Annotated in this window: 59 protein-coding genes and 1 pseudogene (2 of these 60 running past the window's edge); 22 read left to right on the forward strand and 38 right to left on the reverse strand. The window is 29.4% G+C overall.

Going from position 1 to position 57,671, the window contains the following annotated elements:
- The 3 genes in view from secF to yajC are tightly spaced (each overlapping or abutting the next) and all read right to left on the reverse strand, a layout consistent with a single transcriptional unit that may run on beyond the window.
- Positions 1-908: the 5' portion of a protein translocase subunit SecF gene (gene secF / locus ELQ05_RS00585; RefSeq protein WP_057042810.1), read on the reverse strand. The gene continues 64 nt to the left of window position 1, outside the view; 908 of the gene's 972 nt are visible here — the first part of the coding sequence; its start codon is at positions 906-908; the stop codon falls past the left edge of the window.
- The gene (secD, locus tag ELQ05_RS00590; protein WP_002866115.1) at positions 908-2,488 is read right to left on the reverse strand and encodes a protein translocase subunit SecD; all 1,581 of its coding nucleotides are present in this window, start codon (positions 2,486-2,488) and stop codon (positions 908-910) included. Before secD ends, secF begins: the two co-directional genes overlap by 1 nt.
- Positions 2,481-2,753, reverse strand: coding sequence for a preprotein translocase subunit YajC (yajC, locus tag ELQ05_RS00595; RefSeq protein ID WP_002786346.1), 273 nt, complete (start codon positions 2,751-2,753; stop codon positions 2,481-2,483). Before yajC ends, secD begins: the two co-directional genes overlap by 8 nt.
- On the opposite strand from yajC, the gene ELQ05_RS00600 reads away from it, so the two are divergent.
- Positions 2,726-4,051: an apolipoprotein N-acyltransferase gene (locus ELQ05_RS00600; protein WP_002856545.1), complete on the forward strand. Its 1,326-nt coding sequence runs from the start codon at positions 2,726-2,728 to the stop codon at positions 4,049-4,051. The genes yajC and ELQ05_RS00600 overlap by 28 nt on opposite strands.
- A 237-nt stretch (positions 4,052-4,288) precedes the next feature.
- Here the strand turns inward: ELQ05_RS00600 and metK are convergent, their stop codons facing one another.
- Positions 4,289-5,485, reverse strand: a complete 1,197-nt coding sequence (metK, locus tag ELQ05_RS00605; protein WP_052792493.1) for a methionine adenosyltransferase — start codon at positions 5,483-5,485, stop codon at positions 4,289-4,291.
- Between the two features lie 139 nt (positions 5,486-5,624).
- Here metK and sstT point away from each other — a divergent pair, with 139 nt between their 5' ends.
- Genes sstT through aat form a run of 13 tightly spaced genes read left to right on the forward strand, consistent with a single transcriptional unit; the run spans position 5,625 to position 17,873 of the window.
- Complete coding sequence (sstT, locus tag ELQ05_RS00610; protein WP_070300964.1) at positions 5,625-6,848, forward strand: serine/threonine transporter SstT; 1,224 nt, start codon at positions 5,625-5,627, stop codon at positions 6,846-6,848.
- 9 nt (positions 6,849-6,857) lie between these two features.
- On the forward strand, positions 6,858-7,745 hold the full coding sequence (locus tag ELQ05_RS00615; protein WP_057042803.1) for an aspartate carbamoyltransferase catalytic subunit: 888 nt from the start codon (positions 6,858-6,860) through the stop codon (positions 7,743-7,745).
- Between the two features lie 3 nt (positions 7,746-7,748).
- Positions 7,749-9,470 (forward strand): M3 family oligoendopeptidase, encoded by a 1,722-nt coding sequence (locus ELQ05_RS00620; protein WP_070300962.1) that lies wholly within the window; start codon positions 7,749-7,751, stop codon positions 9,468-9,470.
- Entirely contained in the window at positions 9,464-9,901 is a 438-nt protein-coding gene (locus ELQ05_RS00625; RefSeq protein WP_002861821.1) for a hypothetical protein, read from the forward strand. The genes ELQ05_RS00620 and ELQ05_RS00625 overlap by 7 nt, the downstream gene beginning before the upstream one ends.
- Positions 9,898-11,973, forward strand: a complete 2,076-nt coding sequence (locus tag ELQ05_RS00630; protein WP_096702655.1) for an ATP-dependent helicase — start codon at positions 9,898-9,900, stop codon at positions 11,971-11,973. Before ELQ05_RS00625 ends, ELQ05_RS00630 begins: the two co-directional genes overlap by 4 nt.
- Positions 11,970-12,788 carry a tRNA pseudouridine(55) synthase TruB gene (truB, locus tag ELQ05_RS00635; protein ID WP_002884967.1) on the forward strand — a complete coding sequence of 273 codons (819 nt, stop codon included), beginning with the start codon at positions 11,970-11,972 and terminating at the stop codon, positions 12,786-12,788. The genes ELQ05_RS00630 and truB overlap by 4 nt, the downstream gene beginning before the upstream one ends.
- Entirely contained in the window at positions 12,782-13,009 is a 228-nt protein-coding gene (gene csrA / locus ELQ05_RS00640) for a carbon storage regulator CsrA (protein WP_002852854.1), read from the forward strand. Before truB ends, csrA begins: the two co-directional genes overlap by 7 nt.
- Positions 13,006-13,773, forward strand: a complete 768-nt coding sequence (locus ELQ05_RS00645; RefSeq protein ID WP_096702653.1) for a 4-(cytidine 5'-diphospho)-2-C-methyl-D-erythritol kinase — start codon at positions 13,006-13,008, stop codon at positions 13,771-13,773. Before csrA ends, ELQ05_RS00645 begins: the two co-directional genes overlap by 4 nt.
- Entirely contained in the window at positions 13,770-14,222 is a 453-nt protein-coding gene (gene smpB / locus ELQ05_RS00650) for an SsrA-binding protein SmpB (protein ID WP_002852861.1), read from the forward strand. The genes ELQ05_RS00645 and smpB overlap by 4 nt, the downstream gene beginning before the upstream one ends.
- A 10-nt stretch (positions 14,223-14,232) precedes the next feature.
- Positions 14,233-14,835, forward strand: coding sequence for a TlpA disulfide reductase family protein (locus tag ELQ05_RS00655; protein WP_096702651.1), 603 nt, complete (start codon positions 14,233-14,235; stop codon positions 14,833-14,835).
- The gene (locus ELQ05_RS00660; protein WP_002856038.1) at positions 14,835-15,125 is read left to right on the forward strand and encodes an ATP-dependent Clp protease adaptor ClpS; all 291 of its coding nucleotides are present in this window, start codon (positions 14,835-14,837) and stop codon (positions 15,123-15,125) included. Before ELQ05_RS00655 ends, ELQ05_RS00660 begins: the two co-directional genes overlap by 1 nt.
- On the forward strand, positions 15,122-17,251 hold the full coding sequence (locus tag ELQ05_RS00665; protein WP_088303570.1) for an AAA family ATPase: 2,130 nt from the start codon (positions 15,122-15,124) through the stop codon (positions 17,249-17,251). The genes ELQ05_RS00660 and ELQ05_RS00665 overlap by 4 nt, the downstream gene beginning before the upstream one ends.
- Complete coding sequence (gene aat, locus ELQ05_RS00670; RefSeq protein WP_002932715.1) at positions 17,226-17,873, forward strand: leucyl/phenylalanyl-tRNA--protein transferase; 648 nt, start codon at positions 17,226-17,228, stop codon at positions 17,871-17,873. Before ELQ05_RS00665 ends, aat begins: the two co-directional genes overlap by 26 nt.
- Positions 17,874-17,895: 22 nt before the next feature.
- Here aat and cetZ read toward each other — a convergent pair whose 3' ends face one another.
- From cetZ to ELQ05_RS00685, 3 genes are all read right to left on the reverse strand, one after another.
- Positions 17,896-19,185 carry an energy taxis response protein CetZ gene (gene cetZ, locus ELQ05_RS00675; protein WP_070317075.1) on the reverse strand — a complete coding sequence of 430 codons (1,290 nt, stop codon included), beginning with the start codon at positions 19,183-19,185 and terminating at the stop codon, positions 17,896-17,898.
- Between the two features lie 80 nt (positions 19,186-19,265).
- Positions 19,266-19,892: a MarC family protein gene (locus ELQ05_RS00680; protein WP_079862154.1), complete on the reverse strand. Its 627-nt coding sequence runs from the start codon at positions 19,890-19,892 to the stop codon at positions 19,266-19,268.
- A gap of 14 nt (positions 19,893-19,906) precedes the next feature.
- On the reverse strand, positions 19,907-20,266 hold the full coding sequence (locus ELQ05_RS00685) for a methionine-R-sulfoxide reductase (protein WP_070317073.1): 360 nt from the start codon (positions 20,264-20,266) through the stop codon (positions 19,907-19,909).
- Between the two features lie 89 nt (positions 20,267-20,355).
- On the opposite strand from ELQ05_RS00685, the gene ELQ05_RS00690 reads away from it, so the two are divergent.
- A complete protein-coding gene (locus ELQ05_RS00690; RefSeq protein ID WP_070317072.1) occupies positions 20,356-21,153 on the forward strand; it encodes a ferritin-like domain-containing protein in 798 nt (265 codons plus the stop codon).
- Here the strand turns inward: ELQ05_RS00690 and pssA are convergent.
- The 18 genes from pssA to ELQ05_RS00780 all read right to left on the reverse strand — a co-directional run bounded on the left by pssA (position 21,144) and on the right by ELQ05_RS00780 (position 40,799).
- Positions 21,144-21,872, reverse strand: coding sequence for a CDP-diacylglycerol--serine O-phosphatidyltransferase (gene pssA, locus ELQ05_RS00695; protein WP_002859122.1), 729 nt, complete (start codon positions 21,870-21,872; stop codon positions 21,144-21,146). The genes ELQ05_RS00690 and pssA overlap by 10 nt on opposite strands.
- Positions 21,873-21,881: 9 nt before the next feature.
- The gene (locus ELQ05_RS00700; RefSeq protein ID WP_002866132.1) at positions 21,882-22,499 is read right to left on the reverse strand and encodes a phosphatidylserine decarboxylase; all 618 of its coding nucleotides are present in this window, start codon (positions 22,497-22,499) and stop codon (positions 21,882-21,884) included.
- Positions 22,496-24,433 carry an ATP-dependent zinc metalloprotease FtsH gene (ftsH, locus tag ELQ05_RS00705; protein WP_134239837.1) on the reverse strand — a complete coding sequence of 646 codons (1,938 nt, stop codon included), beginning with the start codon at positions 24,431-24,433 and terminating at the stop codon, positions 22,496-22,498. Before ftsH ends, ELQ05_RS00700 begins: the two co-directional genes overlap by 4 nt.
- Positions 24,430-25,281 (reverse strand): 50S ribosomal protein L11 methyltransferase, encoded by an 852-nt coding sequence (locus ELQ05_RS00710; protein ID WP_070317070.1) that lies wholly within the window; start codon positions 25,279-25,281, stop codon positions 24,430-24,432. The genes ftsH and ELQ05_RS00710 overlap by 4 nt, the downstream gene beginning before the upstream one ends.
- Positions 25,282-25,303: 22 nt before the next feature.
- Positions 25,304-25,696, reverse strand: coding sequence for a chemotaxis response regulator CheY (locus ELQ05_RS00715; RefSeq protein ID WP_002866134.1), 393 nt, complete (start codon positions 25,694-25,696; stop codon positions 25,304-25,306).
- Between the two features lie 112 nt (positions 25,697-25,808).
- A complete protein-coding gene (locus tag ELQ05_RS00720) occupies positions 25,809-26,702 on the reverse strand; it encodes a PDC sensor domain-containing protein (RefSeq protein WP_002932694.1) in 894 nt (297 codons plus the stop codon).
- Entirely contained in the window at positions 26,702-28,474 is a 1,773-nt protein-coding gene (pglF, locus tag ELQ05_RS00725) for a UDP-N-acetylglucosamine 4,6-dehydratase (configuration-retaining) (RefSeq protein ID WP_052785357.1), read from the reverse strand. Before pglF ends, ELQ05_RS00720 begins: the two co-directional genes overlap by 1 nt.
- 1 nt (position 28,475) lies before the next feature.
- Complete coding sequence (gene pglE / locus ELQ05_RS00730) at positions 28,476-29,636, reverse strand: UDP-N-acetylbacillosamine transaminase (RefSeq protein WP_052785356.1); 1,161 nt, start codon at positions 29,634-29,636, stop codon at positions 28,476-28,478.
- Positions 29,637-29,733: 97 nt separating this feature from the next.
- The gene (gene pglD / locus ELQ05_RS00735; RefSeq protein WP_052785372.1) at positions 29,734-30,324 is read right to left on the reverse strand and encodes a UDP-N-acetylbacillosamine N-acetyltransferase; all 591 of its coding nucleotides are present in this window, start codon (positions 30,322-30,324) and stop codon (positions 29,734-29,736) included.
- Complete coding sequence (gene pglC / locus ELQ05_RS00740) at positions 30,311-30,913, reverse strand: undecaprenyl phosphate N,N'-diacetylbacillosamine 1-phosphate transferase (RefSeq protein WP_134239838.1); 603 nt, start codon at positions 30,911-30,913, stop codon at positions 30,311-30,313. The genes pglD and pglC overlap by 14 nt, the downstream gene beginning before the upstream one ends.
- On the reverse strand, positions 30,906-32,036 hold the full coding sequence (gene pglA, locus ELQ05_RS00745; protein WP_002880710.1) for a N,N'-diacetylbacillosaminyl-diphospho-undecaprenol alpha-1,3-N-acetylgalactosaminyltransferase: 1,131 nt from the start codon (positions 32,034-32,036) through the stop codon (positions 30,906-30,908). Before pglA ends, pglC begins: the two co-directional genes overlap by 8 nt.
- Before the next feature lie 9 nt (positions 32,037-32,045).
- Positions 32,046-34,187 (reverse strand): undecaprenyl-diphosphooligosaccharide--protein glycotransferase, encoded by a 2,142-nt coding sequence (pglB, locus tag ELQ05_RS00750; RefSeq protein WP_052785355.1) that lies wholly within the window; start codon positions 34,185-34,187, stop codon positions 32,046-32,048.
- Positions 34,188-34,190: 3 nt separating this feature from the next.
- Positions 34,191-35,288: an N-acetylgalactosamine-N,N'-diacetylbacillosaminyl-diphospho-undecaprenol 4-alpha-N-acetylgalactosaminyltransferase gene (gene pglJ, locus ELQ05_RS00755; protein WP_002853444.1), complete on the reverse strand. Its 1,098-nt coding sequence runs from the start codon at positions 35,286-35,288 to the stop codon at positions 34,191-34,193.
- Positions 35,276-36,205, reverse strand: a complete 930-nt coding sequence (gene pglI / locus ELQ05_RS00760) for a GalNAc(5)-diNAcBac-PP-undecaprenol beta-1,3-glucosyltransferase (protein WP_134239839.1) — start codon at positions 36,203-36,205, stop codon at positions 35,276-35,278. Before pglI ends, pglJ begins: the two co-directional genes overlap by 13 nt.
- Positions 36,198-37,277 carry a GalNAc-alpha-(1->4)-GalNAc-alpha-(1->3)-diNAcBac-PP-undecaprenol alpha-1,4-N-acetyl-D-galactosaminyltransferase gene (gene pglH, locus ELQ05_RS00765; RefSeq protein ID WP_134239840.1) on the reverse strand — a complete coding sequence of 360 codons (1,080 nt, stop codon included), beginning with the start codon at positions 37,275-37,277 and terminating at the stop codon, positions 36,198-36,200. The genes pglI and pglH overlap by 8 nt, the downstream gene beginning before the upstream one ends.
- Positions 37,274-38,968 (reverse strand): ABC-type lipopolysaccharide transporter PglK, encoded by a 1,695-nt coding sequence (gene pglK / locus ELQ05_RS00770; RefSeq protein ID WP_134239841.1) that lies wholly within the window; start codon positions 38,966-38,968, stop codon positions 37,274-37,276. The genes pglH and pglK overlap by 4 nt, the downstream gene beginning before the upstream one ends.
- Positions 38,962-39,948 (reverse strand): UDP-glucose 4-epimerase GalE, encoded by a 987-nt coding sequence (galE, locus tag ELQ05_RS00775; protein ID WP_096702647.1) that lies wholly within the window; start codon positions 39,946-39,948, stop codon positions 38,962-38,964. The genes pglK and galE overlap by 7 nt, the downstream gene beginning before the upstream one ends.
- Before the next feature lie 56 nt (positions 39,949-40,004).
- A complete protein-coding gene (locus tag ELQ05_RS00780; RefSeq protein WP_134239842.1) occupies positions 40,005-40,799 on the reverse strand; it encodes a 3'-5' exonuclease in 795 nt (264 codons plus the stop codon).
- A 65-nt stretch (positions 40,800-40,864) separates the two neighbouring features.
- Here ELQ05_RS00780 and waaC point away from each other — a divergent pair, with 65 nt between their 5' ends.
- The 4 genes and pseudogenes from waaC to ELQ05_RS00800 all read left to right on the forward strand — a co-directional run bounded on the left by waaC (position 40,865) and on the right by ELQ05_RS00800 (position 44,588).
- Positions 40,865-41,893, forward strand: coding sequence for a lipopolysaccharide heptosyltransferase I (waaC, locus tag ELQ05_RS00785; protein ID WP_088303577.1), 1,029 nt, complete (start codon positions 40,865-40,867; stop codon positions 41,891-41,893).
- On the forward strand, positions 41,883-42,770 hold the full coding sequence (gene htrB / locus ELQ05_RS00790; protein ID WP_134224610.1) for a lipid A biosynthesis lauroyl acyltransferase HtrB: 888 nt from the start codon (positions 41,883-41,885) through the stop codon (positions 42,768-42,770). Before waaC ends, htrB begins: the two co-directional genes overlap by 11 nt.
- A pseudogene (locus ELQ05_RS00795) lies at positions 42,767-43,534 on the forward strand (glycosyltransferase family 2 protein); the annotation flags it as partial. The gene htrB and the pseudogene ELQ05_RS00795, both read left to right, overlap by 4 nt.
- On the forward strand, positions 43,527-44,588 hold the full coding sequence (locus ELQ05_RS00800; protein ID WP_111947116.1) for a glycosyltransferase family 4 protein: 1,062 nt from the start codon (positions 43,527-43,529) through the stop codon (positions 44,586-44,588). The pseudogene ELQ05_RS00795 and the gene ELQ05_RS00800, both read left to right, overlap by 8 nt.
- Here the strand turns inward: ELQ05_RS00800 and ELQ05_RS00805 are convergent.
- The 4 genes from ELQ05_RS00805 to ELQ05_RS08340 form a co-directional block, all read right to left on the reverse strand.
- The gene (locus tag ELQ05_RS00805; RefSeq protein ID WP_134239843.1) at positions 44,580-45,446 is read right to left on the reverse strand and encodes a glycosyltransferase family 2 protein; all 867 of its coding nucleotides are present in this window, start codon (positions 45,444-45,446) and stop codon (positions 44,580-44,582) included. The two genes, ELQ05_RS00800 and ELQ05_RS00805, sit on opposite strands and share 9 nt — an antisense overlap.
- On the reverse strand, positions 45,439-46,647 hold the full coding sequence (locus ELQ05_RS00810) for a glycosyltransferase family 2 protein (protein WP_134239844.1): 1,209 nt from the start codon (positions 46,645-46,647) through the stop codon (positions 45,439-45,441). Before ELQ05_RS00810 ends, ELQ05_RS00805 begins: the two co-directional genes overlap by 8 nt.
- Positions 46,648-46,723: 76 nt before the next feature.
- Positions 46,724-47,473, reverse strand: a complete 750-nt coding sequence (locus tag ELQ05_RS00815; RefSeq protein ID WP_243832724.1) for a glycosyltransferase family 2 protein — start codon at positions 47,471-47,473, stop codon at positions 46,724-46,726.
- On the reverse strand, positions 47,460-47,702 hold the full coding sequence (locus ELQ05_RS08340; protein WP_243832725.1) for a glycosyltransferase family 2 protein: 243 nt from the start codon (positions 47,700-47,702) through the stop codon (positions 47,460-47,462). Before ELQ05_RS08340 ends, ELQ05_RS00815 begins: the two co-directional genes overlap by 14 nt.
- Before the next feature lie 57 nt (positions 47,703-47,759).
- Here ELQ05_RS08340 and ELQ05_RS00820 point away from each other — a divergent pair, with 57 nt between their 5' ends.
- Positions 47,760-48,827 (forward strand): glycosyltransferase family 4 protein, encoded by a 1,068-nt coding sequence (locus tag ELQ05_RS00820; protein WP_134239845.1) that lies wholly within the window; start codon positions 47,760-47,762, stop codon positions 48,825-48,827.
- Here ELQ05_RS00820 and ELQ05_RS00825 read toward each other — a convergent pair.
- Positions 48,816-49,646: a hypothetical protein gene (locus tag ELQ05_RS00825; RefSeq protein ID WP_134239846.1), complete on the reverse strand. Its 831-nt coding sequence runs from the start codon at positions 49,644-49,646 to the stop codon at positions 48,816-48,818. The two genes, ELQ05_RS00820 and ELQ05_RS00825, sit on opposite strands and share 12 nt — an antisense overlap.
- Positions 49,647-49,696: 50 nt before the next feature.
- Positions 49,697-50,506, reverse strand: coding sequence for a glycosyltransferase family 2 protein (locus ELQ05_RS00830; protein ID WP_057031457.1), 810 nt, complete (start codon positions 50,504-50,506; stop codon positions 49,697-49,699).
- A 58-nt stretch (positions 50,507-50,564) separates the two neighbouring features.
- Between ELQ05_RS00830 and waaF the strand changes: the two genes are divergently transcribed.
- A complete protein-coding gene (waaF, locus tag ELQ05_RS00835) occupies positions 50,565-51,515 on the forward strand; it encodes a lipopolysaccharide heptosyltransferase II (protein ID WP_134224604.1) in 951 nt (316 codons plus the stop codon).
- On the opposite strand, the gene ELQ05_RS00840 is transcribed toward waaF, so the two are convergent.
- Genes ELQ05_RS00840 through gmhB form a run of 5 tightly spaced genes read right to left on the reverse strand, consistent with a single transcriptional unit; the run spans position 51,501 to position 55,714 of the window.
- Positions 51,501-52,265 (reverse strand): glycosyltransferase family 25 protein, encoded by a 765-nt coding sequence (locus ELQ05_RS00840; RefSeq protein ID WP_134239847.1) that lies wholly within the window; start codon positions 52,263-52,265, stop codon positions 51,501-51,503. The genes waaF and ELQ05_RS00840 overlap by 15 nt on opposite strands.
- Positions 52,265-52,825, reverse strand: coding sequence for a D-sedoheptulose 7-phosphate isomerase (gene gmhA / locus ELQ05_RS00845; protein WP_070317052.1), 561 nt, complete (start codon positions 52,823-52,825; stop codon positions 52,265-52,267). The genes ELQ05_RS00840 and gmhA overlap by 1 nt, the downstream gene beginning before the upstream one ends.
- Positions 52,822-54,207, reverse strand: a complete 1,386-nt coding sequence (gene rfaE1, locus ELQ05_RS00850; protein ID WP_134239848.1) for a D-glycero-beta-D-manno-heptose-7-phosphate kinase — start codon at positions 54,205-54,207, stop codon at positions 52,822-52,824. Before rfaE1 ends, gmhA begins: the two co-directional genes overlap by 4 nt.
- Positions 54,200-55,153, reverse strand: a complete 954-nt coding sequence (gene rfaD, locus ELQ05_RS00855) for an ADP-glyceromanno-heptose 6-epimerase (RefSeq protein WP_070317050.1) — start codon at positions 55,151-55,153, stop codon at positions 54,200-54,202. Before rfaD ends, rfaE1 begins: the two co-directional genes overlap by 8 nt.
- The gene (gene gmhB, locus ELQ05_RS00860) at positions 55,154-55,714 is read right to left on the reverse strand and encodes a D-glycero-alpha-D-manno-heptose-1,7-bisphosphate 7-phosphatase (RefSeq protein ID WP_088303468.1); all 561 of its coding nucleotides are present in this window, start codon (positions 55,712-55,714) and stop codon (positions 55,154-55,156) included.
- A gap of 80 nt (positions 55,715-55,794) precedes the next feature.
- On the opposite strand from gmhB, the gene ELQ05_RS00865 reads away from it, so the two are divergent.
- On the forward strand, positions 55,795-56,097 hold the full coding sequence (locus ELQ05_RS00865; RefSeq protein ID WP_070317048.1) for a cytochrome c: 303 nt from the start codon (positions 55,795-55,797) through the stop codon (positions 56,095-56,097).
- Between the two features lie 22 nt (positions 56,098-56,119).
- Here ELQ05_RS00865 and ccoS read toward each other — a convergent pair whose 3' ends face one another.
- Both ccoS and ELQ05_RS00875 read right to left on the reverse strand, forming a co-directional pair.
- The gene (gene ccoS, locus ELQ05_RS00870) at positions 56,120-56,326 is read right to left on the reverse strand and encodes a cbb3-type cytochrome oxidase assembly protein CcoS (protein ID WP_002852798.1); all 207 of its coding nucleotides are present in this window, start codon (positions 56,324-56,326) and stop codon (positions 56,120-56,122) included.
- Positions 56,323-57,671, reverse strand: partial view of a heavy metal translocating P-type ATPase gene (locus ELQ05_RS00875; RefSeq protein WP_088303469.1) — the 3' portion only. Its footprint extends 1,009 nt past the window's final position; only the last 1,349 of its 2,358 coding nucleotides appear in the window; its start codon lies off the right edge, out of view; its stop codon occupies positions 56,323-56,325. Before ELQ05_RS00875 ends, ccoS begins: the two co-directional genes overlap by 4 nt.

Raw genomic sequence — 57,671 nt, forward strand, 5'->3', positions numbered from 1 at the left:
TCAATTTCTTTATTTCTAAACTCAAGCACACTAAATTTAAACCATAATAATGTCGGACTTGCAACAAAAATAGAGCTTAAAGTTCCCGCTATAATACCTATAATTAAAGTCAAAGAAAATCCTTGTATCATTTCCCCGCCAAAGAAATAAAGTATCACAACGGTTGCTAAAGTTAACCCTGAAGTTAAAACCGTTCTTGATAAAGTTGCTGAAACACTTTCATTGATAATAGGTGCAAGTTCGGTTTTTTTACTTGTTTTAATGCCTTCTCTGATTCTATCAAAAATAATAATTGTATCATTCAAAGAGTACCCAAGCACAGTTAAAACAGCAGCCAAAGTATCTAAATTAACATCAATTTTAAATAAAGAAATTGCCCCTAAAGTAATCACAACATCATGAATTTCACTGATTATAGCCGCAAGAGCAAAACGCCACTCAAAACGCAACGCTATATAAATTAAAATTGCTATCAAAGATACAGCTATAGCCATAAGTCCTTTATTTCTAAGTTCATCACCTACTTTTGGACCTACCACATCAGCACGACGCACTTCAAATTTTCCCGTATCCTTTAAAAGAGTGCTTATATGCTCGCCTATATCATTGCTTACATTATCGTTGCTTCCTAAAAAGCGTATGGTTACTTCTTCATTGCTTCCAAATTCAGTTACAGATAAATTTTGAAAAGTTCCTTGTTTTTCTAAAATTTCTCGGATTTGTGTTATAGGAGCTGCATTTTCATATTTAAGCTGAACTAAAGTTCCTCCGCTAAAATCAATACCATATTGCAAACCCCTATCCCAAAGCAAATAAATAGAACCAAAAAACAAAATAAAAGAAAGAGAAATAGCAGCAAAACGCATTCTCATAAAATCATAAATTTTCTTTTCGCTAAAAAACTGCATTATCTTCTCCTGTAACCAAACCAAAATCTTGTATTATTACTTTTTTCTATGCGTTGCATAAAATAATCAAACATTCCGTGAGTTCCTAAAATAGCTGTAATCATAGAAACGACAATACCAATTCCCAAAGTCACAGCAAAACCTTTAACTGCTCCTGTTCCATAGGCATAAAGTGCTACCGAAGTAACTAAAGAAGTGATATTTGAATCTATAATCGCACTCATAGCATTTTTATAGCCTTGTTCTATACTAGCTCTTATATTTACTCCATCTCGCAAGAGTTCTCGTATGCGCTCATTGATAATCACATTTGCATCTACCGCCATACCCACAGTTAAAACAAGTCCTGCCATCCCTGGTAAAGTTAAAGTTGCTCCAAACATAGCCATAACAGCCACTACTACCAAAACATTAACCAACATTGCAATATTTGCAAAAATTCCTGCCACACCGTAATACATCATCATAAATATTACAATAAAAACCGATGCACCGATTAAGGCTATCATACTCATTTTAATACTATCAGCACCTAAAGATGGTCCTATACTTCTTTGTTCAAGTAATTTTACAGGCGCAAGCAAAGCTCCACTTCTTAAAGCTACCGCCACATCACGCGCTTCTTCTTGGGTAAAAGCTCCACTGATTTGCCCACTACCTCCACCTATGCGTTCATTGATAGATGGAGCAGAATACACTTTATTATCAAGTACAATAGCAAGACGCTTTCCAACATTTGCTCCTGTATAATCAGCAAATTTTTTAGAACCCTCGGCATTTAAAGTAAAATTAATTACAGGATAATTACTCTTATCACTAATCCCTACTCTAGCATCAGTAAGCATAGATCCATCTAAAATAGGTATGCTTTTTAAGGTATATTTTAAATTTGGATTTCTAGAATCAGACACTAAAATCAGTCCATAACTCGCAGCCTCAGCATCACTCATTGTAGAAGCTTGACCCATTTTAGAATCATCAACTTCCATAAGTTGCAAATGTGCTGCTTTTGTGATGCGTTCTTTTGCTCTTAGTTCATCTTCTTTGGTTTTAATCCCTGCAAGTTCAACCAAAATCTTATCATCACCTTGTTTAGCAACTGTTGGCTCTGCTAAACCAAATTGATCAAGCCTATTTCTTATGGTTTCAACTGCTTGCAAAAGTGCAAAATTTTCTATATTTTTTACTTCTTCTGAGGTAAAAGAAATTTTATAGTGCATATTTTCACTTTGTATATTAATTCCTTTTATTTCTTTAAGCAAATTTTCAACTTTTGCAATATCTGCATTATCAAGCAAAGTAAATTCTAAAATATCATCATGGGTATTTAAGCCATCATTTAAAATATTTTCTTTATTAAAAGAATAACTCAATGAAGATGCAATTGATTTTATTTTAGATTTTACAGCTTCTTCATTATCTACACCTAAGAGCATATAAAGTCCGCCTTGCAAATCAAGCCCTAAATTAATCTTCGCACCACGTTCTGACTGCAAAAAAGAAGGGAGTGAAAAAGCCACTCCAAAAATAAATACCGCTATAAAAATAATCAAGCGATAATTGATTTTAGAATTACGCATCAATTTTCTTTGCTATAAATTCTCTTGAAATTTTTGCAGTAACATTGTCTTCATTAAGCTTAACTTTGATAAAATCCTCCTCTGGTTTTACGACTTCACAAATAAGTCCGCCATTAGTGATGATTTTATCTCCTTTTTGCAAAGACTCAAGCATTTGTTTATGTGCTTTTGCTTGTTTTTGTTGCGGTCTGATCACCAAGAAATAAAAAATTGCAAATAACACTACAAGAGGTAACAATGAAGTTAAAATTGAATTTTCTGCCATATTTTTCCTTTATTCCAAAAAAATTAAACACTAATTCTATCATTTTTAAAATAATAAAAGTCTTTTTTATTGCAATTTTACTTTCAAATTCTATTTATCTATCATTTTTTGAAAATATTTTTACACAAACTATTAGCCCATTTTTAGCTATTTGGGGGTTAGTTTTACTTCTAAAAAGTAAAAATTCTAAACAATATTTTTGGATAGGTTTTTTTGTAGGGATTCTTTGGTTTTGGTGGATTGGTTTATCTTCAATTTATTTTAATCTAAACTATTTAGTGCCAATTATACCAATTATCATTGGTTTTATTTATGGACTACTTTTTAGATTATGTTATTTATTAAAATTTGATTTTTTAAGGCTTTGTGGAATTTTTTGCATAAGTTTTATTCATCCTTTAGGATTTGATTGGCTTAATTGGGGAATTTTTACAGTTTATGGTTTTTTTGACCCAAGTTATCGTGGCATTATTTGCATATTTTTAATAGCATATTTCATCTATGAGGGTTATATATCAAGATATTATAAAATAGCCATTGTTCTTATTTTATTCTTTAGTGGATTTCAATATAATGAAAAACAAGCTCAAACTCTTAATTTAAACTATAAACTCATCAATACTAATATCTCTCAAGATCAAAAATTTTTACAAGAAAATTTAAAATCAAATTCTGATATCTTAATTCAAGATATACTTCAAGCTATAAATGAAAAAAAAGAACTTGTAATCTTGCCTGAAACCGCTTTTGCTTTTGATTTAAAAAATACCAAATATGAGCTCATGCTTAAAGAATTATCTTATAAAATTACCATTATTACAGGAGCATTTCATGTTGAAAAAGAACATACTTACAATAGCACTTATATCTTTAAAAAAGGCAATGTCTATATTTTAAATAAGCATTTTTTAGTTCCCTTTGGTGAAGAAATTCCATTTTTTAAAGACTTAACAAAAAAATATTTTCTTAAAAATATTGAAGAATTTTCTAAAGGTCCTATACAAAGCAAATATAAATTAGATAATCAAATTATCACAAATGCAATTTGTTATGAAGCTACCAAAGAACAAAACTATCAAAATTCACAAATTATTATAGCCCTAAGCAACAATGCTTGGTTTAATAATAGCAGCGAATACAAACTCCAGCAACTCTTAATGAAATTTTATGCAAGTAAATATGGGGTTAGTGTTTATCATGCTACAAATGGCAAAGAGAATATAGTTATACTCCCTAAAAAGCTTTTAAGTAAAGATTGGAAAAATTTATCCAAAGAAATATTTAATGATAAAAAATAATATTAAAATTTTAATTTTAAAGTAATTTAAGTTATTTTATATTATAATTCTACTCAAACAATATTTTGACTTAGAGGGGTTTTTACCCCAAAGCTAAATTAATTTAGCTTCCTTCCTAACTTTTATATTTATGGGGGATATTGAAAAATATCCCTCTAAGTCAAAAATTAATATAACCTCATTAATTCTTTATAATTATACAAGCCTTATTTAAGCTTGTATAATATTGTTAATTTTTTAAAGTAGCTTTTTAAACTGTTCTAGAGCATCAAGTTTTTCCCAAGGATAGTCCTTTTGTCCTACTTGCCCACGAGCTGCTACATCCGCATAAAGAAAAGTTTCTTTACTTGGTTTATCCAGATGAAATTTATCACGAATCCAATTTGGTGTTAAAGAGAAATTTTGCATAACAAAATCACTTAAAACATCGTCATTTACACTAGTATTTGTGCCCATACAATCCACGCTTACCGAAGTAGGTTTTGCAACACCTATAGCATAACTAAGTTGAACGATACATTTTTTAGCAAGTCCTGCTGCAACTATGTTTTTAGCTAGCCATCTACCTGCATAAAGCCCACTTCTATCAACTTTAGTATAATCTTTGCTCGATTGCGCACCACCACCTATTGGAGAATAACCTCCAAAACTATCTACTATAAGTTTTCTTCCTGTTAAACCACTATCATGCAAAGAAGAGTGATTGATATATTTACCAGTTGGATTGATTAAAATTCTAGTTTTATTCGGATCAAAAAGCTCTTTTGGTAAATTACTATCCAAAATAAGTTTCATTACCAAAGATCTTAAATCTTCTATTTTCATACTTTCAACACAAGGTGCAGAAACCACTATAGTATGAATACTTTGCGGTTTGCAATTTTCAAAATTTGCCTTAGTGCCATAATCAATAGTTACTTGAGTTTTAATATCCACTCCAAGTTCATGTGGATTTGCTTTTGCATAAGCATAAACTCTATCACATAGCATTCTTGCATAACTAATAGCTGCTGGCATATATTCCTCAGCTTCACAACTTGCAAAACCAAACATAATGCCTTGATCACCTGCTCCTGTTTCACCATCTTCTTGATCGACGCCTTGGTTGATATCGGGGCTTTGTTCATTTAAAAACACCATAACATCAACCTCATCAGGATGCAAACACTGCTCTTTGCTAAAATGCCCTGCTCCGTCATAACCAATATTTTTTAAAACATCTTTAACTAAATTATCGTAATCAGCTTTACTAAGCTTGTGATTTGATTTAACTTCGCCTCCTATCACAACCTTATTTCCTGCGACAAAAACCTCACTCGCCACCCTTGAATTTTTGTCATTTTTCAAGAGTATATCCACTATCGTATCAGCGATTATATCAGCGCACTTGTCTGGATGACCTGCACTTACGACTTCTGAAGTGAATAGATACATAAAAAGTCCTTTCATTTAAAATGAACCACAATTGTATCCAAATAAACTTATCAAAGCTTGATAAATTAAAAATTCTCTAAAATTAAGCAAAAGTTAGTTAAAATCAACTTCTAATATAAAAAATATTTAAAAGGTTTTTATGTTTTCTAAAATCATTCAAGGCTACGCTAAAGGCAACCTCATAGTTCAAATTTGCATAGGTATAGTACTAGGAATACTTATAGGCATTAGTTCTAAAGAAATATCTGAAATTGCAAATTTACTCGGAATACTTTTTACAAGTGCCTTAAAAGCTATCGCTCCTATGCTTGTTTTTATTTTAATTTTAATCTCAATTTGCACTAAAGATTTTTCTCAAAGTGGTACTAAGATCAAAAATATTATCATTTTGTATATAGTAGGCACCTTTCTTGCTTCAGCTTGTGCGGTTCTTGCTAATTTTTTCTTCCCCGTAAAGCTTGTTTTAGATGGAATTCAAACCGCTACAAACTCATCTCCAACCCACATGAGTGAGATTTTTAAAGATCTTTTATTTAAAATTGTCGATAATCCTATAAATGCTCTTTCAAGCGGAAATTATTTAGGAATTTTAACCTGGGCAATAGCTGGAGGTATAGCATTAAAACACTGTTCTAACGAAGCAAAACAAGTTTTTATAGATATTAACGAAGGGGTTTTGAAAATTGTTAAATTTGTAGTAAAACTTGCTCCTTTTGGAATTTTTGGACTTGTAGCTAATTCTGTAGCACAAACAGGAGCGCAAGGTTTGATAAGCTATGCAAAACTCTTAATTTTACTTGTAACTACTATGCTTTTTGTTACTTTTGTTATCAATGCTTTAATAGTCTTTTTTTATACAAGAAAAAATCCTTTTCCTTTAATTTTTATCTGCTTAAGGCACAGTGCATTTTTTGCTTTTTTTACAAGAAGTTCGGCAGCAAATATTCCTGTAAATATGGCACTTTGCGCCAAACTTGGCATAGATAAAGAATTTTATGGCATTTCTATACCTTTAGGAGCTACTATCAACATGGCAGGAGCGGCAGTTACTATAGCTATTTTAAGTCTTACTGCAGCCAATACCGTTGGTATAGAAATCAGTCTTTTGCAAGCCTTTTTATTAAGCATTATTGCTACCTTTGCAGCTTGTGGGGCTAGCGGAGTTGCGGGCGGATCTTTACTGCTTATACCTTTGGCTTGTTCTTTATTTAATATAGACTATGATATTGCTATGAAGGTAGTTGCCATAGGTTTTATTATAGGGGTTATTCAAGATAGTGTTGAAACTGCTTTAAATAGTTCTACAGATGTTCTTTTTACAGCAATTTGTTCTAAAAATGAATTAAATTACAATATCAAATAAGGTAAAAACATGCGTCATCTCATCACTACAAAGGATTTTAATAAAGTCGAAATTATGGAGCTTTTTAAAGAAGCAAGTGATTTCTTAGATGAAAAACCTAGAACTTTTCTTAAAGGAAAAAGTATCACGACAATTTTTTTTGAAAATTCTACACGCACCCTTTCATCTTTTGAAAGCGCTGCAAGAAGATTAGGCGCTAGGGTTTTACGCCTTGATGTTTCAAGATCAAGCTCTAGCAAAGGAGAAACTCTTTATGATACTGCTGCTAATTTAGATGCCATGAGTCCTAATGCTATTGTTGTAAGACACGCAAACTCAGGAGTTCCTTTGATATTAGCAAAGCATATGCATTGTCCAGTTGTTAATGGAGGAGATGGAAAACACGCCCATCCTACCCAAGCTTTGCTAGATTTATTTACTATTTATAATCATTTTCAAGCCGATGTCGAAGGTAAGAAAATTTGCATCGTAGGTGATATCAAAAATTCCCGCGTTGCAGCGTCCAATATAGAACTTTTAAGCAGATTTAATCTTGATATTACCCTAGTAGCTCCACCACATTTTATGCCTAATACCCATCTTAAAAAACATTATAAGCTTGATGAGAATATCATAGCAAATTCAGATATCATCATGAGTCTTAGAACACAAACAGAAAGACATAATAAAACCGTTTACGCTTCACTTAAAGACTATGCAAATGATTTTTGCATTCAAAAAAGCTTAGTAAAAGATAAAAAGCTTATTTTACTACATCCAGGCCCTGTAAATCGCAATATTGACATAAGCGATGAAATGATGAGCGATGAAAGAACTTTAGTTTTAAAACAAGTTAAAAATGGAGTGGCCATTAGAATGGCTGTTCTTAAAAAACTCATATTAGAAAATGAAGGATAAAAAATGTTAGAATGGGATTTAAGTGCTTTATTCCACGATAAAGAAGCATTACAAAATTTTACACAAGATCAAATCCAACAAAGTTTAAATTTCAAAAAAAACTATGAAAATAAACTTTATACATTAAATGCTAATGAGTTTTTACAAGCTTTAAAAGATTATGAAAATTTAAATCAAGCCCTTGGCAAAATCATGACTTATGCTTATTTACTTTTTGCTAAAAACACTCAAAATGGTTCTTTTTATGCACAATACGAAGAAGAATGCAAAAAAATAGAAGAAAATTTACTCTTTTTCGAGCTTGAATTTTGCGAGTTAACTCCTGAGAAAAGTCAAGAATTTACAACTTTTTGCAAAGATTATGATTTTTATCTTTCTAATTTATTGCAAAACAAACGCTATAATCTTAGCAAGAATGAAGAACGCATTATGCTCTATCTTTCAAATACAGGTGCAAATGCTTTTAGTAGACTTTTTGATGAAAGCATGAGTGCTTTAAAAATCCCTTTTGAAGGTAAAAAACTTAGCGAAGAAGAAATTCTAAGCAAAATGTATGATGAAGATAGAAAGATACGCAAAAAAGCTGCTAAAAAATTCAGTAAAGTTTTACAAAAAAATAGCAGACTTTTAAGTTTTATTATCAATATGATAAAAACAGAAAGAAAAAATATAAGCTTATTAAGAGGTTATGAAAATGCTGAAATTTCAAGACATATCAGCAATCAAATTTCGCAAAAAAGCGTTGATTCCTTGATAGCAAGTGCACAAAAACATTTTAACTTAGTATCGCAATTTTACAAAAGAAAAAAACAAATTTTGGGCTATGATGAGCTTAAAGACTATGATAGATATGCACCCATAGGAAAAGAAGCAAGTTTTGATTTTAAAACAAGTAAAAATATTGTTTTAGAGGCATTTCAAGCTTTTTCTCCGCAATTTTATGATATAGCAAAAAATGCTTTTAATCAAGGCTGGATTGATGTTTATCCACAAGAAAATAAACAAGGGGGTGCTTTTTCACATTCTGCAACTTCTGATGCACATCCTTTTGTTTTATTAAACTACACCGATAAAAGGCGTGATCTTTTTACACTTGCACATGAATTAGGACACACCATCCATCAAAAACTTTCTTATAATATAAGCTATTTAAATCAAAACACGCCTTTAACCACCGCAGAAACAGCTTCAGTTTTTGCTGAAATGCTCGTATTTGATTTTATTAAAGATAAGTTAAAAAAAGAAGAACTCCTATCTTTATATGCAAATAAAATCGAAGATATTTTTGCAACTTTTTATAGACAAATTAATTTTACTTGTTTTGAAAGACGCTTACATGCTCAAGAAAATGAACTTAGCACCGAAGAAATCAATAAAATTTGGATGGAAGAATCTCAAAAGATGTTTCAAGACAGCGTAAAACTTACAAAAAATTATGCTTCTTGGTGGAGTTATATTCCTCATTTTATCCATTCTCCTTTTTACTGCTATGCTTATGCTTATGCGCAACTTTTAGTTTTAGCTCTTTATGGACTTTACAAAAGTAAAAAATGTGAAAATTTTAAAGAACTTTATATCAAAATGCTTTCTTTAGGTGGAAGCGTGAGTCCAAAAGAACTAGTAGGAATGTTTGGCTTTGATATAGAAGATGAAAATTTTTGGGAAATAGGCATAAAAGAAATTCAAAAACTCATCAATGAATTTATGGAGTTACAATCATGCTAGAAACAATCTTAAAAAATGAAAATTTTATCCATACCATGCAAAAGCATTGCTATGAAGTTATTTCACACCTTATAGAAGAAAATATAGAATTTTCCATAGTTGCAAATACAAATTTCATAGATTTTAACCCTGAACTTCCCAAAGAGCTTGATGTTAAACAAAATCCTTATGCTCTTTTTGCTCTTGGAGGATACACCTTTGAATCCATACAACTAAATAAAGATTTCATTCAATTTCACGCAGGTTTTGGAAATGATGATTTTGATAGTTTTGTAAAGGTTGATTTAGGAGCTATCACGCAAATTCAAATAGAAAATAGCATTTTATTTGTTAATTTTAGCCTTTACAAACGTGAAGATAGTAAAAATTTACAAAAATCTAAAAATATATTTTTAAATAATCCAAAAAATAAAGATATTTTCAAAAAATGAATCTATTTGAAGATTTAAATGATAGTCAAAAACAGGCAGTAAGCCACATTGATGGAGCTATGCTTATCCTAGCGGGTGCAGGTAGTGGAAAAACCAAAACTATTACCACTCGTCTTGCTTATCTTATCGGTGAAGTAGGCATCCCCTCGCATAACACTCTTACTCTTACTTTTACAAATAAAGCAGCTAGTGTTATGCGTCATAGAGCGTTAAATTTTCTACAAGGCAATCACAATCCTTTGCTTTGCACCTTTCATAAATTTGGACTTTTATTTTTAAAACTCCATTTTGAAAGATTGGAGCGTAAAAATAGTTTTATTGTTATCGATACAGATGATACAAAAAAAATAATTAAAGACTTAATCCATGATAAAAACAAAGATAATGTCTATGATATTATCAAATACATATCTTATTGCAAAAATGAAGGCAAAAGAGTAAGCAATGTCTTTGAAGATTTAAATTTACTAAAAGAACATAATTTTGAAAAATATCAAAATGAATACAAATTTGCCAACTATTACCGTGCTTATGAAGAATACTTATTAAAGCAAAATTTTGTAGATTTTGATGATCTTTTATTGCTAAGCAATCTCATTTTAGAAAATGATATAAATTTTGCCAAAGAACAAAGCTTACTTTATAATTACATTACAGTTGATGAGTATCAAGATACTAATACCTTGCAATATAAAATTCTAAAAAATCTATGTTGTATGCATGAAAATATCACAGTTGTTGGTGATGATGATCAAAGTATTTATAGTTGGCGTGGAGCAAAAATTGAAAATATTTTAAATTTTCAAAACGATTTTAAAAATGTTAAACTTGTAAAACTTGAACAAAACTATCGTTCAGTAGGGACTATTTTACAAGCAGCAAATAATCTCATATCTCACAATGAGCAACGACTTGGAAAAACTTTAATCTGCACTAAAGATACTGGGGAAAATATTAAAATATTAAAAAACGAAAACGAAAAACATGAAGGTTTATATATCGCTCAAGAAGTGAAAAAATTGCTAAATTCTGGAGTAGAAGCTAAAGAGATCGCCGTTTTATTTCGAGTTAATGCACTATCAAGAGCAATAGAAGAAGCATTTATGAAGGAAAAAATTTCTTATAAACTGCTTAGCGGTATGCGTTTTTATGAGAGATTAGAAATAAAAGATTTAATCTCGTATCTTAGACTTATCTTAAATCCAAATGATGATTTGTCATTTAGGCGTATTATTAATCGCCCTAAAAGATCCATAGGGGAAAAAGCCTTAAAAAATTTAGAAGAATATGCAAAAAAACGTCAAATTTCACTTTTTGATGCCTTATGTGAGAGCGATGGCGGTATAGGAATTTTAACAACAAAAAAAGCGCAAAATGAAGCAAATATTTTTATACAAAATATTCACACTCTAAAAAGCTACGATAATGCAAAAAAAGTTTTTGACAATATGGAAGAATTATTTAAAATCAAAGATTATTTTTCAGAGCAAGATGATGGAGATGAAAGAATCAGAAATCTTGATGAGTTTTATGCTAATCTAAGAGAAAAACTCAAAGAAGATCCCGAAGCTTCTTTAGAAGATCTACTTAGTGAAATTTCTTTATTAAGTGATCAAGATAATTTAGATGAAGAATGTGTTTGCTTGATGAGTATTCATGCTAGCAAAGGTTTGGAATTTGATTATGTTTTTATAATAGGCTTTGATGAAGGATTTTTTCCTTTAAATAGCGAAGAAAATCTCGAAGAAGAACGCCGTCTTGCTTATGTTGCCATCACTCGCGCCAAGAAATTTCTCACAATAAGTGTTGCAAATTCTCGTTTTTATCATGGTTCAAGAGCAAGCATCAATCCTAGCCGCTTCTTAGAAGAAAGTAAATTAATCAATGAAAAATCAAAAAATCAAAATATACAAAAAACTAGTTTTTGCAAAGGAGATCTAGTTAAACATAAAATTTTTGGCATTGGCAGGGTTGTTGAAGTTAATAAAAGCGGAAAAGAGGAAAAGCTTAATATTAATTTTGGTGGTATAATACGTGTAATCATGGCAAGCTTTGTGGAAAAAGCAGTATGAACAAGATCTTTGCAGCCTTTAAACCAAGGGGTTTGAGTTCTAATGCCTTTTTAAGTACTTTAAAGAAAAAATATAAAAATAAAAAAGCAGGATATTCTGGCACTCTTGATCCTTTCGCCAAAGGGGTTTTAATCGTTGCATTTGGACAATACACAAAACTTTTCCGTTTTTTAAAAAAAACTCCAAAAACCTATAAAGCTACTTTATGGCTTGGAGTTTACTCCTTAAGTCTTGATGATCAAAATATAAAAGAAATTAAAAATATAAAAGAATTTGATCTTGCAAATTTACAACAAATCATTGATCAAATGCAAGGAATTATCTCCTATACACCACCGCAATTTAGCGCCAAAAGAATCAATGGAACTCGCGCCTATGAACTTGCAAAAAAAGGTATAGAAGCAAATTTAAAACCTTGCCAAATGGAAGTATTTGATTGCAAGATTTTAAGCTATAATCATCCTTTTTTAAATATCGAAATCACAGTCAGTGAAGGTGCTTATATAAGATCTTATTGTGAACTTTTTGCTAGAAAACTAGGTATTAATGCGACTTTAAGCTCTTTAGAGCGCATTAAAGAAGGCAAATTTGTTTATAATAATGAGAAAAGCTTAAATGTGTTAAAATACATTAACCTAAAGCCAAATTTTATCAAGGATTTAAATAAACTCGAAAATGGTGCTAAAATTTTTGTCGAAGAATTAGAATTTCATGATGAAGGAGATTATTATATTGAAACAGAAAAATATTTTAGCATAATTAATATTAAAGAAAATACAGTAAAATATCTTCTAAATAAGGTTGAAAAATGTTAATATTATCAAGAAAAGAAAATGAAAGTATAATTATCGGAGAAGGTATAGAAATCAAAGTCGTTCAAACAGGGAAAGGATATGCTAAAATAGGTATAGAAGCTCCAAAATCCCTTATGATACTTAGAAAAGAACTTGTTCAACAAGTAAAGGATGAAAATTTGCATTCTGTTGTTCAGAATGATATTAAACTTGATGACTTAAGCAAAAAACTAATCAAATGAAAGCTTACGCTAAAGCAAATATTTTTTTAAAACTTACCGGTTTTGACTCAAGAAAATATCATCTTTTAGAATCACGATTTATACTTTTAAAAGATCTTTTTGATGAGCTTGAGCTTATTGATAAAGAATCAGATTCTAAAAAAGAATTTGAAATCATTAGTAATTTTAAATGCGAAAATAATATTATTCAAAAGGCTTATTTACTACTTTCTAAAAGATATAATAACGAATTAAAAGAATTATTTAGCAAAAAAAGCCTAAAACTCACAAAAAATATCCCAGTATGTGCTGGACTTGGCGGTGGAAGTAGCGATTGTGCGAGTTTTTTACTGCTAATGAATGAAACCCTAAATTTAAAATTAAACCTGCAAGAACTTATAAATTTAAGCATGCAACTAGGAAGTGATATTGCCTTTTTTTTAAGTGGCTTTCACTCTGCTAATGTAAGTGGCTGTGGTGAAATTATAAAAGAATTTGAAGATGACATACCTAATTTAAAATGGACTTTTCCACAAATATCTTGCCAAACTAAAGCTGTTTATGATGAATTTGATAGAAAAATATTTGACTTTCAAAAAAACAATAATCAAGCACAAATCTACAAAAAACTCAGCACAAAAGAGTTGTTACAAAACTTTAAAAACAAAGAATTAAATGATTTATTTACTCCTTGTGCAACTTTATATCCTAAAATGAAGTTTTACTTACAAGAAGATTTTTTTCTAAGCGGTAGCGGTAGTAGTGTTTTTAAGGTTGATCGATGAAAATTATTGCGAGAAATAAAAAAGCTTTATTTGATTATAGCATCATAGAACGCTTTGAAGCCGGAATTGTCCTTAAGGGAAGTGAAGTTGTAGCCTTAAGGGCAGGAAGAGCAAATCTTAAAGACTCTTTTGTTCGCATTATAAAAAATGAGATTTTTTTACTTAATTCTCATATTTCATTGCTTCACACTACACATTCTTTCTATAAACACGAAGAAAGAGGTGCTAGAAAGCTTTTAATGCATAGAAAGCAAATTGATAAATTATTAGGTAAAGTAAGTATAGAAGGATATACTATCGTTGCATTAGATCTTTATTTTAACACAAAAAATAAAGTAAAAGCCACTCTTGCTTTAGCTAAAGGGAAAAATTTGCACGACAAGCGTGAAACTTTAAAGAAAAAGCAAGCCGATTTAGAAGCTAGAGCTGCTATGAAAAATTATAAATAAAGGAAATTAAATGAAAAAAATTTTAACCCTATTTTTAATAAGTTTAGTATTTTTTCTTAATGCTTGCTCCAAAGAAGAGGAAATTCAAAATGATTTTATGTTTGAAGAGTATCACAAAGGAGATAAAATAGTATTAAATAGTGTAAATGGTGGAAGCAAAACTTTAATAAGAACAGATAAAGGTTTTGTGGTAGAAGGAGAGGAAGGAAAAGTTCTAATGTTTGATTTTTTTGGCACTTTTTGCACCCCATGCAAAGAAGAAGCTTTAGATCTTAGCAAACTTTGGAAAAATAATTCTAGCAAATTTATCATTATAGGACTTACACATTTTGAAGATGTTAGCGATGAAACAGTTAAAAAATTCGCGGATGATTATGGTGCTTACTATTTTCTAAGCAATGACAGTTCTAATGATCGTATTATTGCTCAAATTTTAAAAGATATAGACTATCAAAATATGGAGCAACTTCCTTTTAAAGTTGTTTTAAAAAATGGAATTTATCAAAAAATAAGCGATTACTGGAATAATAATGCTCCAACAAATTTTTATCTTGGCAAAATTCCAACAGAACTCATGCAAGAAGATTTAAATAAAATCTACAAAGGAAAATAATGCCAAAAACCCAAACTCTAGAGCAGACAAAACTTAGTGAACCAAAAATGTATAAAGTTATACTCTTAAATGATGATGTAACAACCATGGATTTTGTCATAGAAATTTTGATGAATATTTTTCATCAAAACCTTGAAAAAGCAAGTCAAACAATGTTAGAAATTCATCACAATGGTTCTGGAATTTGTGGCATTTACACTCAAGAAATAGCTCTTTCAAAACAAAAAAAAGTTATAGATGCGGCTAAACTTGCTAATTTTCCACTACAAGCAAAGGTAGAAGAAGAATGAAATACCAAGAAAATTTACAAAAATATCTTGATAATGCCAAAAATCTAAGCTTAATAAACCATCATGAATTTGTTACCTGTGAGCATGTACTGTTTGCATTACTAAAACTAAGCACTGATTTTAAGGATATATTTGAAGAATTTTCAGATGGAGATCTTGAGCTTCTAGAAACCGAATTAAAAAATTACATTTCTCAAAACAATCAAGTTATTAAACAAGAAATAGAACCTACAATATCTGTTGTTTTAGATGAAATCTTACTTTCATCTAAAAATAAAAATAATGAAATTAAAATTATAGATTTTTTAGAAAAGCTCATACAGGATTCAAGAAGTTATTCTAGCTATCTCTTAAAAAAACACAACATAAATCTTAACAAAATTCAAGAACTTCAAAATCATGAAAATATACAAAATTTAAGCAACCACACAAGTGATTTAACACTTTTAGCTCAAAATGGCAAGATTGATCCTTTAATAGGAAGAAAATTTGAACTTGAAAGAATGATGCAAATTCTTTCACGTCGCAAGAAAAATAATCCTATTTTAGTAGGAGAAGCAGGAGTTGGCAAAACGGCCATTGTAGAAGGATTAGCATTGGCTATTGCGGAAAAAAAGGTGCCTAAAAACTTACAAAATGCAAAAATTTTTAGTCTTGATATGGCTAGTATACTTGCGGGAACAAAATACCGTGGAGATTTTGAGAAACGAATTAAAGAAATTTTAAATGAACTTGAGAAAATACCGAATGCTATTTTATTTATTGATGAAATTCACACTATAGTAGGAGCTGGAGGCACAGGAGAATCTCATACTGATTTTTCCAATCTTTTAAAACCAGCTCTAAGCAATGGAACTTTAAAATGCATAGGTGCAACAACTTTTATGGAATATAAAAATACTTTTGATAAAAATAAACCCCTAAGTCGCCGTTTTGCTAAAATAAATGTAGATGAACCAAGCCAAGAAGAAAGCTTGCAAATTCTGAAAGGATTAAAAAACAAATATGAAGAATTTCATCATATAAAATTAAACGATGAAATTCTTCAATATGCTGTAATTTGGGGTAAAAAATTTTTTAATGATAAATTTTTACCTGATTGTGCTATAGATCTGATCGATGAACTTGGTGCTTCTTTTGCTTTAAATCCAAAAGCTAGAAAAAATGCCAATTTAAAAGATTTAGAAAATGTTTTAGCAAAAATGACCCACCATCACAAAATGTTTGAATTCGATCAAAATAAAGCTTTAATGAATTTAAAAACAAATTTAAAAGCAAAAATTTTTGGCCAAGATGAAGTTATAGATAGCCTTGTTTCATCACTTAAGCAAAGTTTCGCAGGATTTAAAAATTCCAATACACCACGCGGAGTGTTTTTGTTTACTGGATCAAGTGGAGTTGGAAAAACAGAACTTTGCAAAGCTTTAGCTGAATTTTTAGGTTTAAATTTAGAACGCTTTGATATGAGTGAATATGCAGAAAAACATGCTATAAGTAAACTAATAGGATCTCCAGCTGGATATATAGGTTTTGAAGAGGGTGGACTTTTAAGCAATGCTATTCGCAAAAATCCTTTCAGTCTTGTTCTTTTTGACGAAATAGAAAAGGCTCATCCTGATTTAAGCAATACCTTTTTACAGATTTTTGACAATGCCGAGCTCACCGACAATAGCGGTCTTAAAGTAGATTTTAAAAATACAATCATTATTATGACATCTAATCTAGGACTTAAAGAAAGCAATGAGCTTGGTTTTTTAAGTAAAAATGAAGAAAAAAGTAATCGTGCTATCAAAGACTTTTTTGCTCCAGAATTTATTAATCGCATTGATAAAATTTTACATTTTAATGATTTAAACGATGCTATACTTGTTAAAATTATCGAAAAAGAACTTGATGAAATTTCTAAAAATTTAAATAATATAAAATTATCAGCGGATGATAAAGCTAAAATTTATTTAGCTAAAAAAGCCTATAATAAAGAATTTGGAGTAAGGCTTTTAAAACGCATAATTTCTGAGGAGATAGGAGAAAAAATCAGTGATGAAATTTTATTCGGAAAGCTTAAAAAAGGCGGTATAGCTAAAATCAAACTTGGTAAAAATGGAAAGCTCGAATTTATATTCTAAATTACTCAATGCACCTAAAAATGCTCCTGTATTTTTAAGTCAAAATTTAGAAGCTGATTTTATTGTAAAAGCTTATACTTTTGGTCTATTCCCATGGACAAGTAAACCTGTAACTTGGTGGTGTCCAGATCCTAGATGCATTTTAATTCCAAATCAAATTCACATCCAAAAAAATATGAAAAAATTTATTAATCTCTATCAAATTAAACTTGATTATGATTTTTTAAAATTAATTACATTATGTCGCGATACACGCTCTCAAAGCTGGATAGATGATGAATTTATTACCACTTATTATAAGTTATTTACCCAAGGCTATGCGCATAGCCTTGAACTTTATGAAAATAATGAACTTATAGGTGGAATTTATGGTTTAATTTTAGGAAAGGTTTTCTTTGGTGAAAGTATGGTAAGCATTAAAAAAAATGCATCTAAAGTTGCCATGATTAAACTTTGTGATTTATTAAAACCTTATGATTTTATCATAGATTGTCAAGTTTATAACCAACATTTAGAATTCATGGGTGCTCATAATATTTCTAGGAAAGAATTTTTAAATATTTTAAAAGAAAAATGCAATCAAGAAAGTGGTTTTAAAAATTTTAAAGATTTAATGACTTAAAAAATAAGCGTGAAAATCACGCTTATGACATTGCTTTAGCAACTTCAGCAGAGCTTTCACGAATTTTCTCCATACATTCTCTTGCTTCTTTTGCAAGTTCAACACTCTGATTAACATCCTCTAAACCGCTTTTAATACTCTCAACCACTTGTGATGTAACATTACGAATAGAATTAATCGTAGTGGTAATTTCATTAACTGAATGCCCTGTTCTTTCAGCTAAATTTCTTACTTCATCAGCAACAACAGCAAAACCTCTACCATGTTCACCAGCACGTGCTGCCTCAATAGCAGCATTTAAAGCAAGCAGATTAGTCTGATCAGCAATATCACTAATAGTCTGAATAATAGATTTAATTTCATCTGATTGTTGATTTAATGAGGAAACAAGATTTGAACTTTGAGACATCATATCAGCAATATTCTGAACATTTGAAACAGTGTTTTCAATTACACGATCTCCATCTTGAGTAAGATTATCATTTTTTTCTGCAAGTTCGCTTATGAGGCGAAGTTTTTCTTGATCTTTTTTAACTTGTTCGCTTATATCTGTAGCAAATTTAATAACCTTGTAAATTTTTCCATCATCATTTTTAACCGGATTATAACTTGCTTCAAGGTATACTTTTTTATTATTTCTTCCGTATCTTATATATTTACCTGATTGAAATTTACCCTCTCTTAAATCTTCCCAAAATTGAACATAGTCCTTAGAGTGTCTATAATTAGAATCACAGAACATACTATGATGCTTTCCTTTAATCTCATCAATATTAAAATCCATAGTTCTTAAAAAATTTTCATTAGCCGTAATAATAGTCCCATCAGGTTTAAATTCAATAATAGCCATAGAACGATTAGCAGCAGCAATAGTATTTCTAAGATCAAGCATTTCATAATGTCTTTGAGTTATATCATTGGCAAATTTAATAATTTTATAAACATGACCATTATTATCACTAATTGGAAGATAATTTGCTTCTAAATAAACATCTATCCCTCCCTTAGCTATACGTCTAAAAAGACCACTTCTAGCTTTTCCATCTCTTAAATCTTTCCAAAAATCACTATATGCTGAAGAATTAACAACTTCAGACAAACAAAACATACTATGATGCTTGCCCTTGATCTCTGAAAGGGAGTATTTCATAGTTGTTAAAAAATTTTGATTTGCCTCTAAAATAACGCCATCGGTGGTAAATTCAATTACCGCCATGGTATTCCCAATAGATCTTAAAATATCTCCTAAACCATTACACTTTTTTTCAAGTTGTTCAATTATTTCAGTATTGTTTTTCTTAGCACCAAACATAAAACTCACCTTTTTAATAATAAATTATTTTAAAATTATATCATATTTATATAGTATTATTTACTTAAAATTATATTAATTTATAAGTTAAATATATCTTTTAAACCTACAATAATCATCTTAAACCCCATAGCAGCAATAAATACTTGTGCTATACGAGAAAAAACATGTAAAATCAATTTTCCAACTATTTTTTCTATAGTAGCTGCAAAATGAAAAAGTATAAACATAAAAATAAAAGCTATCATTACTCCGCCAAGAGCAACATCAAGCCCACCATCTTCGGCTATAACGATAATACTAGCTAAAGTTCCAGGCCCAACAAGCATAGGAAATGCCATAGGTATTAAACTCTGTCTTAAAATTTCCTTATCATCCATATCCTGATAAGAACTAAAATCCTTAGTTGCAATTTTTGTTGAAAAAAGTAAATTTTTAATAGCCATTATAATAAGGACTAAGCCACCAGAAACCCTTAAATCATCTAATGAAACTCTAAAAATATAGTTCATAAATAAAGGTCCTGATAGTAAAAATACCAAAACTATAGTAAAAGCTGTATAGAGAATAGTTCTAAAAAGTTTTTTTCGAAGCATTAAAGGCAATCCATCACTCATAGCCAAAAATTGAGTTAAATTACCAAAAGGATTTAATATGGCAAGTAAAGTAATTGCAGCAAAGAACATCAAATAAAGCTCAGAACCCATACTAGAAAACACTATCAATCCTTAGCTTTTACAAATTCCAAAGAAATAGAATTTACACAATGTCTTACATTTTTAGCAGAAAATCCTTCTCCTTCAAAAACATGACCTAAATGTCCATTGCAGTTTGCACATACAATCTCGGTTCTAATCCCATCTTTATCAGGAATTCTTTTAATAGCCCCTCTTATTTCATCATCAAAGCTAGGCCATCCGCAACCTGATTTAAATTTATCTTCGGATTTATAAAGCGAAGCTCCACATTGTTTGCATTGATAGATTCCTTTTTCATAAAAATCATTATATTTCCCACTAAAAGGAGCTTCTGTTCCTTTATTTAAAATTACTTTTTTTTCTTCTTCATTTAATTCTTTCATGATCTGCCCTTGTAAAATAATTTTTATATTATATAATTAAAATTTCAATTTTAAATGATAAATTTTTATAATTTTCAAGAAAGTTTTAAATGCAAAAAGAATTTTTTCAAGAACTTCAAGATATTTTATATGAAAAAAATATAACTATAAAATTTCACTCTTTTCAAAATTTTTATGAAGACTTTAAAAGCCACAAATTTATTTTTAATCACGAGCATCAAAGCATTTTCAAAAAAAATACATCGCAACAAATTACCTTGCTTCATCCTACGCGTATAAGAAGGCCTAAATTTCTCAATTCAACTCATGCGCTTGCTAAAATAATTCATTCAGTCGCTCATATAGAATTTAATGCAATTAACCTGGCTTTAGATGCGAGTTATCGCTTTAAAAATCTACCTTTGCAATTTTATTACGATTGGCTGGAGGTGGCAGATGAGGAAATTAAACATTTCAAACTTTTAAATTCAGCACTTGAAGAACTTGGTTACAAATATGGAGATTTTCCAGTGCATGATAATTTAGAATCTGCTCTAGAAGCTACAAAAGACTCTTTAAGCTTTAGAATGGGAATAGTTCATAGAGGTTTAGAAGCTAAAGGGCTTGATGCCAACCCCTTTGTTGTTCAAAAACTTCAAAGTTCCAATCATTCCATTAAAAATCTTTTAATGGAATATCTTGAAATTATACTTAATGATGAAATAAAACACGTTAAAAAAGGAGATACTTGGTGGAAATTTGCAAATCAAAAAAAGTATGATTTTATCGAGCTTTGTAAAACGTTTAAACAATTCTCTCTTGCAGGAAAAAAACTTAACATTCAAGCAAGAATCAAAGCTGGCTTCACTCAAGAAGAATGCGAAGTCATTGAAAAATTTTACTCTTGATTTCTTATCTTAAATTTTGAAACAATAATTGTATATAAAACCCGAATAATTCCATAAAGCACATACAAGCTTGCTAAAATTACTAAACTTTCAAGAGGATAAAGATATAAAAATGAAAATATTATAATTAAAATAATCAAAACTTTTAAAACACTAGAACGATTAAAATCAAGCTTTTTAAAGCTAGGATAGCGTATATTACTTACCATTAAAAGCCCTAAAATTGCTTGAAGCACCAAAAAAACTACACCATAAGGCTTTAAAAAATCATAACTAATAAACGCATAAGTCCATATAGCACTCACAACTGCTGCAGTAGGTATAGGAAGACCTATAAAAACAGAAGGTTCATAAGTGCCTGTGGTAACATTAAATCTCGCCAAACGAATAGCTCCAAAAACCACAAAAAAAGCCGTAATCAAAGATCCAAGCTTTCCAAAATCATAACCTATAGCCATATAAAAAAGAACCGCTGGAGCAACTCCAAAAGCTACTAGATCAGCTAAAGAATCAAATTCTACTCCAAATTTTGAAGTAGAATTTGTAAGTCTTGCAACACGGCCATCAAGCCCATCGCAAATCAAAGATAAAATAATATAAATCAAAGCTGTATAATAATTTCCATGTATTGAAGCTATAATAGAAATAACCCCTAAAAAAGCTGAAGCAGCTGTAAAAAGATTGGGTAAAATATAAATTAGTTGCGGTCTGTTATTCATTATTTTTCCTTACGCAAAATAGCCCAACAATGAACCTGCTTTAATTTCATCATTTAAGCCTATATGAATTCTAGTATCTTTTGGTAAAAGTAAACTTATAGAGCCATTGATTAAAAAACCCATTCTATCTCCTGCTTTTAAATCATGAGAAATATTATCGAGCTTTAATTTTCTATCAAAAGAACCTGCATAGATTCGCAAGGCTATCGTTTTATTCTCTTTAACTTTTGCCAAAATAAAAGCTCTTTCATTCATCATTTTTGCAGATTTTAATTCACTGCACAAAAAAAGCCCATGTCGTAAACGAATATCTATTATAGACATTGCAAAAGGTGTATTAAAATTCCCAGCATCATAAAGAGCATTTTTAATAGTAATTTCAACACATTCACCCAAATCTTTATGATGAATATTTTCTATTTTAGTAACCCTACCATCCATAGGTGCAAAAATAGCTTTTTCATCACTACAAACAAGTTCTCTTTTGGGCGCTCTAAAAAGAAAAATACAAATTACAATTAATGCTAATAGCAAGATGGAAAAAGAATAAAAAATCCACACAAAAATAAAAATCAAGCTTAAAATAATAAGACTTAAATATCCATCTTTTGCAATAAAATCTTTCATTCTTCTACTTTAACTTCAGTTTTAACTTCTTCGAGTTCTTGTAAACGAGTTGGTAGACTATTTTGATCCTCAAACTCTTTAATAATCTCACGCACTTTATTACCTTCAATAGTTTCTTCTTCATAAAGGGCTGCAACCATAGTCTCAATCGCTCCCTTATAAGTATTTAAAGTATCTTTAACATCTTTATAGCGTTCATCTAAGGTTTTCTTTACATAATCATCTAAAGATTCTGCCATCTTTTCAGAATAATCTTTTATGGTTTGTCCACCACTTAAGAAAGTATTTCTTTGTTTTTCAAGCACCATAAGTCCTGCAATTTCACTCATACCATACATAGAAATCATAGCTTTTATAATATCGGTTGCTCTTTCTAAATCATTACTTGCACCCGTTGAAATTTCACCTATAAACACTTCTTCAGCTGCACGACCACCCAAAAGTACATCTACTTCAGCGATAAGTTCATGTTTTTGCATTAAAAATTTATTTTCCTCAGGAGTATTTAAAGTATAACCTAAAGCCGCAAGACCACGCGGAATCACAGAAACCTTACTTACACGTTTTGCACCTTTGGTAGTTTCAGCGATTAAAGCATGACCGCATTCATGATAAGTAACAATTTTCTTTTCTTTTTCATTAATACGACGTGATTTCTTCTCAAGTCCTGCTATAGCTCTTTCAACAGCTTCAACTAAATCATTTTGTTCTACATATTTTTTAGAATCCCTACCTGCTAAAAGTGCCGCTTCATTAATAATATTTGCAAGATCAGCTCCTGCAAGCCCTGCGGTTAAGCGTGCTATGTCTTCTACCTTAACTTTTGGGGAAATTTTGACATCTTTCATGTGCACTTTTAAAATATCACACCTACCTTTAAAATCAGGTTTATCAACTAAAACTTGTCTATCAAACCTTCCTGGTCTTAAAAGCGCTGCATCTAAAACTTCTGGGCGATTTGTTGCTGCTAAAACAATAACTGGGGAACTTTCTGTCCCAAAGCCATCCATTTCAGCCAAAAGCTGATTTAAAGTTTGTTCTCTTTCATCGTTTCCACCCATCATGCCACTTGCTGCACGACTTTTACCAATAGCATCTATTTCATCTATAAAAACAATAGCGGGAGCTTCTTTTTTTGCATTTTCAAACAAATCTCTCACACGAGAAGCACCTACACCCACAAACATTTCTATAAAAGAAGAACCTGAAACACTAAAAAACGGCACATCAGCTTCACCTGCAACTGCTTTTGCAAGCAAAGTTTTTCCTGTACCTGGAGGCCCAACAAGTAAAAGCCCTTTTGGAATTTTAGCTCCCAATTTAATATATCTTTCAGGATACTTTAAAAAATCTACAATTTCTTTTACTTCTTCTTTAGCTTCTTCAACACCAGCTACATCGCTAAATTTTACTTTAGGTTTTTCTGAATTTACAAGCTTCTTAGAACTTCCTATACCCAATATAGAACTTCCCATATTTTTTTGCATACGACTTGCCAAAAACATCCAAATACCAAAGAAAATAAATACTGGCAAAACCCATGAAAAAAGTATATCTGTAAACCAATTTGTTTCAGAATACGCACCATAAGCGATATTTTTACTATCTAGTAAACTCACAAGCTCAGGATCATTAACTTTTTTTGCCGTATAAACAGTATTGTGAGAGCTTGAAATCGCTTTGATTGTTGTTTGTCCTATGCTAACTTGATTGATTTGTCCACTTTCAATAAGCTTTTTTAACTCAGAATAAGGGACATTTTTATTTACTTCATTGCCATTCAATGTCCCGCCAAAAGAACCATTGTCATCAAAAAATCCCTTAAAAATAATTATCATTACAATTGCAAAAATCGCAAAAATAAAAATGGGATTTTTGTTAAAAAAATTATTGCCCTGCGGATTACCCTTATTATTTGGGGTATTATTATTCATTGCTTATCCTTTTTATTATTTTTATATACAAAACTACACCACTCATTGATTTGCATTTCATCAATGAGTTTCAAATCTTGAAATTTTTCTTTAATTCTTGTTGAATATTTATCTAAAATTCCTGACAAAATAAGTATAGCATTATCTTCTAAATGGTTTTTAATATCTTTTTCTAAAATTAAAATCACATCTGCAATGATATTTGCAACAATTAGATTATATAAACCATTTGCTTTATCTATAGATCCACACCAAGCCTTGTGAAAATCGACACCATTTAATCTTGCATTTTCCAAAGAACTATCAATAGCCAACTCATCAGTATCACAAATTTCAACATTACAGCCAAACTTTGCCATAATAATACCCAAAATTCCACTACCACAACCAAGATCTAAAGCTCTTAATTTACTTTTAGAAAATTTTTGTAAAAATTTTACACAAGAATATGTGCTTTCGTGATGTCCTGAGCCAAAGGCTAAGGCTGGATTAATCTTTATATTTATACAATTCTTTTTTTCTTCTTGCCAAGTAGTATGGATGTAAATATTATCCACTAAAATAGGTTTTATGCCTTTTTTATATTCTTGTATCCAGTCCTTGTTTTCTTTCTCTACAAGACTTAAATTAGAAATAATTTTACGGTTTAAATTGAAAGTAGTTGTAAGTTTTTGAGCAAATATTTCAAGTGCCCATGAAAGCTCTTCTAAACTCTCATGGGATCTAATGTAAACACCATTATCTTTCTCTTCTATGGCTTCTATACCTAAATCAAAAGCAAAATCAAGAAATAAATTTTTATACCGCTCTTCTACAATAAAGAACAATTCGTAATATTTTTTTTGCATTTAGAATTTTAAAAATCAGCCTTTACTCAGCTGCACCTTCTCCACTTCCTGTTCCTAAAACATCTTCAAGTTTTTCCTTTAAAACTTGTGGAGTAAAAGGTTTTACAATATAGTTGTTTACGCCAGCTTTTAAAGCAGTAATCACTTCAGCTTTTCCGCCCTCAGTTGTAACCATGATAATAGGCATATCTTCATATTTTTTCTCTGCTCTTACTTTTTTTACCAACTCCAAGCCATTCATTTCTGGCATATTCCAATCTGTAATTAAAACTTTTACATCTTCATTTTTAGTTAATAAATCCCAAGCTTCAACGCCATGCTCGGCTTCTAAAACATCATCGTGTCCAAGTCTTGTTAGGGTATTTTTAATAATCCTTCTCATAGTAGAACTGTCATCAACAACTAACAATTTCACAATTTCGTCCTTTCAAAGTTTTTATAGTTTTATTTTACCCTTTTTAGCCTTATTAATCAAGCTAAAAAATTTTAAAAAACAGCATTATATCATCTTTTACTTAAATTTTTACTCAAATATTATTATTTTTATACTTAACCGTAAATAAATATACACTTAAACCTAAAAGAAGCAAGCTCACTCCACCGATAAGATAAATCGCATAAATCATCTGAGAAAGATCACCAATAGCAAGTTTAAATACCAACATCAAAGCTTCTATGGCCAAAGCAATGATAATAGAACCTAAAAATCTCACCATAGTTTTTTGAATTCCACCTTCTTCTTTTTTTGTCCTTCCTAATACTTCTTGTTCGATCAAAGTTTTTGCCAAATCAAAAATAGCCAAAGCTAAAGTTATAGCAATAGTACTTTCAAACATATGTTCTATACCTATAGCTTGATTATCAAAAAGACTAAAAAAACCTTTTTGAAATAAAAAACAAGTAATCACAAATAAAACTAGTGCGAAACAAAAATATACCAAACGACTAAATTGAGTAAAAACAAACTCAAATTTTCCTGCTTGAATAATCTTTAAAATATCTTCAAGCTTGATATCAATACAAACAACAAAAAGTAAGTTATTTTTATCATCGTAAATTGGCATAGAAGCTGTCACGCAAAGTTCGTTGTTTAAAACTGAAGGATAAGGATCGCTCAAAACACATCGTCTTAATTTTACAGCTCTATAAAAATAAGAACGAGTACTTCTATCCTCGCCCTGTCCTATTTCATGAGCCTTATTTAAGGAAATCGCATTTTCTATTTGCATGCCTGAAATATCTAAAATATACAAAGCATCAAAAACAACAACTTCATGAGCTATTTTATCCAAAGCTATTTTAATCGTTTCAAGGTGAATATCAGGAAGTTTATTAGGCAAATTTCTTGTTAAAATATAACTCATATAAGCTCTAGCACGATAGCGATTATCTTCAAATCTTTGTATATCTTTTATATACATTACACACCTTCTTTATTGTGTTTAAATTCAGGTACAATCTTTAATAAAGCCTCTGAAATATCTTCACATATTTGTAAATTTTCTATCTCTTTATTAAGCCAATCAAGATCAACCTTCTCATTCTTTGCTACAAAAATACTCTCATATTGCGTTTTAGCATCATTTTCATCAATTAAAAGCTCTTCATAAAGCTTCTCACCTTTTCTTAAGCCTGTGATTTTAATTTCTAAATCATTGCGATTAGAAAGCAAAAGCATTTTTTTAGCTAAATCTATGATTTTCACAGGCTTACCCATATCCAAAACAAAAAGTTCTCCCCCTTTTGCGATAGCTCCAGCTTGTAAAACAAGTTGCACTGCCTCAGCCACAAGCATAAAATAACGCACTATATCAGGATGTGTTAAAGTTAAAGGCTCATTATTGGCAATTTGTGCTTTAAATTTCGGTATCACACTACCACTAGAACCTAAAACATTACCAAAACGCACACAAGCAACTTCAAAATTTTCATCACTCATACTTAAAGTATAAAGCTCGCAAACTCTCTTAGTGCAACCCATAATATTTGTTGGTCGCACTGCTTTATCTGTACTTATCATCACAAATTTAGCTACTTTATTTTCTTTAGCACTGTCACATAAAATTTTAGTTCCTAAAATATTATTAATTACTGCTGAATGTGGATTTTGTTCACAAAGAGGCACATGTTTATAGGCGGCTGCATGTAAAATAAGCTCAGGTTTATAAGTTTTTAATACCTCATCTAAACTTTGCTTATCTAAAATACTCAGTAAAATAGGAGTAATTTTTTCTTTATATAAATTTAAATCATCATTGATCTTATAAAGATTATACTCACTATGATCAACCATAATAAGATGCTTAGCGCCAAATTTAATACATTGTTTACAAAGTTCACTGCCTATAGTTCCACCTGCCCCACTTACCAAAACTACCTTGTCTTTTAAAAAAGCTGCCACAGCACTATCGTCTAAATCTTTTGGTTTTCTAGCAAGCAAGTCTTCTATACTAATATCTCTTGCTTCGTTTCTTGTAAAAGAAAATATTTTTACATCGCAAATACCATAAGCTACAAGTTCTTCAAAAAGTTTTTTAAGCTCTTCTTGTTCAAGTCTTAAAGCAATAATGGCAGTTTTTACCCCTTGTTCTACATAAGATTTTATTTTTTCTTTTTCTTCTACAACAAATTTATCACAATAAGTCCCTATAAGCTCTTTTCTCGCATCAACCACACCCACAGGAAAAAGTCCCAAAGAACCTTCTTTTGCACCTTTTAACAAATGCAATGCCTTAGAAGTTGCCCCTACTACAATACAAGGAGTTTCTTCTTCTTTCATTCTAGAAGGTTTAAAATCCACAAGCATTCTTTTGCTAATTCTTAAAGTACCTATAAACATATAAGAAAGAACAAAATCTATCACAATAGCACTTCTTGGAAAAGGATTAAAAAAATCACTAAAAAAATAAAAAATAAGAAAAAAACAAAACTCAGCTAAAAGCAAAGCAATAAAAATTTTTCTTGCTTCATTGAGAGAAAAAAATCTCCAAGCTACTTTATAAATTCTAAAAATAAACAAAAATGAAAGTTTTAAAATAAGCAAAATAATAGCAGAAACCATCATACCATGATAAAAAATACTCGGAATATCTCCACTAAATCTCAAAGAAAAAGCCAGATAAACACTAAGTAAAATTAAAACAATATCTGAAGTTAAAAAAAATGCTAATCTTTTGCTTTTATAAAAAATCATTTTAAGCCTTTATGCTCTTTAAGATCAGTTTTGAAATTTCATAAACATCATCTTTACTCATCGCTGTACCACTTGGCAAACAAATTCCTTTTTGGAAAAATAACTCACTATTGCCATTAAGATAAGCCTTAGCTCCTTTAAATACTTCTTGAGTGTGCATAGCTTTCCATAATGGTCTTGTTTCTATTTGTTCATTTTTCAAATCTTCTATGAGTTTTGAAATTTTTGGATGCAAAGTAATATTTTTTTGACTGATATTTATATCTTTTTGACAAGCATTAAGTTCATTTTTATCAAAATCAATCAAAGCTGTACTTAACCAACGATTACTTCTTGAATTTTCTAACTCATCTAAAAAGCTAAAATGCTCTCCTAAAAATTCTTTATACCACTCATAAATTTCTCTTTTTTTAAGCACTCTTTGCTCTAAAACCTCCATTTGCGCTACACCAATAGCTCCTAAAACATTGCTTAAACGGTAATTATAACCATAATCTAAATGTTCATAATGCAAACAATTTTCCCTTGCTTGAGTGCTGTAAAATCTTGCCTTTTCAATCTTTTCTTTATTTTTTCCTATAAGCATACCTCCACCTGAAGTGGTGATGATTTTATTACCATTATAAGAATAAGCTCCAAATTCTCCAAAAGTTCCTAAAGCTTTATTCTTATAAAAACTTCCTAAAGCTTCGGCAGCATCTTCGATTAAAACAATGTCATTTTCTTTGCAAATTTCAACAATTTCATCCATTTTTGCAGCATTACCATAAAGATGAGTTAAAATCAATGCTTTTGGTTTTTTTTCACATTCTTTAATAGCAAGCTTTAACAAATCTACATCGATATTATAAGTTTCATCACAATCTATAAATACAGGTTTTGCTTTAAGATAACAAATAGGTGCTACTGAAGCGATAAAAGTAAAAGAAGAAGCCAAAACAATATCATCTTGTTTTACCCCCGCCACCCTTAAAGCTAAATGCAAAGCCGCTGTAGCTGAATTTAAAGCTAAGGCATTTTCACTTTTGCTATAATCTTTTACACTTTGTTCAAAGCGATTTACAAATTCACCCAAAGGTGCTATATAATTGCTTTTGAAAACTTCTTCTATGTATTTTAATTCATTGCCGCCCATATGCGGAGGAGAAAGAAAAAATCTCATGATTTATCCTTTGTATAAAACAAAATTTTTATAAATTGACTCTATTTTACCTAAAAAAATTTACAAAGAATCAAACAAAAATCTTTTTATAATCATTTCATATTTTTCTTTTTGCAGGCACTCCCACAAAAACACCTTTTTCATCTTGACTTTTAACCAAAGTTGCTCCACCACCCAAAATACTATCATCTGCTAAGCTTAAATTAGGCAAAACACAAGAATTAATCCCTAAAAAACAATTTTTACCGATTTTTACATTACCTGCACATTTAGCCCCCACACTCACATGAGAAAATTCCCCTATTATGCATTCATGTTCAATCACACTTGAAGTATTTAAAATCACGCCTTTTTCTATTTTGGCTTTAGCATTAACTACTACATAAGGCATGATTAAAATTCCTGCATTTTCTTCCACACTTGCACTAGGACTTATAAGCGCGCTTTTATGAATAAGATTAACGATTTTAAAGCCATTTTCTGAAATTTTTTGATAAATCTTTTTTCGAATTTCATTATTTCCTATGGCTATAAAAATATCATATTTTGGCAAGGTGCTTTCAAATTTCATTCCTTTAAAATCATCTAAAAAAATACATTCTTTATAACCCATATTTTTAGCCACATCTTCACAAACAAGCCCATGACCACTAGCACCATAAATATAAATTTTTTCAGTTCTTGCCATTAAATTTCTCTGTTGTAACATGGTCTTCTTTACTTACCCCGCTTCGTTTTAAAACCTTTAAAGCTGTTAAAAACATGATTTTTAAATCAAGCAAAAAAGAAATATTTTTCACATAATACACATCAAGTTCGAATTTTTTCTGCCAAGAAATAGCATTTCTGCCATTTACCTGCGCCCATCCTGTTATACCTGGACGCACTTTATGACGCAATTTTTGCTCTTCATTATAAAGGGGTAAATACTCAACCAAAAGAGGTCTAGGCCCCACAAAACTCATATCCCCTTTTAAGACATTAAAAAGTTGCAAAAGCTCATCCAAACTTAAGCTTCTAACAATTTTTCCAAAAGCTTTTAAGCGAAGTTCATCGCTTAATAACTCACCCTTCTCATCTCTTTCATCGCTCATGGTTTTAAATTTATAAATTTTAAAAATTTTTTCATCTAACCCAGGGCGATTTTGGGTAAAAATCACACTTCCTTGAGTGATTTTTAAAAGCAAAGCAGTGATTAAAATCACCGGAGAAAAAAGCACTAAAAGCACTAAAGCTAAAATAAAATCAAAAATTCTTTTAAAAACTTTTTCATACATTCTTAATTACCCTATCATAAAGTTTTAAATAACGCTGTGCGATATTATTTTCATCGTATTGTAAAGCATCTTGGGCGGCATTTTTAGCTAAATTTAATCTTAATTTTTCATCTTCTAATAAAAGTGAAATTTTTTCGCTTAAATCCTTAGCATTTTTTGTTTTTGCCCAAAGTCCATCATAAGCATTAGAAATAGCCTCTACACAACCTTCGCAGTCACTTACCACTATAGCCTTACCACAAGCTTTTGCCTCCAAAACACTTACAGGAAAGCCTTCTTTATAGCTTGGCAAAACAAAAATATCACAATTTTGTAAAAGCTCGACTATATCACTTCTAGCACCCAAATAATGCACCACACCCGAGTTTAAAAACTCCAAACTTGCACAAGAAGGATTTTCATCTCTTCCACCAACTAAAACAAAATTTGCTTTGTCTTTTAGCATAGCAGCACTTTCATAAAATTCTTTTACACCTTTATGCCATAAAGCTCTTGCTATCATAAGCACAATGGGTTTTTTATCTATGTTTAAATTTTTCCAAAAAAGCTCTTTTTTTTCCGATTCTACATAAATAGGAAAAAATTTTTTTAAATTGATCCCTACGGATTTTATCACACAAATTTTATTTTCCTTAAGCCCTAAATTCCGCATAAACTCGGCATTACTTTCATTGACAAAAATAAATTGGTGTGCAAATTTAAAACTTAATTTATAAAGATTATTAATAACAAAACGCACTAAATTTGCCTTAAAACCTTGATCTATATAAAAAGATCCCAAGCCTTCTACTAAGGCAAAACGATAAGGAATTTTTGCCCATTTTGCTGCTAAAATTCCAAAGGTATTGCTTTTGTGTGCCGCACTTTGAATAAGATCAAGATTTAAATTTTTCAAAACCTTAGCAAGATAAAAAAAATTCTTTAAAACCACAAAAGGATTTAAACTAGCTCTTGAAAGCTCGTAAACAATTACTTTCAAGCCAAGATCTCTAAGTTTTTGTGTGTATTCATCTTGCGGCACTATAACAAAAACTTCATCTTTTCTATCTTTTAATGCTTTTATAATAGGCATTCTAAAATGATAAATACTTGCTCCTGCATGTGATAAAAATCCTATTCTCATTTTCAACCCTTAAATTTTAAGTTTAAAAACCTTAGCATCTCTAGAATTAATCACCAAGTCAAATAATTTCTTATCATAATTTCCTAAAAAAAACATTTGTACATAAGCACTATTAAACATGGTTTTATCCATTAAAATAAATTGTGCATAAGGAATAGCACTATCCTTTAAATAAAAAATATAAAACTGAGCCTTATCATCAATTGGAGTGATTTTGTATTCACCTTGTTTAATAGAATTAATCTCTACGATACTATTTACAGAAACCACATTATCACCTATTTTAAAACTTCTAAAATCATCGCTTAAAACCACTCCGTTGCTAAGATAAATTTCTCCATTTTTAACATCAAGTGGATAAGCTGTGCTAAAGGTAAAAGGTTTATCCAAAACTCCTGTATCTAAATTAATAAAAGAAAAACTAGTCACCGTAGAAAAAATCAAAGACATTCTAGCGGGCATATAAAGATAAATATCACGAGTTTTTGGTGTATCGATTTTAAAATCAGGTTTTGATAATGAAGCTAGAAACAAATCCACATTGCTTTGATTATAATCTTTCATCATAGCTTGTAAAATGTCTGTTTTTAAAATATCATTTTGCGGAGCATAAAAGCTTTTTTCTGTATATTCTACACTAAGCCTTGCCATATTAGCTGCAGCTTGTTCATCTTTGCTTAAAGCAAAAGAAGGGAAAAAATTATCCTTGCCTAAATGCTTTCCACCATCTACTAAAGTTTTCACATCGCTATAATAACGCACAGGATAACCATAATCCCACCAAGTTACCACATAATCTTCTCTATTGGCTATATTTTTTAATTGATTTAATAATGATGCTTCATTTTGAGAAAAAACTGTTGGTGCTTTGTAGTTGTAAATATGGATAAATACTGGAGTTAAAGTCAAAATAGTTGCAAAAATAATACAAATATTTGAAGTTAATTGGCTATATTTTTTAACCAATATAGCCTTAAACTCGCTCAATAAAAAACCAAATCCTAAAGCCATTATAGGTACAGAATAAATGGTAAATCTAAGCCCCCCTTTTAAGGCTAAAAACCCAAGCACCAATATAGGTAAAGCCATAATCATACTTTTATATTTTCTCAAAAGCCATACAAAACCAAATAAAGAAAACAAAAAAACAATTTCACTGCCACTAATTCTTCGCATAAATTCGCTAAGATCTACATTTTCAACTTCTTGTATGGTTTGATTGACATTAAAATACATAAAGCCCTGCGTTAAATTCGCACTTTCATCACTTCTAAAAATATAAAATTTAAGCTGATAAAGTATGGGATCAACCCCACCACTTAAAATCAAAAATATCAAAGTTGCACTACCTAAAATTCCTATAATCATAAAATTTAAGCGTTTTTGCTCTAAAGCAAATAAAGCAAAAAGTATTACTATAATGGCACTTTGATAAAACCATGCTATATTTGAAAGAGTAAGAGAAGATAAAATCACAGCTATATAAAAAATCTTTTCTTTTCTATGAAAAATAAGCGTATAAATTAAAAAAAGTCCAATTAAAGCTACATTTAAAGTATAACTTGAAGGATACCACCAAAGATAAATTCCTATAAATAACGGCAAGGCAATCAATGAAAAAAAGTCTTTTTTTAAAATCATTCTTACCATAAAAAATAAAATAAACATAGGTAAAACAATTACCAGCATATCCGTATCATAATACCCACTCATAGTGCGATTATAATAACTGTTTGCTATACTTGCTAAAAGAGCAGCTACAAAGCCCATTAAAGGACGTTTATATTCATTAGCTAGTAAAATAATAGGAATCACCACCAAAGAAGATAAAAAAGTACTCATATATAAAATGATACTTTCGAAAGAAAAAGGTGTGATTTTATAAAGCCAATAAGTAAGCGCGGATAAAGAAGATCCATAATAACTCAAATCATTAGGCTGATGAAAACCTGCTATCATATCTCTTGCGCCCTCAGCAAAAGCATAGCCATCATTTGAAATGATCATTAACTGATTATTGAAAAAATACTCGTTAAACTCACTTGCCCACCAAACCCAATAAAACCTGCAAAATACACTAAAAACATAAGCTAATATAATCATCGCAAACAAAACTAAATAAGGGTTTTTTAAATACTCTTTTTTCAACATCTTTTATCCTAATAAATATTTCAAAGCATCGCGTGCAATTTTTACTTTATCAAAAGCCTTAGCCCTAGTTTTAGCCTTATTTTTATACGCTTTTCTTAATTTATCGTCTTCAAGCATAGTCTTTAAACCCTGAAACATAGAGTTTTCATTATCTACTTCTACTAAAAGTCCAAATTCATCATCGCCAAAAAGCTCTCTTGCGCCACTTTTATGATCAGTGCAAACCACAGCACAAGAACAAGCCAAACTTTCAATTAAAACATTTGAAAAGCCTTCAAATACAGAAGCAAAAGCAAAAAATTCGCATTTAGCCATGTATTTATAAGGATTATTATCAAATCCTAAAAGCAAAACCTTTTCTTCCAAATTTAATTCTTTAATCAAAGCTAAAAGCTCATCTTTAAGCACACCTTCACCTAAAATCACAAGCTTTAAATCTGTTTTCAATCTTGCATAAGCACGAATTAATAAAGCATGATTTTTACCTTTATCAAGCCTGCCTACACTTAAAATAAATTTATCTTTTAAAGCTATATCTTCAAGGGCTTTTTGCTCTATGTTTTCTAAATCGATAGCATTGTATAAAATTTCACATTTTTTTGGATTTATACTAAAATTTTGCACTAAATCTTCTAAATTTCCTTTAGAATTAGGCAGGATTAAATCAGCTCTTGGGTAAAGTAAAGAAATTAAAAATTTATTTGCTAAAGAATTAAAATTATTTTTTGCATACATCACACTTGGCGTAGTGCATTCATTGATCACAAGGCGGGTTTTATTTCCAAACATTCTTGCCATTAAAGCTATATAATTAGGTCGATTTAAAAAAACAAATTCTGTATCAATGCCCAAATTTCTGCAAAGTTTTTTATATTTTAAAGCCAAAAAAGGTAATTTTAAAAATTTCAAAATAGGATTTTCACTAGGTTTTGAACATTCTAAAAAATGAATTTGACACTCTGGAATTTCATAAGAAATTTTATCATTCATCAAAATCAAATGCACTTCAAATTTCAAACTTAAAATAGGCAATAAAGTCGCCACAACTCTTTCAGCACCACCACTTCCTAAAGAATAAATAAAAATGCCTAATTTTTGCATAAAGCCACCCGAATTTTTGATAATTTTTTAATCATACTATTTGGAATTATACTTAAAATGAGTAATATCAAAGCAGGAGCATTGATTTTTATACTCAGGCTTTTAAACAAACACTTATAAAGAGCTTTATAATTTTTTGCAAGTTTTGCATAATAAGCTGCCATTTTATAATAACTCGCACAAGTTTTTTTATAATCTTTATCCTTACTCATTCTAAGTTCATTTTCTAAAATTTTAGCAAGCTCTAAATATCCCAAATACACCCTATGAGCATTTTTACTCGCCCCTAAAGTCACGCTATCTTGCCTAAAAATCCTATAAATCCTAAAAGCCTTATGGATATAAAAACTTTTTTCCTTGTATAAATTTACCCAAAGCGTGGCTTCATTGCCGTAAAATTCTTCATTAAAACGCTTGTTTTCAAGTAGAGATTTTTTAAAAACAGAAAAAAACTCTCCGCTAAATTTAGCCATTAAAAAATCTTTTTTAGAAATTTCACTATCTTTTTCCAAGCCCTTGCCGCTAAATTCCTTGCTTAAATTTCCTTCTTTTTCCATCAAACAATTTCCAAAAACATGAGCATAACCCTCACTTGCTTTTTGCATCAAGGTACTTAAAGCCCCAGATAAAAGCTCATCATCATCATCTAAAAAAGTTACAAACTCGCCACTTGCTTGATCTAAGCCATTGTTTTTATTGCCATTTGGGCCTTGTTTGTAATTTTGATTTAAAAAATACTTAATGCGATCATCATCTTTTTGTAAATTTTGCACCACACTTTTAGTATCATCATTAGAATTATCATCGCTTACAATAATTTCTAAATCTTTAAAATCTTGATTTTGTATGCTTTTAATAGCCTTTTCTAGTAAAACTTGACGATTAAAAGTTGGTACTATAACAGAAAGTTTAGGCATTTTTAACCTCGGCTATAAGCTTAAGCCATTCTTCTTTGATATGAGAAATTTCAAAGTCTTTACACCTTTGTTTGGCACTATTTACAAGTTCTTTTCTAAAATTTTCATCATTTAAAACAAGTTCAAGTTTTTTAGCAAGTGCTATTTCATCATCACAACCTACCAAAAGCCCATCATGATTATCTTTGATTAAATCCTTAGCACCATTATAATAAGAACTTGAAATTCTACAAACCTCAAAATACAAACTTTCAATTAAAACCGTTGGCAAACCCTCTACAAAAGAACAAAGGCAAAGCACTTTTGCTTTTTCATAAAGAGCCTTGACATTTTCAACGCGTCCTAAAAAATCAACTTTTATTCCTAAAGATTTTACCTTGTATTCAAGTTCTTGCCTTAACTCTCCATCTCCTGCTATAACAAATTTATATTTTTCTTGCAAATTTTTATCCAAATGCGCTATAGCTTTTAAAAACATTGCAGGGTTTTTGTTGTAATCTAAACGCCCTATAAAAAGAACCAAATTTTCCTTTTTAAAACTAGAATCAAAAGGAATCTCATCGCTAAAATGACAAGGGTTTAATAAAAGCTTAACCCTTTTTACAAATCTTTCATAATACATCTTATCACTGCTTCCAAGCACACTTAAAGCATCACAAAAAGGATAGCTTACCCTTCTTAAAAAACGCCAAATTTTAGGTTTTAAATACGCCTCATTGCTATGCTCACTTATAATGAGTGGAGTTTTAAGCCCTATTTTCGCAGCAATACAAGCAATATTAGTTGTATCCAAAAAAGAAATAAAAACATCAGCTTTACTTTCTTTCAAAGCCTTTCTTAAGGCAAAAAATTTCTTAAAACGACTTGCGATTTTATGATAAAGTGTGTCAAATCTAAATTGTTCTAAACTTGTAACTTTAACTTCATTTTCAAGCTTATAAAAAGATTCTCCTGCATGAAATTTAATAATACTTACTTCATGCTCTTTACAAAGCGCATTAGCTAAGGTTACTAAAACACGCTCAGCGCCTCCTGAATTTAAAGTTGCGATAATAAAGCTTATTTTCATCATTTCTCCTCTTTAAGCTTACCGTGTTCTAAACGATAAATCTTATCACATTGCGTTATCGTAGAAAGGCGATGTGCGATAATAATCATAGTTTTATCTTTAGAAATTTTATAAATTTCATCCATGATTTTTGCTTCACTTTGAGTATCAAGCGCAGAAGTTGCTTCATCAAGCACTAAAATTTCAGGCTCTAAATATAAAGCTCTTGCTATGGCTATGCGTTGTTTTTGCCCCCCGCTTAAATTACTCCCCCCATCACCTACTTTTGTCTGAACTCCTTGAGGTAAATTTTTTATAAAATGCTCTAAATTTGCTTGTTTGATAACCTTACTAAGTTTTTCTTCATCAACCGCATCTGTAAAAGTGATATTTTTAACTATGCTGTCATTAAAAAGATAGATATTTTGCGGGATATAGCCTATTTTTTGGCGATAATTTTTTGTATTACTTGCATTTAATTCTTGCTTATCAATTAAAATTTGCCCTTCTTTTGGTTTTAAAAGTCCTATGATAAGATCTACTAAGGTGCTTTTTCCACAACCACTCTCCCCTATAAAAGCGATTTTTTCACCTTTTTTAATATTTAAATTAAGATTTTTAAATAAATGTTTTTTTCCCTCATAACCAAAGCTAAGATTACAAATTTTAAGCTCTTGATTAAAGCTTAATTTTTCCTCGCCCAAATTTTCTTCTTCTTGTCTTAAATTTTGATAAATAATATCCAAAGAAGAATGATAATAAAGCAAATCATGATAACTTGTAATAATACGATTTGCACTTGGCATTAAGCGATAAAGCGCTAAAACAAAAATAGAAATCGTGGATAAAATACCTGAAATATCACTTTCATTTTTCAAAACCAAAAATACCACGATAAAAACAAGTACACAAAAACCTATTCCTTCAAGATAAATTCTAGGCACCGCAGCTACGCTTTCATTGGTAATATTTGCTTTAGAAAAAGCTTCACTTTGTGCTTTAAAAAGACTTAAAACTCCATCTTCTTTGGTTTTAAGCTTGATAAACTTGAAATTATTTAAATTTGTATTTAAAATTTCAAAGAAATTTTTCATCGCTTCTTCCCGTCTTAGTCCTGCTTTTTTAATGATAGGACTTAAAATTTTCACTAAAATAAAGGCATTTAACACCATAAAAACACTTAAAAATAAAGTGATTTTATAATTAATCAAAAGCATTAAAGCATAAAGCAAAAGCACTACAAAAATTTCACTCATCAAAAGTAAAAATGATGAAATCATAGTGCTTAGATTATAAACTTCTCCTGTAATGGACTTTAAAATTTCAGATTGATTTTTTTGAGTAAATTTTTCATAATTAATATTTAAAAATTTAGAAAAAACCTTATAAGCGATCGCATGATAACGCCCTTTAGAAAATCTTGCCAAAAGATGGAAATAATACGCATTTAACAAAGCTCTAAACACATAAAAAACAATAAGCCCCACTCCAAAATAAACAATGATTTCAAAAACAGGGATATTAAGATATTCTTTTAAACTGATTAAATATTTATTACGATCAAAATAAGAAAAATCACTAGCCAAAGTGATAAAAGGCATTACCAAAGAAATCGCAAAAGTTTCTATAAAAGAAACAAATACTGAAAAAACAAGTAAGAAAAATAAAAAATTTTTATCTTCCTTGCCTAAAATAAAAAAAAGTTTTTTTAGCACTGTTTTTCCCAATCAAAAGCAGATTTACAAATAAGCTCTAAATCATCATATTTAGGCTGCCAAGAAGTAAGATTTCTGATTTTACTTGCATCAGAAATCAATACGCTAGGATCACCCGCACGGCGTGGGGCAAGTTCTACTTTAAAATCCACTCCGCTAACTTTTTTCATCGCTTCAATCACTTCTTTTACACTAAAACCATGTCCATAACCTACATTAAAAACATTGCTTTCATTCTCTTGCAAATAATCCAAAGCTGCTAAATGTGCGCTTGAAATATCATCTACATGGATAAAATCTCTTATGCAAGTACCATCTTTTGTATCATAATCATCGCCAAATATAAAAAGTTTGTCACGTTTTCCTGCGGCACATTCAGCTGCAACTTTTATAAGCAAAGTCGCTTTTGGATAGCGTTGTCCTAAAGTATAATCCATACAAGCACCTGCGACATTAAAATATCTTAAAATACAATGCTTAAATTCAGGATTTGCCATACTTGCATCACGTAAAACCTCTTCACTCATAAGCTTACTACGCCCATAAGGATTAATAGGTGCTAAAGGACTTGTTTCGCTCACAACAGGAGTCTGTGGTTCACCATAAGTGGCTGCCGTTGAAGAAAATATAAATTTATTTACTCCAGTTTGCAAACAAGTTTCGATGAGATTTGTCGTATTAACAGTGTTGTTCATATAATATTTTAAAGGGTTTTGCATACTTTCAAAAACTTCAATGCTTGCTGCAAAATGCACAATAGCGTCAAATTTTTCTCTCTCAAACAATGCTTTTATACCTTGAAAATCACTTAAATCTTGTTCAAAAAATTTAAAAGCTCTTATTTTTTGCAAATCTTCTATTGCGATTTTAGAACCCTTAGAAAGATTATCTAAAACACAAATTTCATGATCTGTTTTTAAAAATTGTCTTAAAGTATGAGAACCTATATAACCTGCACCACCGCTAATAAGAATTTTCATCATCATTCCTTTTTTAAAAATGTCAAAAATAAATTTTAATATATTTTCTTAAATACTTAAGATCGAACTTTTGAAATTTCACTTTCACAAGCTTTTGCAAAAACTTCTGTATAAGAACGATCTGATTTTTTTACACGCAAAAAATCTCTCATATAAGAAAGAAAATCAATGTAATCTTCTTCACTAACATTAGCTTTAATAAATTCATATTTTAAAAAAAGCATATAGGTATTTAAAACATCACTTTCACAATATTCGTGAATTTTTTCAAGTTCATTTTCATAAAAAAGCTTCATTACCTCATCGCCATGCACATCATATTTTCCTGGCAAACCCACCATAGAGCAAAGTGTATCAAGCTTTATTCCACGCCCATTAGATCCTAAGGATTCTAATAAATCACAATGTTTTAATTCTGAAAATCTTGTTTTATAATTATTCCATTTATCGCTTTGAGTATCTAAATAAGTTGCTGCTTTTAAATTGTATTTTAAAGCCCTTAAAACAAGAACGGGCATATCAAAATTTTTACCATTAAAGCTGACTAATTTTGGCTCATAATTTTCTATAAAATTGAAAAAATTCTCAATCATTTCTTTTTCATTTTGCCCATCAATTTTATTTACTTTGATAAATTTTCCAAAATTATCACTTAAAACCGCACAAATACTGATGATTTTATGATAAGGCAAAGGCAAAAACTCACTCCCGCTTTGTTCTTTTTGCCACTGAAGTGCTTTTAAACTTACCTCCAAATCACTTCCTTCAAAACCCAAAGTTTTGCGGATAAGCTCAACATCTGGCACACTCTCACAATCAAAAACACAAATATAACCTTCATTTTTTGCCATTTTTAACCTTTTTTTAAATAATTTCGCTAAAATCATAGCAAAAATTTTAAAATATTAGGCTTTTAATGAAAATAGCAATTGTTCGTTTGTCAGCACTTGGTGATATTATCCAAAGTGCCGTGGTTTTGCAATTTATCAAAAATTTTAAAAAAGATATAGAAATTCATTGGTTTGTAGATGAAAAATTTGAAGGCATACTTAAAAACCATCCTTTAATAGATAAACTCTATGCCCTGCCCTTAAAAGACAAAAAAATTCTAAAAAGCCTCAAAATTCTTCTTAATGCAAGAAAAAACAACTATAATGCAGTAATAGATCTACAAGGGCTCATAAAATCTGCTATTATAAGTCGAATTTTAAGTAGAAATAACTTTGGTTTTGATAAAAATAGCCTTAAAGAAAGTTTTGCTCATAATTTCTACAACCAAAAACTTGAGTTAGATTACAATGAAAATGTATTTGTAAGATACTTAAGTCTTACCTCCTTTATGTTAAATACTGATTTTAATGCCAAAAATTTAGCCTTTAAGCAAGATATTTTTAGCGTGGATGAAAATTTAAAACAACTCTTAAACAATAAACTCAAGCTTGATAAAAATGAAAAAAACATACTCATACACGTGGGTTCAAGCGTAGAAAATAAAATCTATCCTAAAACCAAACTCGCTATACTTTGCAAACTTTTAATCAATGAATTTCAACAAGCAAAAATTTGGCTCGCTTGGGGAAATGTAAAAGAATACGAATTTGCCAAAGAGGTTTTAAATCTTAGTGACATTGATGAAACACATATAGAATTAGCACCAAAATTCAATCTTGAAGAGCTAATGGCCTTTACAAAAATGATGAATTTAATCATAGGAAATGATAGCGGTCCAACACATTTGGCTTTTGCTTTAAACAAAGCATCTATTACGATTTTTGGGGCAACACCAAGCTACCGCAATGCTTTTCAAACTCATATCAATAAAATCATTGATGCGGGTAAAAAAATCCAAAATGCCAAGCATATCGATAAAAGTGATTTTTGTATCACGCGTATAGAAGAAGAAGATATCTTTAAACTTGCCAAAGGCTTACTTAATGAAAAATAGCGATAGAATATATCTTAGTCTTTATTATATTTTGAAATTTTTTGTTACTTTTATGCCTGATTGTATCTTGAATTCTTTAGCTTTGATTGTAGCAAGAATCACTTTTCATCTTAACAAAAAACATCGTAAAATCATCGATATAAATTTGCAAATCTGTTTTCCTCAATACACTCAAAAAGAACGCGATAAACTCTCTTTGAAAATTTATGAAAATTTTGCTCAATTTGGGATTGATTGTTTGCAAAATCAAAACACCACCAAGGAAAAAATTCTCAATAAAGTAAATTTTATCAATGAAAATTTTCTTATAGATGCTCTAGCTTTAAAGCGTCCTATTATCTTCACAACTGCACACTATGGAAACTGGGAAATTTTAAGCCTTGCTTATGCGGCTAAATATGGTGCGATTTCCATAGTAGGAAAAAAGTTAAAAAGTGAAGTTATGTATGAAATTTTAAGCCAAAGTCGCACCCAATTTGACATAGAACTTATCGATAAAAAAGGCGGTATAAAACAAATGCTAAGTGCTCTAAAAAAAGAGCGAACTTTGGGAATTTTAACTGATCAAGACTGTGTAGAAAACGAAAGCGTAAGATTGAAATTTTTTAACAAAGAAGTGAATTATCAAATGGGAGCAAGCCTTATCGCACAAAGAAGCAATGCTTTAATCATCCCTGTTTACGCTTATAAAGAATCTGGTAAATTTTACATAGAGTTTTTTAAAGCAAAAGATTCTCAAAGTGCAAGTTTAGAAGAGCTAACACTTTATCAAGCACAAAGTTGCGAAGAAATGATTAAAAAAAGACCTTGGGAATACTTTTTTTTCCATAGACGCTTTGCAAGCTATAATGAGGAAATTTACAAGGGTGCAAAATGAATCTAAAGCAAATAAGCGTTATTATCATCGTAAAAAATGCTGAGCAAACTTTGCTTGAGTGCTTAAATTCTTTAAAAGATTTTGATGAAATTATTTTTCTTAACAATGAAAGCAGTGATAATACCCTAAATATAGCTAATGAATTTAAAAAAGATTTTGCTAATTTGCACATTTATCACAGTACTTTTATAGGTTTTGGAGCTTTAAAAAATCTTGCTTTAAGTTATGCAAAAAATGATTGGATTTTAAGCATTGATGCTGATGAAGTGCTTGAAAATGAGTGTATTAAAGAGCTTAAAAATTTAGAACTTCAAGAAGATAATATCATCGCACTTAGCCGTAAAAATCTCTATAAAGGCGAATGGATAAAGGCATGTGGTTGGTGGCCTGATTATGTTTTAAGAATTTTTAATAAAAATTTCACTCATTTTAATGATAATTTAGTACATGAAAGTCTTATTTTATCAAACAATGCTAAAAAAATTCATCTTAAAAATGGATTAAGGCATTATGCTTGTAATGGAATAGAAAGTATGATTTACAAAATGAATCTTTACACTAGTTTTTCAGCAAAAGAAAAACTCAAGCAAGGTAAAAAAGCAAGTGTTTTTGGAGCAACTTTACGCTTTTGGCTGACTTTTGTAAAAGATTATTTTTTTCGTGGCGGTATAAAATACGGCTATAAAGGTTTTATCATAGCTCTTTTAAATGCGAATGGGGCTTTTTTTCGTTATATGAAACTTTACGAGTTAAATCATGAAAAAAATTAATATTTTTTTAAAAGATATCACTGAAAGCGGCGGCGGAGAAAGAGTTTGCGTTAATCTTGCTAATGCTTTTTCTAAAAAATATGAAGTTGAAATTTTTAGCTTTTATAAAAGCTTTGAACAACCTGCTTATAAGCTTTGTAAAGATATAAAAATTTCTTATCTTAGTAATCAAAATTTTTATCATGCAAATAAAATTAAAAAAATCTTTTTAAAAACTTTTTATCGTTATTTTTTATCACTTTTAATTATTTTAAAATTTAAAAATGCAAAAAATGAAATTCTTTTAGCTAATGATGGATATTTTTTACCTTTTTTTAAAAATAAAAAACTTAAATATTTTAGAATTTGGCACATCAAAGCTCCAAAAAAGAAAAAAAAGATTTTTGACTATTTTGATACACTCATCATACTTTCAGCCAAAGAACTTGATAAATGGCAAAAGTGGCATAAAAATATACAAGTAATTCCAAATTTTCTCCCTTTCATATCTTTAAAAACTAGTAATTTATCACAAAAAGTTGTACTTAGTGCGGGAAGATTTACTAAAGAAAAGGGTTTTTTAAGACTTATTGATATATGGGAAATAGTAAAAAAAGATGAAAATTTTAAAGAATGGAATCTTCATATCGTAGGAGATGGGCTTTTAAAAGAAAAAATTCTTCATAAAATACAAGCTAAAAAATTAGAACATTCCATTATTTTACTGCCTTTTAATCAAAATATAGAAGAAGAATACTTAAAAGCAAGTATTTATGTAATGGCTAGTCATTTTGAAGGTTTTGGAATGGTTTTAGCTGAAAGTGCAAGCTATACCATTCCAAGCATTGCTTTTGATATCAATAATGGTCCAAGCGATATCATAGATAATAAAAAAAGTGGTTTTTTAATAGAAGATGGAAATTTGCAAGAATTTGCAAATAAGCTTAAGATATTAATGCAAGATGAAAGTTTAAGAGAAAAATTTGGCAAAAACGCCAAAGAAAAAGTACAAAAAGAATTTAGCAAAGAAGTAATTATGAAAAAATGGAATGAAATTGCTTCATTTTAAAAAATGGTAAAAAAATAATTTAACTTTATACATTTTTTTTAAAAATTTATATTTAAAATAATTTATTTCTTTATTATTAAATAAAAATTTTAAAATATCAATTTGTAAATAAATCAAGACATATGACTTTAAATTTTCTTTAAGAATTTTATTTTCTTTTATATATTTTAAAATATAAAAATAATCATCTAAACAATCCTGAATTTTCTCTTTATTTTTTCGTCGCTTAGTAATCGAAAAAGAATTATCTACATAATTATACAAATGCAAATCAACTTGCAAGTATCCATTATCATTTAAATTGTTTATCAAGAAAAAAAACGCAAGCATATCTTCGGCTACTAGGAGTTTTTTATCTATTGCAAAAAGCTCTTTTAATGAATCCAAATAAAAATCCTTTTTTACAAACAGAGTGCAGATATTCCAATAAATTCCTTTAAATTCTTCTAAATTTTTAAGTGTATCCTTAAATGCTGATTTTAATTTAACGCCATTACTAATCTGAGTAAAAGAAAATTGGCATATTTTATAAGTATGTATTAAGAGTATTAATTTTTTGCAAGCATCAAGCTCTAAATAATCATCAGGATCTAAAAACATCAAATACTCACTATTTGAATGTTTAACACCATTATTTCTGGCTGCAAAGGTACCTAGGTTTGTTTTATTGTAGATTATTTTTATTCTTGTATCTTTTTTGGCATATTCTTTAGCTATTTCTATACTTTTGTCATTTCCACAATCATCCACAATGATTATTTCTATATCTTTAAAGGTTTGATTTATGCAACTTTCTAAAGCTCTTGCTATATATTTTTCTACATTATAGGTGGGTATAATTATTGAAATTTTAGGCATTATTTTTCTTAAAAAGTTTTTTAGGATGGCGCAAATAAAATCTAAATAGTAACCTAAATCTAAAAAATCTTAAATTGATATCCACTAAAGCAAATAAATCCTTTATATTGAGATAATTTAAAGGATAGTATTGCTCAATATAATAATGAATATAATGTAAAAATATCTTATTTGCTAATTTTTCATTTAATATCCTACTTTCTTTGCAAAAAAGTAGGATATTGACTCCAATCTTACACATACAATAAGCCTTAAAATAAGCTCTAAGCTTAGAATAATCATCAAAATAATGTCTTAAAGGCTCTAAATAAAAAGGCATATTTTTAGGAATTATTTTTTCTTTTTCACTTTTTATTATAGAATTAAATCGAATTCTATAAATTAACAACTCTTCTTTAATACAAGTTATCTTTTTAGCGCTTAAGAATAATATAGTTCCAAAATCATGATCTTCATGATAAATCCCATAAGTAAAACGAAGCTTATAGGCATTTAATAAACTTGCTCTAAAAGCTCCTTGCCAAGCAAAATAAAACTCACAAATATTATTTTTTTTAAAAAAATCAATCCCACTGATATTTTTAGCGTATTTACAATTTAAATAAATATCACATTCTGCTTTTTGTCTAAATACTTGCTCTTCTTCAAGAAATTCTTTAATATTATGTGTACAAATATCTATATCATCTTTACTCATCTCATTTACACATTTTTCAATGCAATCAAGATCTAAATAATCATCGGAATCTAAAAAATGAATAATATTATCAGGTAAATCTTGGATGATAAAATCGTTAATATTTTTTAGCTTTGTTTGTATTATATTTTTGCTAAGTTTTGTAAATTTTTTATTTATTTCTTCTTTTGTAAGTTCTTTAGTATTGTTTTTAAAAGTATTTGATTTTTTATAACTAATAATATTTTCTTCATTTTCAAAAAAATCTCTTAATTTTGTACCTTTTATAAATTCTAAACCCGCATTTCTAGCTGAACTTAAACCACCATTTTCTTTTGTAATAAGAAAAATTCTTTCATCTTTTTTGGCATATTCTCTAGCGATATTTAAGCTATTATCAGTGCTTCCATCATCTACTAAGATAATATCTAATTTTTTATAACTTTGATTTATGACGCTTTTTAAACACTCATCTAGGTATTTTTCCACATTATAGATTGGGATTATGACGGAAATTTTGCACACATTAATTCTTTATTAAATTTAAGCTTAACAATACCAATACTCCAACATGGTAATCTAAGTGATAATTATAACACATTCAATTAAATTTATTTTTAAAATACTTTTCCATCAAAAATCTTTTCAATAAAAAATATTTTATTAGAAATTTATTTTTTATTTTTTTTATTTTATATATCATATAATTATATTTTAATCGATATAATTTTATTTCTCGATGTAATTTATATACGATTAATTCACCAATCATTATTTTTAAAAAAACATACAAATATAATTCAATATTCTTTTTATGATGATTTAAAAATTCTAGTAAAATTCCAATAACCATTTTTTCATCTTGTAAGTTTTTTTCAATTTTGACAATATCATTAGTCTCAACAGAACTATTGTCATTTTGACAATAATAATAAATATTTTTTGCACTAGTAGTAATTTTTCCACAATTTAAAATAATAAAAAAATAAATTAATGCATCTTCTGCCATGATTAATCTAGCGTTTAATATCTTTTTTTCTAAAAAAGAAAAAGATGCTAAATATATTTCTGTTTTAATAAGTTTAGAACAAAGATTCCAATAAGAAGTACTATTATTTTGAGTTATAATATTCTGACAATATTCAAAAACAGTAAAAGTTTGATCTTGTAAAAAATTTCCCCTATTTACAACCCCTGAAATTCTTTTATATATAAAATCAAACCATATAAAATCACTTTCTTTTTGAGTGTTTAAAATTCTCACACACTCTTCACAAGCATTAAGTTCTAAATAATCATCAGGATCTAAAAACATAATATAAGGAGAATTTACAATTTTACCCCCCCTCATACCTAGCCCTCAAAAGACCTAAATTCTCTTCATTATAAACTATTTTTATTCTTGTATCTTTTTTGGCATATTCTTTAGCTATTTCTATACTTTTGTCATTTCCACAATCATCCACAACGATTATTTCTATATCTTTAAAGGTTTGATTTATGCAACTTTCTAAAGCTCTTGCTATATATTTTTCTACATTATAGGTGGGTATAATTATTGAAATTTCAGAATTCTTCAACTATAATCTTCCTTTATATATATTTAAATAAATGAAAATTATAACTTAGGAAATTTAATGAAAATTTTACTTATAAATTATGATATGACGGTATATGGTGGTACTGAAAGAGTTGTTGCTAATTTGGCTAATTCTTTAGCAAAAAACCATGATGTGATTATTCTTAGTATATACAAAAAAAATTCTTTCGTTCCATTTTTATTAAATAAAAATGTTAATCTACATTTTTTATATAAAAACACAGAAACACCACTTAAATCTAAAAAAATTACAGCCATAAAAACAATAATAAACAATATAATTATCAATAAAATGATAAAAAAATGGCGGCGGGGGGTAGATGTCATTATATCAAATGATTATCAGACATTTGTACCTATATTTAAACTAAAAAATACACAATATATTAAAATTATACATGGAAATTTCAATGTTTACAAGCAATGTAATAATCTCTCTTATTTTCATAAAATTATTACTCTTTCAAGTAAAGAACTTGAGCAATGGAAGAAAAGACATCAAAATATTTATACCATTCCTAACTTTCTACCTTGCATTCCATCTAAAAAAACTAATTATAGACAAAAAAATATTTTAAGTGTAGGAAGGTTTACACAAGATGATTTAAAAGGATTTCTTAGGCTTATTGAAATTTGGAATATTATTCAAAATAATAAAAAATATCAAGAATGGACATTAACCATAATTGGAGAGGGGGAAAATAAAGAAAAAATTCAAACAAAAATTCAAGATAATAATCTTGAAAATTCAATCAAGATTAAACCTTTTACACAGGATATTGAAAAAGAATATCTAAACGCTAGTATATTTGCAATGTGTAGCTATTATGAAGGCTTTCCTATGGTATTAATAGAAGCTTTATCATTTGGGCTACCATTGGTTGCATTTGATATTAAAACAGGGCCAAGCGATATTATAGATGATGGAGAAAATGGATATTTAATACCAGATAATGATCTTTTATATTTTGCTCAAAAAACTAAAATTTTAATAGAAAATGAAAATTTAAGAGCAAATATGGGAGAAAAAGCTAAACAAAAAGCTATAAAAAATTTTTCTGAAAAAACTGTCATGTTAAAATGGGAGAAAATCTTAAATTTTTAACTTATATTTAATATTATCAATACACTTTAAAAAGAAATTTCTTTTAGGATAATCTATAGTATCTAATAAATCATTTATATAATATTTGGTTAACAAACTACCATAAATCCCGTTTTTATAAAATAAATTTTTATTCATTTTGTTAGTTTTCCACATTTCGGAAAATAAGTGTAAACAAGGTCTACCTTCATCAAAAACTTGTCCCTTGTCTATAAAATTTTTAACTTTATACCACGGAATTTGACAAGTTTGTTTATAATCCCATTTATATTTACCTAAATCCCATTTTTCAACCTGTTCTGCTAAAAACCAAGGACCTATTACCCCCCAAGGAATAATTTTTTTATTATCTATAATCTTTTTTGCTTCTTGTATAAGATTTTTCCCAAAATCCGAATTTTTAGGAAATTTTAAAAATGATGTTGTAATTCTTGGTTTAGTTTCATCTTTGTCAATCTCCTGGGTAAAAATATATTCTTGACTTAAATCCATATGATTTAAACAAACCATATCTAAATCTACCCAAAGAGCATCTCTTTGATATAAAAGATTAAACCTAAAATAATCCGAAAAAGCAGCTACTCCAGCTCCTCTATCATCGCTAAAATACTCACTAAAAGGTACAATCTCATTTGCATCTTTAAGTATAAAATTGCTAAATAATTCTTGAAATTTTAAAAATATTTTATCATCTAAATTATAAGTATACAGATGGAATTTATATCCATTATCAAGCCAAGATTTAATAGTAAGGATTTCCATTAGACCTATACCTTTATAACCTTTAGGAGTATACCAAAAACTTGAAATTTCAGTCATTCTTAGCCTTTTATTATTAAAATACAAACCTAATTATATAAAATCTAAACTTAATTTCTATTTTTCAAACTCATTTCCTCTTTCTCTAAAACACTAAATAATTTTTCATGAAAATTATCATTTTTAAAATCCATAGAAAGTCTTCTTATAAGTTCATTACTTTTCTTTTTATCTTTATAGTTTTGATTTAAAATTTCTTTATTTTTGTTTTCATATCTTCCATTTGGATTAAATTCATAATGATAAATGCAAGTTTTAAAAACAGCTATTTTCTCGCAAAACATAAAATAAATATAACAAAAAAGCACATCTTCGCCATAGCTCAAATACTCATCTATTTTAACTTTTTCAAAACTTTTTAAGATGATATCTTTTCTAAAGCACTTCGCCCAAACTGACCAGCAAAAATGCCTTTGTTTGCTTAAGAATTCTAAAAATTCCTTTTGATTAAAAACTTCATCTTGTTTAAAACGATAAAATTGTTTGGTTTTTACCCTATGCACAAAGGCATCAAAACAAAGCAAATCAAAACCTTTTTTCATCTCTTTAAACGCTATTTCACAAGCATCAAGAGTTAAAAAATCATCACTATCTAAAAACATTATAAAATTAGACCTAGAATGCAAAACTCCCAAATTTCTACTTGCAAAAGTTCCTAAATTTTCTTCATTTTGAAAGATTTTTATCCTTGGATCTTTTTTAGCAAATTCTAAAACCATATTTAAACTATTATCTTTACTTTTATCATCGATAATCAAAATTTCAATATCTTTTAAAGTCTGATTTATACAACTTTGCAAAGCTCTTAAGATAAAATCACAAGAATTAAAAAGCGGAATTATGATCGAAAGTTGTGGCATATTTTTCCTAAATTTTGTTAAAATAATAAAAACAATTCTATCAAAGTTTAGGAAATTTATGAAAATTTTTATACACCTTCCCACTTGGCTAGGCGATGCGGTGATGGCTTCGCCTGCTTTATATGCTATAAAAGAACACTTTAAAGATGCTCAATTTATCCTTTATGGTTCTTTGGTTTCCACAACACTTTTTAAAGAATTTCCTAATTCTAAAATCATCATAGAAAATAAGCAATCCCGCTACAAACAAGCCCTATCTTTACGCAAAGAACTTGGTAAAATCAATTTTAGCTTTGCTTTTAGATCTGCGTTTTCTTCTAAGATTATCTTGTATATTCTTAAAACAAAACAAAGATATTTTTTTAACAAAAACAAGTACAAAGAAGAACATCAAGTTTTAAAATACCTTTATTTTATAGAAAACTCGCTTGACATAAAAGCTCATTTTAAAGACTTAAAACTTCCCTTTAAGCTAAAATTTCAAAACCCTCTTGTCTTAAAAAATGGTAAAAAAATTCTAGGACTCAACCCTGGCGCAAGCTTTGGAAGTGCAAAAAGATGGGATGCGAGTTATTTTGCTAAAGTGGCTTTAAATTTCAGCCAAAGTCATGAAATTTTAATCTTTGGTGCAGGAAAAGCCGAACAAGAACTTTGTAATGAAATTTATCAAATTTTAAAAGAACAAAACATAAAAGTAAAAAATCTTTGCAATAAAACCACTATCAAAACCCTTTGTCAAAATATCGCTTTTTGCGATCTTTTTATCACAAATGACAGTGGTCCTATGCACATAAGTGCGGTTTATAAGGTAAAAACCGTGGCTATTTTTGGCCCTACGAAATTTACCCAAACTTCACCTTGGCAAAATCAAAACGCAAAATTAGTGCATTTAGATCTAGCTTGTATGCCTTGTATGCAAAAAACCTGTCCTTTAAAACACCACAAATGCATGAAAGATTTAAAGCCTGAAGTGATTTTAAAAGCAATTCAAAATTTAATTAATATCTAATTTTTTCTTAATGTAAAAAGTATAAGATAGTTTTAAAATATTTCTATAAAGTCTAAAAATTTCTCTAATAATTTTTCTGTAAAATTTAGCCTTCAAAAATAAACGTCCAGCTTGAGAAATTGAACTTTCTATTCTACAATCATGTTTTAATAATAAAGGTTTTTTAACTATATTTAACACATTATGTTTATAAAACATATCCATATAATCATCTACGGCATAGATCCAATTTTTAGCATATTTAAGAAATTTCTTTGCAGCACTTACTTGCAGTACATAACCTTGAGATCCAGCAAGTTTTTCAAAACTTAAATAATATCCATTCTCGTTCAAAAAATACAATCTTTTATCAAATAAATAACAAAGTCTTATATATTCATATTTGCTCTTTAATAGCTCATCTATATATTCTACTCCATTATTTAAAAATTCATCACTAAATTCCACATCATCCTCTAGGATGATTATAGGCTCATCAAGCTTCATGCATTCTTGCCAAAGTTTATAATGACTAGCAAAACAAGCTTTTTCTCCATCAGAAAGCCCTCTACCCAGCACCCAAGAACCCCACCAAGGAAAATGATCTTTAAATTCCAAATGTTCTTTATTTTTAGCATCAATAGCCTTAAAGAAAATAAATTCTAATTTATTTTTTAAAGTAGGATTTATTTCAAAAAGCTTTTGGATTTGTTTTTGCATATGCTCTTTTCTATCTAAAGAACGCTCTAAATTGATGATAAAAACTTTCATTAAAAACTCTCATCTATAATCTGACAAAGCGTATGTATGATTAAAATGTGCATTTCTTGAATTCTAGCTGTATCATCGCTTGGCACAACAAGATTATGATCACAAAGCTTATTCATCATTCCACCACCCTTTCCACTAAGCCCTAAACAAAGCATATTAAGTTCTTTTGCTTTTTTAAAAGCTTCTAAAACATTAGGGCTTTTTCCGCTCGTTGAAATACCGATTAAAACATCATTTTCATTTCCTAAAGCTTCCACTTGTCTTGAAAAAACAAACTCAAAACCATAGTCATTTCCTATAGCACTAAGTGCTGAAGTATCGGTTGTAAGCGCTATACCTGCTAAAGCCTTGCGTTCTTTTTTATAACGCCCACTAAGTTCAGCTGCAAAATGCTGTGCATCAGCTGCACTTCCACCATTTCCGCAAATTAAAATTTTACCACCTTTTTTAAGACACTCACATAAAAGCTCACCTACTTTAGCGATTTGTCCTTTTAAAATTTCACTTTTTTGAGCGATTTTTTGATGTTCTTGCCATTCTTTTTCTATTAAATTTATCATATTTTATCCTTAATCTTTTCTACGATCTTGCTTGTGCTAAATCCTTCTTCAAAGTCAATTAATTTAACCTTTGAAACGATATCCGCACCCACAACAAGCTTATCTTTATAATCAGCCCCTTTAACCAAAATATCGGGTTTTAAAAAGCTTATAAGTTCCAAAGGCGTATCTTCATCAAAAATCACTACAAAATCTACAAAATAAAAAGCTGCCAATATGCAAGCTCTTTGAAACTCTGAATTTACAGGACGACTCTCGCCTTTGAGTCTTTTCACACTCGCATCTGAGTTTAAACCTACAATCAAAACATCACCCAATCTTTTAGCTTTTTCAAGGTATTTTATATGTCCAAAATGCACTATATCAAAACAACCATTTGTAAAAACAATCTTTTTATCATTTTGTTTTAAAAGCGTTAAAAGTTCTTCTTTGCTTTTGATTTTTTTCTCAAAATCCACACGATTAAAACTCTTAATCTCATCAAAACTCACACTCACGCTACCTATTTTACTCACTACAACGGCTGCAGCTTCATTGGCAAGTTCGCAAGCTTTAAAAATTTCAATCTCATTTGCCAAACAAAAAGCCAAAACGGCGATCACACTATCGCCCGCCCCTGTTACATCATAAACTTCTAAGGCTTTAGCAGGTGCGATTTTTAAACTCTTATCAAAAAGTGCGATCCCCGCTTCTGAAAGAGTGATGATAGAATAACGCAAAGCAAAATCTTCTTTTAATTTTTTAATCCCTTTTTCTAAATTTTCACCCTCTAAATTTTCAAATTTCAAAGCCTCTAAAGCTTCTTTTTTATTAGGTGTAAGTAAGGTTGCACCACTGTATTTGCTAAAATCACTCCCCTTAGGATCAACCAAAACAGGGATATTTAAAACCTTAGCCTTTTCTATCACAGCCTTACAAACTTTAGGGGTTAAAACACCTTTGGCATAATCGCTTAAAACCACAGCCTTAAAGTCTTTAATCTTTTTATCAAACAAAGCAATAAGCTCATTTTCAAGCAAAATCTCACTTGTATCTTCTTCATCTAGTCTTAAAACCTGCTGATTGTGTGCCATAATACGATTTTTAAAAGGAGTTTTGCGTCCTTTTTGGATCAAAAATTCTCCTTTTAAATTTTCTTGTAAAAATTTCCCACTCTCATCATCGCCCACAACACCGAATGTAAAAACATCAGCTCCCAAGCTTTTTAAATTTGCATAAACATTCGCAGCCCCGCCTAATTTTTTATCTTCTTTAAGAGTTTTAGCTACCAAAACAGGGGCTTCAGGGCTGATACGCGAACAATCACACCAAGTGTAATTATCCACCATAAAATCCCCTATAATCAAAATTTTAGGTTTTTGCTGGCTTAAAAACTCAAGCATTTACTTCCTTTTCAAAAAGTCTTTTTATCTCATCTAAATAATCTTTTATACCCTCTTCAAGACTAAATTTTGGCTGATAATCCCAAGCTTGTTCTAGTTTTGCTTCAGTATGGAATTGATAAGATTTTACATAAGGATTTGGGATATATTCACAAGGCAAATCAGTCTTTAACTCTTTTTGCAAAATATCAACTATATCTTGAAAAGTCCTTGCTTTACCACTGCCTACATTATAAACTCCACATTTTGAGTCAAGGGCGATTAAATTGGCACTAATAACATCTTTGATATAGGTAAAATCTCTATAAATTTTATCACTTCCTTCAAATAAGCGTGGATTTTTACCCGCTAAAATTTGATGTCCAAATTGCAAAACCATAGAAGCGGTTTTGTTTTTATAAAATTCGCCTTTTCCATAAACATTAAAATATCTAAGTCCTATCAAATGAGCTTTATCGTAGTATTTTTTCGCCAACTTATCCATCATCAATTTTGAAAAAGCATAAGGATTTTTTGGTTCTTCATCTTTACCTACAGTTTGCGGACTTTTTGCATCACCATAAACCGAAGCTGAGCTTGCATAAATAAGCTTTGCATTAAGATCTATGCTAAGTTCTATAAAATCTTTAAAAGTATTTAAATTGGTTTGTAAAACCTTAGTTTGATCAAAAACCGTAGTGTCTGAAATTGCTGCTTGATGAAAAATAATCTCTGGCTTAAAATCTTCAATCTTTTTTAAAACTTTTTCATCATTAATATCACCTACAAAAAGCTCTCCATCAAATTCAAGCAAATTTTTAAAATGCCCAAAACTTTGTAAATTTCCATTTTCAAAAGTCGCACTACTACGCATTTTATCGATGATTAAAATTTCATGTTTTTCTTGCAAATTTAAAGCCAGTTGTGAACCTATAAATCCTGCACCACCTGTAATTGCTATTTTCATTTAAATGTCCTTTTCTTTAAAAAAGCTCAAAATTTCTTTTAAATTTTTGCATTGCTTAAAAAAATCGCCTTCTTTTTTTTCTTCATTTACTAAAATCAAAGTACCAATATCAGCATTTAATCCTGCTTGCATATCGCTTAGATTATCTCCGATAAAGATAGAATTTTTCATATCCAAATCAAACTCATCTTTTGCTTTTAAAAGCATTCCTGCTTTAGGTTTGCGACACTCACAACCTTCTAAATGCGGACAATGATAAATTTTATCAATTTTTATATCTTGTTTGACAAATTCTTTAAGCATGTAATCACAAAGCTTTAAAAAATCACTTTCCTTGTAATATCCTCTTGCAATGCCTGATTGGTTTGTCGCTATAAAAAGCAAATAATTTTTAGCTAAAAAATATCTACAAAGTTCAAAAATTCCATTACAAAATTCGAAATCTTCTATTTTATAGACATATTTTTTATCTATATTAATCACACCGTCTCTATCTAAAAATAATGCTTTTGTTTTCATAAAAACATTATAATATAGCTTTTTTAAAAAGAAAATAAACATTATCTTTAATTTCTTAAGATTTTTATAAAAATAAAGATATATAATACCTAGCAATCTAATTTTTACTAAGGAGAAAACAAATGAAAAAATTATTAGTAGTTTCTGCTTTGGCATGTATTGGCGTTTCTGCTTTTGCTGCAGATGGTGCTACACTTTTTAAAAAATGTGCAGTATGCCATGGTGCAAATGCTGACAAAGTTTACTTAAACAAAGTTCCAGCCTTAAAAACTCTTTCTTCTGCTGAAAGACTTCAATACATGAAAGAATATTCAGAAGGCAAAAGAAATGCTTATGGTCAAGGTGCGATCATGAAACTTAACCTTAAAGGTTTAACTGAAGAAGATTTTAAAGCTATTGAAGCTCATATTGAAACTTTAAAATAATTTCTTAAAAAGGCTTTCCTTTTTAAGAAAGCCTTTTTTTATCCAAAGCTTCTTTTTTACGCCTTTCTAATTCTATAGCATCACGCAAAGAATCCTCATCGTCATTTAAAGTAGTAAATTTATAATCATCATCAAACTGCTTATTTTTAATCCCCCAAAGCAAAGTTGCCAAAATGATAAAAAACGCTAAGATAGACACCCCTATCATCATCATGATTATACTATTCATTCTTTGATCCTTAAAGCATTTAAAACGACTATTATACTACTAAAAGACATAGAAATAGCAGCGAACAAAGGATTAATCATGCCCAAAAAAGCCAAAGGTATGGTACAAGCATTATAAAACAAAGAAAAAGCAAGATTTTGCTTGATAATTTTAAAGGTGTTTTTAGATAATTTTATGGCTTTTTTTAAAGAAAGCAAGTCATTTTTCAAAAGTAAAACATCACTACTTTCTATAGCTAGATCACTTCCTTCTCTTAAAGTCATCGAAACACTTGCGTATTTTAAAGCTAGAGCGTCATTTACCCCATCGCCTACAAATAAAACTTTGTAATTTTTGCTTAAATTTTCTATAGTTTTCATTTTATCTTCAGGCAAACAAGAAGCTTGATAATTTTGAATTTCTAACTTTTTAGCGATTTTTTCCACTGCTTTTTGATGATCGCCACTTAGTATCATTAATTCTTTCTTTTCTTTTTTAAGATAAGCAATAAGCTCTTTTGCACCTTCTCTTAAAACACTATCAAACTCAAAAAAAGCTAAAATTTTACCTTCCTTAGCAAAAATAAAATGCGTATTATCAAATTCTTTAGTTACAATACCCTTTTCTTGCAAAAATTTAGAACTTCCACCTAAAAGCAACTCTTCATTTAACTCAGCACTTAAACCTTTAGCTTGAATACTCGAATGCTTTTTAAAATCTAAATTTAAATCCTTAGCTCCTTTTTGCTTTAAATATGACGCAATATTTTGAGAGATAGGGTGTTTAGAAAGTTTTACAAAATTATAAAGCTCATTTAAATCAAGCGCTTTATCCAAAAAAACCTCTTTAAGTTCAAGCTCTATTTTAGTCAAAATACCTGTTTTATCAAACATCACACAATCACATTTGCTTAAATCTTCTATCACGCTAGAACTTTTAAACAAAATATGCTTTTTTAAAGCCCTACCTAAGGCCACAAGATTGCTCACTGGTGTTGCTAAAGCCAAAGCACAAGGACAAGCGATAATCAAAACCGCAATCGCATTGACTAAAGAAATTTCAAAACTCGCTTCCTTGTAAAAAAACCAAAAAGCAAAACAAATAAAAGCAATCAATAAAACCGTTCTAGAAAAATAAGCCGAAAGACTATTGACCAAACTTTCAAGTTTTGCTTTTTTAGAACTTGCAAGTTCTAAAAGCTGAATAATTTGACTGAGTTTTGAATCTTTGTAAAGCTTTGTTGCTTCATACTCCACACTTCCATCAAGCACTATACAAGCTGAAAAAATTTCATCTTCTTTTTGTATGAGTTTTGGGATATTTTCTCCATTTAAAGAAGAAGTATCCACACTCATTTCACCACTTT

The organism is Campylobacter sp. US53 (assembly GCF_004378995.1).
Lineage (GTDB): Bacteria > Campylobacterota > Campylobacteria > Campylobacterales > Campylobacteraceae > Campylobacter_D > Campylobacter_D jejuni.

Excerpts from the sequence above, each read along its gene's own strand:
- secD (WP_002866115.1), bottom strand. The coding sequence starts at position 2,488 with ATGCGTAATTCTAAAATCAATTATCGCTTGATTATTTTTATAGCGGTA.
- ELQ05_RS00600 (WP_002856545.1), top strand. The coding sequence starts at position 2,726 with ATGAAGTTAAAATTGAATTTTCTGCCATATTTTTCCTTTATTCCAAAA.
- yajC (WP_002786346.1), bottom strand. The coding sequence starts at position 2,753 with ATGGCAGAAAATTCAATTTTAACTTCATTGTTACCTCTTGTAGTGTTA.
- metK (WP_052792493.1), bottom strand. The coding sequence starts at position 5,485 with ATGTATCTATTCACTTCAGAAGTCGTAAGTGCAGGTCATCCAGACAAG.
- sstT (WP_070300964.1), top strand. The coding sequence starts at position 5,625 with ATGTTTTCTAAAATCATTCAAGGCTACGCTAAAGGCAACCTCATAGTT.
- ELQ05_RS00615 (WP_057042803.1), top strand. The coding sequence starts at position 6,858 with ATGCGTCATCTCATCACTACAAAGGATTTTAATAAAGTCGAAATTATG.
- ELQ05_RS00620 (WP_070300962.1), top strand. The coding sequence starts at position 7,749 with ATGTTAGAATGGGATTTAAGTGCTTTATTCCACGATAAAGAAGCATTA.
- ELQ05_RS00625 (WP_002861821.1), top strand. The coding sequence starts at position 9,464 with ATGCTAGAAACAATCTTAAAAAATGAAAATTTTATCCATACCATGCAA.
- ELQ05_RS00630 (WP_096702655.1), top strand. The coding sequence starts at position 9,898 with ATGAATCTATTTGAAGATTTAAATGATAGTCAAAAACAGGCAGTAAGC.
- truB (WP_002884967.1), top strand. The coding sequence starts at position 11,970 with ATGAACAAGATCTTTGCAGCCTTTAAACCAAGGGGTTTGAGTTCTAAT.
- csrA (WP_002852854.1), top strand. The coding sequence starts at position 12,782 with ATGTTAATATTATCAAGAAAAGAAAATGAAAGTATAATTATCGGAGAA.
- ELQ05_RS00645 (WP_096702653.1), top strand. The coding sequence starts at position 13,006 with ATGAAAGCTTACGCTAAAGCAAATATTTTTTTAAAACTTACCGGTTTT.
- smpB (WP_002852861.1), top strand. The coding sequence starts at position 13,770 with ATGAAAATTATTGCGAGAAATAAAAAAGCTTTATTTGATTATAGCATC.
- ELQ05_RS00655 (WP_096702651.1), top strand. The coding sequence starts at position 14,233 with ATGAAAAAAATTTTAACCCTATTTTTAATAAGTTTAGTATTTTTTCTT.
- ELQ05_RS00660 (WP_002856038.1), top strand. The coding sequence starts at position 14,835 with ATGCCAAAAACCCAAACTCTAGAGCAGACAAAACTTAGTGAACCAAAA.
- ELQ05_RS00665 (WP_088303570.1), top strand. The coding sequence starts at position 15,122 with ATGAAATACCAAGAAAATTTACAAAAATATCTTGATAATGCCAAAAAT.
- aat (WP_002932715.1), top strand. The coding sequence starts at position 17,226 with ATGGAAAGCTCGAATTTATATTCTAAATTACTCAATGCACCTAAAAAT.
- cetZ (WP_070317075.1), bottom strand. The coding sequence starts at position 19,185 with ATGTTTGGTGCTAAGAAAAACAATACTGAAATAATTGAACAACTTGAA.
- ELQ05_RS00680 (WP_079862154.1), bottom strand. The coding sequence starts at position 19,892 with ATGGGTTCTGAGCTTTATTTGATGTTCTTTGCTGCAATTACTTTACTT.
- ELQ05_RS00685 (WP_070317073.1), bottom strand. The coding sequence starts at position 20,266 with ATGAAAGAATTAAATGAAGAAGAAAAAAAAGTAATTTTAAATAAAGGA.
- ELQ05_RS00690 (WP_070317072.1), top strand. The coding sequence starts at position 20,356 with ATGCAAAAAGAATTTTTTCAAGAACTTCAAGATATTTTATATGAAAAA.
- pssA (WP_002859122.1), bottom strand. The coding sequence starts at position 21,872 with ATGAATAACAGACCGCAACTAATTTATATTTTACCCAATCTTTTTACA.
- ELQ05_RS00700 (WP_002866132.1), bottom strand. The coding sequence starts at position 22,499 with ATGAAAGATTTTATTGCAAAAGATGGATATTTAAGTCTTATTATTTTA.
- ftsH (WP_134239837.1), bottom strand. The coding sequence starts at position 24,433 with ATGAATAATAATACCCCAAATAATAAGGGTAATCCGCAGGGCAATAAT.
- ELQ05_RS00710 (WP_070317070.1), bottom strand. The coding sequence starts at position 25,281 with ATGCAAAAAAAATATTACGAATTGTTCTTTATTGTAGAAGAGCGGTAT.
- ELQ05_RS00720 (WP_002932694.1), bottom strand. The coding sequence starts at position 26,702 with ATGTATATAAAAGATATACAAAGATTTGAAGATAATCGCTATCGTGCT.
- pglF (WP_052785357.1), bottom strand. The coding sequence starts at position 28,474 with ATGATTTTTTATAAAAGCAAAAGATTAGCATTTTTTTTAACTTCAGAT.
- pglE (WP_052785356.1), bottom strand. The coding sequence starts at position 29,636 with ATGAGATTTTTTCTTTCTCCTCCGCATATGGGCGGCAATGAATTAAAA.
- pglD (WP_052785372.1), bottom strand. The coding sequence starts at position 30,324 with ATGGCAAGAACTGAAAAAATTTATATTTATGGTGCTAGTGGTCATGGG.
- pglC (WP_134239838.1), bottom strand. The coding sequence starts at position 30,913 with ATGTATGAAAAAGTTTTTAAAAGAATTTTTGATTTTATTTTAGCTTTA.
- pglA (WP_002880710.1), bottom strand. The coding sequence starts at position 32,036 with ATGAGAATAGGATTTTTATCACATGCAGGAGCAAGTATTTATCATTTT.
- pglB (WP_052785355.1), bottom strand. The coding sequence starts at position 34,187 with ATGTTGAAAAAAGAGTATTTAAAAAACCCTTATTTAGTTTTGTTTGCG.
- pglJ (WP_002853444.1), bottom strand. The coding sequence starts at position 35,288 with ATGCAAAAATTAGGCATTTTTATTTATTCTTTAGGAAGTGGTGGTGCT.
- pglI (WP_134239839.1), bottom strand. The coding sequence starts at position 36,205 with ATGCCTAAACTTTCTGTTATAGTACCAACTTTTAATCGTCAAGTTTTA.
- pglH (WP_134239840.1), bottom strand. The coding sequence starts at position 37,277 with ATGATGAAAATAAGCTTTATTATCGCAACTTTAAATTCAGGAGGCGCT.
- galE (WP_096702647.1), bottom strand. The coding sequence starts at position 39,948 with ATGAAAATTCTTATTAGCGGTGGTGCAGGTTATATAGGTTCTCATACT.
- ELQ05_RS00780 (WP_134239842.1), bottom strand. The coding sequence starts at position 40,799 with ATGGCAAAAAATGAAGGTTATATTTGTGTTTTTGATTGTGAGAGTGTG.
- waaC (WP_088303577.1), top strand. The coding sequence starts at position 40,865 with ATGAAAATAGCAATTGTTCGTTTGTCAGCACTTGGTGATATTATCCAA.
- htrB (WP_134224610.1), top strand. The coding sequence starts at position 41,883 with ATGAAAAATAGCGATAGAATATATCTTAGTCTTTATTATATTTTGAAA.
- ELQ05_RS00800 (WP_111947116.1), top strand. The coding sequence starts at position 43,527 with ATGAAAAAAATTAATATTTTTTTAAAAGATATCACTGAAAGCGGCGGC.
- ELQ05_RS00805 (WP_134239843.1), bottom strand. The coding sequence starts at position 45,446 with ATGCCTAAAATTTCAATAATTATACCCACCTATAATGTAGAAAAATAT.
- ELQ05_RS00815 (WP_243832724.1), bottom strand. The coding sequence starts at position 47,473 with ATGAGGGGGGGTAAAATTGTAAATTCTCCTTATATTATGTTTTTAGAT.
- ELQ05_RS00820 (WP_134239845.1), top strand. The coding sequence starts at position 47,760 with ATGAAAATTTTACTTATAAATTATGATATGACGGTATATGGTGGTACT.
- ELQ05_RS00825 (WP_134239846.1), bottom strand. The coding sequence starts at position 49,646 with ATGACTGAAATTTCAAGTTTTTGGTATACTCCTAAAGGTTATAAAGGT.
- ELQ05_RS00830 (WP_057031457.1), bottom strand. The coding sequence starts at position 50,506 with ATGCCACAACTTTCGATCATAATTCCGCTTTTTAATTCTTGTGATTTT.
- waaF (WP_134224604.1), top strand. The coding sequence starts at position 50,565 with ATGAAAATTTTTATACACCTTCCCACTTGGCTAGGCGATGCGGTGATG.
- ELQ05_RS00840 (WP_134239847.1), bottom strand. The coding sequence starts at position 52,265 with ATGAAAGTTTTTATCATCAATTTAGAGCGTTCTTTAGATAGAAAAGAG.
- gmhA (WP_070317052.1), bottom strand. The coding sequence starts at position 52,825 with ATGATAAATTTAATAGAAAAAGAATGGCAAGAACATCAAAAAATCGCT.
- rfaE1 (WP_134239848.1), bottom strand. The coding sequence starts at position 54,207 with ATGCTTGAGTTTTTAAGCCAGCAAAAACCTAAAATTTTGATTATAGGG.
- rfaD (WP_070317050.1), bottom strand. The coding sequence starts at position 55,153 with ATGAAAATAGCAATTACAGGTGGTGCAGGATTTATAGGTTCACAACTG.
- gmhB (WP_088303468.1), bottom strand. The coding sequence starts at position 55,714 with ATGTTTATTTTCTTTTTAAAAAAGCTATATTATAATGTTTTTATGAAA.
- ELQ05_RS00865 (WP_070317048.1), top strand. The coding sequence starts at position 55,795 with ATGAAAAAATTATTAGTAGTTTCTGCTTTGGCATGTATTGGCGTTTCT.
- ccoS (WP_002852798.1), bottom strand. The coding sequence starts at position 56,326 with ATGAATAGTATAATCATGATGATGATAGGGGTGTCTATCTTAGCGTTT.